This is a genomic window from Streptomyces sp. cf386 (assembly GCF_900103585.1).
GTDB lineage: Bacteria > Actinomycetota > Actinomycetes > Streptomycetales > Streptomycetaceae > Streptomyces.
Window position 1 is genome coordinate 1 of record NZ_FNHV01000022.1, and the last position, 57,671, is coordinate 57,671.

Annotated in this window: 37 protein-coding genes and 3 pseudogenes (1 of these 40 running past the window's edge); 23 read left to right on the top strand and 17 right to left on the bottom strand. The window is 70.6% G+C overall.

The window, feature by feature from the left end; genetic code table 11:
• A pseudogene (locus tag BLU79_RS38890) lies at positions 1-819 on the bottom strand (penicillin-binding protein 2); the annotation flags it as partial.
• Positions 820-1,081: 262 nt separating this feature from the next.
• Between BLU79_RS38890 and BLU79_RS38895 the strand changes: the two are divergent.
• The 3 genes from BLU79_RS38895 to BLU79_RS38905 all read left to right on the top strand — a co-directional run bounded on the left by BLU79_RS38895 (position 1,082) and on the right by BLU79_RS38905 (position 5,547).
• Entirely contained in the window at positions 1,082-2,566 is a 1,485-nt protein-coding gene (locus tag BLU79_RS38895) for a peptidoglycan D,D-transpeptidase FtsI family protein (protein WP_093910747.1), read from the top strand.
• A gap of 340 nt (positions 2,567-2,906) precedes the next feature.
• Positions 2,907-4,559, top strand: a complete 1,653-nt coding sequence (locus BLU79_RS38900; protein ID WP_093910748.1) for a penicillin-binding transpeptidase domain-containing protein — start codon at positions 2,907-2,909, stop codon at positions 4,557-4,559.
• A gap of 199 nt (positions 4,560-4,758) precedes the next feature.
• Positions 4,759-5,547, top strand: coding sequence for an AfsR/SARP family transcriptional regulator (locus tag BLU79_RS38905; RefSeq protein ID WP_093910749.1), 789 nt, complete (start codon positions 4,759-4,761; stop codon positions 5,545-5,547).
• Positions 5,548-5,654: 107 nt separating this feature from the next.
• On the opposite strand, the gene BLU79_RS38910 is transcribed toward BLU79_RS38905, so the two are convergent.
• Both BLU79_RS38910 and BLU79_RS38915 read right to left on the bottom strand, forming a co-directional pair.
• A complete protein-coding gene (locus BLU79_RS38910; RefSeq protein WP_093910750.1) occupies positions 5,655-6,590 on the bottom strand; it encodes a 2OG-Fe(II) oxygenase family protein in 936 nt (311 codons plus the stop codon).
• A 65-nt stretch (positions 6,591-6,655) separates the two neighbouring features.
• Entirely contained in the window at positions 6,656-7,852 is a 1,197-nt protein-coding gene (locus tag BLU79_RS38915) for an aminotransferase class V-fold PLP-dependent enzyme (RefSeq protein ID WP_093910751.1), read from the bottom strand.
• A gap of 211 nt (positions 7,853-8,063) precedes the next feature.
• Between BLU79_RS38915 and lat the strand changes: the two genes are divergently transcribed.
• The 3 genes from lat (at position 8,064) to BLU79_RS38930 (ending at position 21,727) form a co-directional block, all read left to right on the top strand.
• Positions 8,064-9,431 (top strand): L-lysine 6-transaminase, encoded by a 1,368-nt coding sequence (gene lat, locus BLU79_RS38920; protein WP_093910752.1) that lies wholly within the window; start codon positions 8,064-8,066, stop codon positions 9,429-9,431.
• A 103-nt stretch (positions 9,432-9,534) separates the two neighbouring features.
• Positions 9,535-20,721 (top strand): non-ribosomal peptide synthetase, encoded by an 11,187-nt coding sequence (locus BLU79_RS38925; protein ID WP_093910753.1) that lies wholly within the window; start codon positions 9,535-9,537, stop codon positions 20,719-20,721.
• A gap of 16 nt (positions 20,722-20,737) precedes the next feature.
• Positions 20,738-21,727: a 2OG-Fe(II) oxygenase family protein gene (locus tag BLU79_RS38930; protein WP_093910754.1), complete on the top strand. Its 990-nt coding sequence runs from the start codon at positions 20,738-20,740 to the stop codon at positions 21,725-21,727.
• 73 nt (positions 21,728-21,800) lie between these two features.
• On the opposite strand, the gene BLU79_RS38935 is transcribed toward BLU79_RS38930, so the two are convergent.
• Positions 21,801-22,487, bottom strand: coding sequence for a sulfotransferase family protein (locus tag BLU79_RS38935; RefSeq protein ID WP_256333632.1), 687 nt, complete (start codon positions 22,485-22,487; stop codon positions 21,801-21,803).
• 230 nt (positions 22,488-22,717) lie between these two features.
• Here BLU79_RS38935 and BLU79_RS38940 point away from each other — a divergent pair, with 230 nt between their 5' ends.
• The 8 genes from BLU79_RS38940 to bla all read left to right on the top strand — a co-directional run bounded on the left by BLU79_RS38940 (position 22,718) and on the right by bla (position 31,476).
• Entirely contained in the window at positions 22,718-23,431 is a 714-nt protein-coding gene (locus BLU79_RS38940; protein WP_093910755.1) for a CmcI family methyltransferase, read from the top strand.
• Between the two features lie 18 nt (positions 23,432-23,449).
• The gene (locus tag BLU79_RS38945) at positions 23,450-24,313 is read left to right on the top strand and encodes a CmcJ/NvfI family oxidoreductase (RefSeq protein WP_256333626.1); all 864 of its coding nucleotides are present in this window, start codon (positions 23,450-23,452) and stop codon (positions 24,311-24,313) included.
• Positions 24,314-24,334: 21 nt separating this feature from the next.
• Positions 24,335-25,294: a 2OG-Fe(II) oxygenase family protein gene (locus BLU79_RS38950; RefSeq protein ID WP_093910757.1), complete on the top strand. Its 960-nt coding sequence runs from the start codon at positions 24,335-24,337 to the stop codon at positions 25,292-25,294.
• Positions 25,295-25,357: 63 nt separating this feature from the next.
• A complete protein-coding gene (locus BLU79_RS38955; RefSeq protein ID WP_093910758.1) occupies positions 25,358-26,101 on the top strand; it encodes an O-methyltransferase in 744 nt (247 codons plus the stop codon).
• Positions 26,098-27,702: a long-chain-fatty-acid--CoA ligase gene (locus tag BLU79_RS38960; protein ID WP_093910759.1), complete on the top strand. Its 1,605-nt coding sequence runs from the start codon at positions 26,098-26,100 to the stop codon at positions 27,700-27,702. The genes BLU79_RS38955 and BLU79_RS38960 overlap by 4 nt, the downstream gene beginning before the upstream one ends.
• Before the next feature lie 58 nt (positions 27,703-27,760).
• Positions 27,761-28,882 (top strand): homoserine O-acetyltransferase MetX, encoded by a 1,122-nt coding sequence (locus BLU79_RS38965; protein ID WP_093910760.1) that lies wholly within the window; start codon positions 27,761-27,763, stop codon positions 28,880-28,882.
• Between the two features lie 11 nt (positions 28,883-28,893).
• The gene (locus tag BLU79_RS38970) at positions 28,894-30,327 is read left to right on the top strand and encodes an MFS transporter (RefSeq protein ID WP_093910761.1); all 1,434 of its coding nucleotides are present in this window, start codon (positions 28,894-28,896) and stop codon (positions 30,325-30,327) included.
• 210 nt (positions 30,328-30,537) lie between these two features.
• Positions 30,538-31,476: a class A beta-lactamase gene (gene bla / locus BLU79_RS38975; protein WP_093910762.1), complete on the top strand. Its 939-nt coding sequence runs from the start codon at positions 30,538-30,540 to the stop codon at positions 31,474-31,476.
• 58 nt (positions 31,477-31,534) lie between these two features.
• Here the strand turns inward: bla and BLU79_RS38980 are convergent, their stop codons facing one another.
• The 3 genes from BLU79_RS38980 to BLU79_RS38990 all read right to left on the bottom strand — a co-directional run bounded on the left by BLU79_RS38980 (position 31,535) and on the right by BLU79_RS38990 (position 37,287).
• Positions 31,535-33,853: a D-alanyl-D-alanine carboxypeptidase family protein gene (locus tag BLU79_RS38980; RefSeq protein ID WP_256333627.1), complete on the bottom strand. Its 2,319-nt coding sequence runs from the start codon at positions 33,851-33,853 to the stop codon at positions 31,535-31,537.
• A gap of 268 nt (positions 33,854-34,121) precedes the next feature.
• Positions 34,122-35,045: a homocysteine S-methyltransferase gene (mmuM, locus tag BLU79_RS38985; protein WP_093910763.1), complete on the bottom strand. Its 924-nt coding sequence runs from the start codon at positions 35,043-35,045 to the stop codon at positions 34,122-34,124.
• Between the two features lie 115 nt (positions 35,046-35,160).
• On the bottom strand, positions 35,161-37,287 hold the full coding sequence (locus BLU79_RS38990; RefSeq protein WP_093910764.1) for an autotransporter-associated beta strand repeat-containing protein: 2,127 nt from the start codon (positions 37,285-37,287) through the stop codon (positions 35,161-35,163).
• A gap of 180 nt (positions 37,288-37,467) precedes the next feature.
• On the opposite strand from BLU79_RS38990, the gene BLU79_RS38995 reads away from it, so the two are divergent.
• Positions 37,468-38,595, top strand: coding sequence for a glycoside hydrolase family 43 protein (locus BLU79_RS38995; RefSeq protein ID WP_093910765.1), 1,128 nt, complete (start codon positions 37,468-37,470; stop codon positions 38,593-38,595).
• A gap of 1 nt (position 38,596) precedes the next feature.
• A complete protein-coding gene (locus tag BLU79_RS39000; RefSeq protein WP_093910766.1) occupies positions 38,597-40,009 on the top strand; it encodes an RICIN domain-containing protein in 1,413 nt (470 codons plus the stop codon).
• A gap of 29 nt (positions 40,010-40,038) precedes the next feature.
• Here BLU79_RS39000 and BLU79_RS39005 read toward each other — a convergent pair whose 3' ends face one another.
• Entirely contained in the window at positions 40,039-41,718 is a 1,680-nt protein-coding gene (locus tag BLU79_RS39005; RefSeq protein ID WP_093910767.1) for a rhamnogalacturonan lyase B N-terminal domain-containing protein, read from the bottom strand.
• Between the two features lie 201 nt (positions 41,719-41,919).
• Here BLU79_RS39005 and BLU79_RS39010 point away from each other — a divergent pair, with 201 nt between their 5' ends.
• Together BLU79_RS39010 and BLU79_RS39015 are read left to right on the top strand one after the other, a co-directional pair.
• Positions 41,920-42,972, top strand: a complete 1,053-nt coding sequence (locus tag BLU79_RS39010) for a rhamnogalacturonan acetylesterase (protein WP_093910768.1) — start codon at positions 41,920-41,922, stop codon at positions 42,970-42,972.
• 74 nt (positions 42,973-43,046) lie between these two features.
• Complete coding sequence (locus tag BLU79_RS39015) at positions 43,047-44,738, top strand: DUF2264 domain-containing protein (RefSeq protein ID WP_093910769.1); 1,692 nt, start codon at positions 43,047-43,049, stop codon at positions 44,736-44,738.
• 15 nt (positions 44,739-44,753) lie between these two features.
• Here the strand turns inward: BLU79_RS39015 and BLU79_RS39020 are convergent, their stop codons facing one another.
• The 4 genes and pseudogenes from BLU79_RS39020 to BLU79_RS39035 all read right to left on the bottom strand — a co-directional run bounded on the left by BLU79_RS39020 (position 44,754) and on the right by BLU79_RS39035 (position 48,123).
• Positions 44,754-45,929 (bottom strand): hypothetical protein, encoded by a 1,176-nt coding sequence (locus tag BLU79_RS39020; RefSeq protein ID WP_093910770.1) that lies wholly within the window; start codon positions 45,927-45,929, stop codon positions 44,754-44,756.
• A pseudogene (locus BLU79_RS39025) lies at positions 45,929-46,156 on the bottom strand (PadR family transcriptional regulator); the annotation flags it as partial. The pseudogene BLU79_RS39025 and the gene BLU79_RS39020, both read right to left, overlap by 1 nt.
• 56 nt (positions 46,157-46,212) lie before the next feature.
• Positions 46,213-46,626, bottom strand: a complete 414-nt coding sequence (locus tag BLU79_RS39030) for a hypothetical protein (RefSeq protein ID WP_256333628.1) — start codon at positions 46,624-46,626, stop codon at positions 46,213-46,215.
• Positions 46,627-46,716: 90 nt separating this feature from the next.
• Complete coding sequence (locus BLU79_RS39035; protein WP_093910772.1) at positions 46,717-48,123, bottom strand: hypothetical protein; 1,407 nt, start codon at positions 48,121-48,123, stop codon at positions 46,717-46,719.
• A 152-nt stretch (positions 48,124-48,275) separates the two neighbouring features.
• On the opposite strand from BLU79_RS39035, the pseudogene BLU79_RS49465 reads away from it, so the two are divergent.
• Together BLU79_RS49465 and BLU79_RS39045 are read left to right on the top strand one after the other, a co-directional pair.
• Positions 48,276-48,626, top strand: a pseudogene (locus BLU79_RS49465) (hypothetical protein); the annotation flags it as partial.
• Positions 48,627-48,746: 120 nt separating this feature from the next.
• Positions 48,747-49,199, top strand: a complete 453-nt coding sequence (locus BLU79_RS39045; RefSeq protein WP_093910773.1) for an NUDIX hydrolase — start codon at positions 48,747-48,749, stop codon at positions 49,197-49,199.
• On the opposite strand, the gene BLU79_RS39050 is transcribed toward BLU79_RS39045, so the two are convergent.
• The 5 genes from BLU79_RS39050 to BLU79_RS39070 form a co-directional block, all read right to left on the bottom strand.
• Complete coding sequence (locus BLU79_RS39050; protein WP_093910774.1) at positions 49,164-49,904, bottom strand: hypothetical protein; 741 nt, start codon at positions 49,902-49,904, stop codon at positions 49,164-49,166. The two genes, BLU79_RS39045 and BLU79_RS39050, sit on opposite strands and share 36 nt — an antisense overlap.
• A gap of 45 nt (positions 49,905-49,949) precedes the next feature.
• Entirely contained in the window at positions 49,950-51,377 is a 1,428-nt protein-coding gene (locus BLU79_RS39055; RefSeq protein ID WP_093910775.1) for a prenyltransferase/squalene oxidase repeat-containing protein, read from the bottom strand.
• A 61-nt stretch (positions 51,378-51,438) separates the two neighbouring features.
• Entirely contained in the window at positions 51,439-52,041 is a 603-nt protein-coding gene (locus BLU79_RS39060; protein WP_093910776.1) for a TetR/AcrR family transcriptional regulator, read from the bottom strand.
• 131 nt (positions 52,042-52,172) lie between these two features.
• Positions 52,173-52,916: a response regulator transcription factor gene (locus tag BLU79_RS39065; RefSeq protein ID WP_093910777.1), complete on the bottom strand. Its 744-nt coding sequence runs from the start codon at positions 52,914-52,916 to the stop codon at positions 52,173-52,175.
• Positions 52,913-53,776, bottom strand: a complete 864-nt coding sequence (locus BLU79_RS39070) for a sensor histidine kinase (RefSeq protein ID WP_093910778.1) — start codon at positions 53,774-53,776, stop codon at positions 52,913-52,915. Before BLU79_RS39070 ends, BLU79_RS39065 begins: the two co-directional genes overlap by 4 nt.
• A 139-nt stretch (positions 53,777-53,915) precedes the next feature.
• Here BLU79_RS39070 and BLU79_RS39075 point away from each other — a divergent pair, with 139 nt between their 5' ends.
• The 3 genes from BLU79_RS39075 to BLU79_RS39085 all read left to right on the top strand — a co-directional run.
• On the top strand, positions 53,916-54,626 hold the full coding sequence (locus BLU79_RS39075) for an ABC transporter ATP-binding protein (protein WP_093910779.1): 711 nt from the start codon (positions 53,916-53,918) through the stop codon (positions 54,624-54,626).
• On the top strand, positions 54,623-56,938 hold the full coding sequence (locus BLU79_RS39080; RefSeq protein WP_093910780.1) for an ABC transporter permease: 2,316 nt from the start codon (positions 54,623-54,625) through the stop codon (positions 56,936-56,938). The genes BLU79_RS39075 and BLU79_RS39080 overlap by 4 nt, the downstream gene beginning before the upstream one ends.
• 369 nt (positions 56,939-57,307) lie before the next feature.
• Positions 57,308-57,671 carry the 5' portion of an aminoglycoside phosphotransferase family protein gene (locus BLU79_RS39085; RefSeq protein ID WP_093910781.1) on the top strand. 542 nt of this gene lie beyond the right edge of the window, so 364 of the gene's 906 nt are visible here — the first part of the coding sequence; its start codon is at positions 57,308-57,310; its stop codon lies off the right edge, out of view.

The window sequence follows — 57,671 nt, forward strand, 5'->3', positions numbered from 1 at the left end:
CTCGTACTCCGCCACCCGCTGCACGCGGGCGTCGATGCTGGTGACGAGGTTGGAGCCCGCCTGAGCGGCGTCCGCCTTGGCCTGCCCGATGACCCGGCCGAGATTGTCGACCTCGTAGCGGGTGACACCCGCCTTGCCGCGCAGCTCCTTGTCATACTCCCGCTCCAGACCGGAGCGGCCCACCTGGTCCGAGCGCAGGTAGGGCGAGTCGGTGTCCTGGGCCTGCTGGATCTCCCCGTCCGTCACCGGCGAGAGATAACCCAGCACCTGCGCGGTGTTGGCCTCACCGGGGCTCGCGTAGCGGCGCACGGCCTGCGGCTCGGCGGTGATCCCGGGGAAGTCCTCGGCCCGCTCACGGATCTGCAAAGCCTGCTTCGCTGTGGCCTCGTCGGTGATCGGGATCGGCTGATACGGCGACCCGTTCCAGCACGGCTGCGGCGTCTGCGCATCACACAGCCGCACCTTCTCCCGCACCTCCCTCGGCGTCATCCCCAGCACACCCGCCAGCTTCGTCAGCACCGCCTCACCGTCATCCGGCATCTTCAACAGATCCGTACGCGAGGCGGACACCACCAACCGCGTCTCGTTGTCGGCGAGTGGCACACCGCGTGCGTCGAGGATCGACCCGCGCACCGCGGGCTGGACCACCCGTTGGACGAGATTGCCGGACGCCTCCTTCGCATGGGCCTTTCCCTCACGGATCTGTAAGTGCCACAGCCGTCCGCCGAGGGCGGCGAGGAGGGAAAGGGCGAGGACTTGGATGACGATGAGCCGGATCTGGACGCGCGGAGTCCGGCCCGTTTCGGGAATGTTGGTCACGGACTATTCCTGGCCCTCGGGACAATCGGGTCGCATCGAGGCCGAGCCTAGGCGAACCGTGTCGGCGTCCGTAGCCCGGTATCAAGTCACCTTCACGGGGCCGGATCAGCACTGCCGCCGTGCCGGTCGGCCGGTCCTGATCCGTAGTCGGGGAGCCCGGCAACTCACTCAACTATGGTGCAGGCATGGTTCTTTGCAATCCGACTCATGCTCGATTAGCGCTGTCGCGACGCCATCAGCCGGTCGCTGGAGGTGCGGCCGCGTGAACAAGCCGCTGAGGCGCATAGCCCTCTTCTGCGGGTTTCTGATGCTCGCGCTGCTGATTCGGGCCAACTGGCTCCAGTACATGGAGGCCGACGAACTCGCCACCGACGACAAGAATCGACGCGTCCTGATCAACCAGTACGCGGCGCCGCGCGGCGACATCATCGTGGGCGCGAGATCGATCACGGGCTCGGCGGCGGCCGACGGGTCGGATCTGAAGTACGAGCGCACGTACAAGAACGGGCCCATGTACGCGCCGGTCACCGGATACGCCTCCCAGGCCATGGGCATGACGTTCCTGGAGAGCACGTACGACAGCGTGCTCAGCGGCCAGGACGACCGGCTGGCGTTCGAGCGCTTCACGGATGTCGTCACCGGAAAGGAACGGCGCGGCGGTGATGTCGTCACGACGATCGACGCCAAGGCGCAGGAGGCCGGCTACAAGGGGCTGACGGAGCTCGGCGCCCGTGGGTCGGTCGTGGCTCTCGACCCGAAGACGGGGAAGGTGCTCGCCCTAGTCTCGACCCCGTCCTACGACCCCGCGACGTTCGCCGGCAACTCCCTCAAGGAGAGCGACAAGTTCAAGGCGCTGGGTGCCGACAAGAGCAAGCCGCTGGCCAATCGCGCGCTGCGGGAAACCTTCCCGCCCGGGTCGACCTTCAAGATCCTCACCGCCGCCGCGGCGCTGGAGCACGGCGTGGTGACGGACATCGACGCCGCGTCGGACGCGGCCTCGCCGTACCTCCTGCCGCAGTCGACCAACAGGATCGGCAGTGAGGCCGGGGACGCCGTCTGCAGCAAGGCATCACTCAAGACGGCCATGCAGCACTCCTGCAACAACGTCTTCCTCGACGCGGCCGTGAAGGTGGGCGCGGACAAGATGCGTGAGACGGCCGAGAAGTTCGGGTTCAACGAGGACGTCTACTCGGCCGAGTTCGGCGACCTGCGGGCCAGCAAGAGCCTCTACCCCGGGGACCTCGACAAGCCCGGCACAGCGCTGACGGGCATGGGCCAGGGCAGCCTCACCAGTACGCCCATGCAGATGGCGATGGTGACGGCCGCGCTGGTCAACGAGGGCAAGGTGATGCAGCCCTACATCGTCGACGAGTTGCGGTCTCCCGATCTGAATCCCCTGGAGAAGAACGAGCCCCAGGTCATGAGCCAGGCCGTCTCCGAGGCCACGGCCGAGAAGGTCCGGGAGATGATGGAGCACACCGCCAAGGAGGGAAGCGCCAAGAGGGCCCTCATCGAGGGCATCACGGTGGGCGGCAAGACCGGAACGGCCCAGCGCGGTGTGAATGTGCGCGATCAGGTTCCCTACGGCTGGTTCGTCTCGTACGGCGTGAAGTCCGACGGCGAGGCCGTCGCGGTGGCCGTCTTCATCGACCCGACCGACATGGACATCTCGCGTGAGGACATCTCCGGCGGCAGTCTGGCCGCACCCATCGCCCGGGACGTGATGGAGGCCGTCCTGCAGAACTGATCCGGGTCCGGTCGCCGAGAGCGTCCGACAGTAGTTTTCCGGTCGAGCCCGCCCGGCCGTTTTGATTCAGCCAGTTTGCTCCGTAAAGGTGGCTGGCTCCGGGCGGGTTCTTTCAGTGTTCTAGTCCAATGACGATGAAAGAATCGGTCGATTCATGCAACATCGCCCCCCTGTGTTCGACGCGGCGATCTTGTAATGGCGTCTCCTTGGGTGTCTCTTTACCTGCGACTCCGCCCGGTTGCCGCCCCGATCGGCCGTACCAGCTCTTTCACACCGGGGCTGTCCTGAATACCGCATGGCGGCGCACGATAGTCGGGCAGGCGCGCCTAATGTGAGGCCCATGACCCATTCCGGCAGCCACATTGATTACCCCCAGCCCCGTGGGCGCCGCTCCCGCGGCCGGACGGTCGTTTCCGTGGTCGTCGCGCTGGCCGTGACCGCCGGGATCGGTTACTGGGGATACTCAAGCCTGGTCGCCGACAGCGGCTCGGAGGATCCGCAGGTGGTGGACGCCACCGCTGAGTTGCGGAAATTCCTGGACGCCTGGCAGGTGGCCGATGCCCGGGGTGCGGGTCGGCTGACGGACAGTCCGGGTAACGCCGAGTCGTTGGTGAAATCCGTCATGACGAACCTCGGACCGTCGAAGACGGAGATCAGTACCGGTGCCGGTGAGAAGAAGACCGAAGGGGAAGTCGAAGTTCCGTTCACTGTGAAGATGACCCTTCCGGGGGCCGGTGACTATTCGTGGGATTCGAAGGCCGATGTCATCAAGGCCGACGATAAATGGAAGGTTGAGTTCCATACGGAGACGCTCCACCCGGAGATGGTTCCGGGGCAGACGCTCGCCCTGAAAACGCGGGACCGCGCGCCCATCCTCGACACGAACGGCGACGATCTGGAGTCCGCCTCGCTCGTCGGCATGGTCGACGACAGGACCGGCAAGGGCATGTCGGGCCTCCAGGCCCGCTACGACAAACAACTCACCGGCGGATCAGGCCCGATGAAGTCGGTCGTGATCGTGGACCGCCAGTCCGGCCAGGTGGTGAAGAGGCTCACCGGCACCAAGGCGGAACAGGGCGAGCCGGTGCGCACGACCATCGATCCGCGGGTGCAGCAGGCCGCCGCCGAAGCTCTGACCGGAGTGAAGAAGAACGCGGCGATCGTCGCCATCGACCCGTCCGACGGGCACATCCTGGCCGCCGCCAACATGCCCTCCGGCATGAACCGCGCGCTGGAGGGCCGCTATCCGCCCGGCTCGACCTTCAAGGTGGTGACCGCCGCCGCCCTGCTGAAGCAGGGGATGAAGCCCTCGGATCCCGGGGAGTGCCCGAAGTTCGCCCAGGTCAACGGCCAGCGCTTCGAGAACCAGGACCAGTTCGTGCTGCCGGCCGGATCGACGTTCAGGGACAACTTCGCGCACTCCTGCAACACCTTCTTCGTCAACTCCCGCAGTGAGCTGTCCTCCTCCGCCCTGCATGACACCGCCGAGGCGTTCGGCATCGGGGGTACGTGGGACGTGGGCACGACGACGTACGACGGCAGTGTCCCGGTCGCGACCGGCGACAACGACAAGGCGGCCTCGACCATCGGGCAGGCCCGGGTGCAGGCGTCACCCCTGGTGATGGCCTCGGTCGCGGCGACGGCGAAGGAGGGTGTCTTCCGACAGCCCGTCCTGGTGCCCGGAGCCGTGAAGAAGAAGTACGAGGCTCCCGCCCGGCTCGACGCCGGTGTCGTCGACGCGCTGCGCGGAATGATGCGCGCGACGGTGACCGACGGCGCGGGCCGGGCCCTGCAGGGCATCCCCGGCGAGCCGCACGCCAAGACGGGCACGGCGGAGTTCGGCAAGGAGACCCCGCCGCGCACCCACGCCTGGATGATCGGCTACCAGGGCGACCGGAACCTCGCCTGGTCGGTCCTCCTGGAGGACGGCGGTTCGGGCGGTTCCGACGCCGGGCCGATCGCGGCGAAGTTCCTCGAGAACCTCGTGGGGTGAGGCTGAACTGACTCACGCCTGACATCGCGGAACGCCATGGAACTCGTGTGACGAAGCCGAGCAGTTCGACTCGGTGAGCCGGTCTTCCCAGAGGACCGGCACCTAGTCACGACCACACTCCGGTGAGCCAGGAACAGCATTCATGCCAAGTCCACTGTCCTCGGGCGAGGGCGTGGGCCATCCACAGGGGGTATCCGACATGACCACTGGCAACAGCGTGACGATCCGGCTTCTCGGCCCCGTGACCCTCGTGAAGAACGCCATGCCGATACCGATACCCGGGCAAAGGCAGAAGCGGTTTCTGTCCTGTCTGGCCTTACGGCCCGGGCAGGTTATCGCCAAGGAAGTGATCAGCGAGGAGTCGTGGGACGGGGAGCCGCCGCTGACCGTCACGGGACAGCTCCAGACCTCGGCCTGGATGGTCCGCACGGCCCTGGAGAAGGCGGGGCTCTCCCGGGACGCGGTCGGCTCGCACGACAGCGGCTACGAGCTGCGGGTGCCTCCGGAGGCCATCGACCTGTTCGTCTTCCGGCAGATGGTGCGCGGCGTCCGGGAGTTGTACGCGGCCGGCCGGCACCAGAACGCTTCCGAGCGGCTCGACGCGGCACTCGGACTCTGGAAGGGACCGGCGTTCGCCGACGTCACCTCCGGCCGGCTGCGGCTGAAGGGGGAGGCCCTGGAGGAGGAACGGACGGCGGCGGTCGAACTGCGTGCCCTGATCGACGTGGGCCTCGGACGCTACAGCGAGGCGATCGCACGACTGTCGGAACTGGTCGACCGTGATCCCCTCCGCGAAGACCTGTACGTCAGCCTCATGAAGGCGTACTACGCCGAGGGCCGCCAGGCCGACGCGATCCAGGTGTTCCACCGGGCGAAGCGGCAGCTGCGGGAGCACATCGGGGTCAACCCGGGGGCGCGGATGACCAGGATGATGCAGGCCATCCTGCGCCAGGACGAACAGTTCCTGCGGGTCGGCACGTCGGCGTGAGGAGCCGTAGGTAGGCAACGGGTGGAACGGCCCGTCGGCGGCGGCCCCGTGCATGACCGCCACCGCCTCGGGCCGGACCGGCCGCGCTTTCGTTCTACGCCTTCGTCCTACGCCTTCGTCTTCGTGCGGAGGTTGACGTAGTTGCCCGCGATCCAGTCCTGGAACGTGGCGGTGTCGCCGTCCAGGCCGATGTCGAAGCCGCACCGCTTGGCCAGGGGCACCGAGAACGTGAAGTCCGCGTTGGGACGCAGGAAGAAGACGCTGGACGTACGGCTGCTGCCCACGATCTGCTCCAGGCCCGGCGCGGCGACGTGGTGCCGTGGGGCCTTCACCAGGCCGCCGGTCGCGAGGGTCGCGACGGCCCCGCAGAAGACGAGCACCAGGTCCGGCCTGGCCGGCAGGTCCACGAAGGTGCCGTCGACCTCGACCTGGAGGCTCACGAAGCCGTTGGGGCACGGTGTCTGCTGGATCAGCGTCACCGTCGACAGGTCGTAGTGCGGCGCCATCCGCAGGGGCTCCTCCTCGGCGCTGCGATGCTCGGGAACCTCCGGGAAGTACCGGAACCGCAGCACCGGTTCGCAGTTCACGAAGCCCTCGACACCGCCGTCCGGTTCCGTGCCGGTCGCCTTCAGGACCTGCCGGGCCACCTCCCGGGAGGCGTCGTACATGCGGTCGAAGTAGCCCGTCCATACGCCTTCGAAGTCCCCCGTGGGGAACAGGTTGCCGGAGGTTCCCATGGAGTAGCACATCGAATAGTCGGTATACGAGCCGCTGTTGGTGATCTTCGCGGTGCTCTCCGACTCCAGTCCCGTGAACCCGCGCCGGATGGTGGGGTCCTTGGCGGTGACCGCCCGCTTCTGCTCCGCCGTGCCGTGCTCGAAGAAGTCGACGGCGACGTCCTTGGAGGACTTCAGGTCGGCCTCCGACAGGCCGCTGTCCGACAGGTAGAAGACGCCGAAATCCGCCAGGCAGCGGCGGAACTCGGCCTGGTGGAGCCCTGCCTGAAGGTCCGTCAGGCTGAACACGGGGACCGTCGTATCCATTGGCACTCAACTCTCCTTACATGACCCGGTGGTCGACGACGCAGGGGAAAGCACACGCACTCGGCTCAGCCGGCCATCAGCTCCTTCAGGGCGTCGGCCAAGTAGTCGATCTCGGCTTCGGTGGTGTAGAAGTTCGCCGATATCCGCAGCAGCGGCCCGCCCGGCTCATCGCCCACCGCCGTCTCGATCCGGAAGCGCTCCCAGAGCCCTCGGCGCAGTTCGTCCGCGCTCGTAGTGGCGGGCAGGCGGAAGGCCACCATGCCGCCGGACAGGCCCGGCCGTTCGGGCGTGGCCGGCTCCAGTCCCTGCCCGTCGGCCAGGCGTCGGCGGGCGTGGTCGGTCAGTTCGCGTCGACGCAGGCGGATCCTGTCGTGCCCGAGCCGTGCCTGGAAGTCGACGGACTCGGGCACGGCGAGCCAGGGGCAGAGGTCGCGGGTGCCCTCGCATTCGAGTCTGCGCAGCCGAGGGGTGCTGCCGAACCGGTCGCGCTCGTCGGGCGGCCCGCTCCCCGGTGGCGGCTCGTACGCCCAACTCACCTGCGTCGGTTCGAGGTTGTCCTCCTGGCCCGGGCCGATGTGCAGGAACCCGACCCCGGTGGGGGCGAGGAGCCACTTGTGCCCGCTGCCCGCGTAGAAGTCGCAGGGGAGGTCCGCCAGGTTCAGTTCGAGGAACGCGGGCGCGTGGGCGCCGTCGATCACGGTGACGATCCCGCGGCGGCGGGCCTCCACGCACAACTCCCGGGCGGGCAGGACCAGTCCGGTCGTCGACAGGACATGACTGAAGGACAGGAGCCGGGTCCGCGGCCCCATGGCGGCGACCGCGGCCTCGACGATCTCGCCGGGGTCGGCGGGCATCGTCGGCACCCGGAACGTCCTGACCGTCAGGCCCTGCCGACGGGCCATCCGCTCCCAGCACCGGCGCATCGGCGGGTACTCGTGGTCGGTGAGCAGGATCTCGCCCGGCGCGGCCAGGTTCAGCGACGACGCCACCAGGTTGACGGCGCCGGTGACATTGGTCGTGAGCGCCAGCCGGTGCGGGGTCCCGCCCAGGAAGCCGGCCAGGTGCTCGCGTGTCCGCCACAGCAGTGGGGGCAGCTCGCGCAGCAGGAAGTCCATCGGCGCGCGGGCGAGACGGGTGCGCAGGTCGGTGACGCGTCGGAAGGTGCCGCGCGGCAGTGGTCCGGCGGAGCCGGTGTTGAGGTTGACGACGGTGGGGTCGAGCAGCATACGGCCGCGGGCGTCGTCCCAGTCGGCTGAGGCCATGTCGTGATCTCCCGCGCACTCGGAGAAAAATCGGGACCGGCGGAATTCGATCGACGCGTCGGACAATAGCAGTCGCCCCGCGACCGCGAAAAGGGAATTCCTTGGGAAAGCGTCGTGGATTTTGCGGAGAGAAATGCGAGAGAGCCGGGAGAGGAGGGCAAGAGGGATGCCGGTTAGCATTGGCGATCCAGATTACAAGGAGTCCTCGCGCATGGGTGAACAGGGAAGCCGTACAGACTCTGCCCGCTCGGAAAGGGAAAAGCCGAACCCGCGTGACGTGCATGGTGTGCTGCGCCGTCATGTGCTCGTGGACGGCTATGGCATCGTTCTCGACCTGTCCGCGAGTCATGGCACCCAGTTGGTCGACGCCATGACCGGCGACCCCTATCTCGACCTTTTCTCCTTCTTCGCCTCGGCGCCGCTCGGTATCAATCCGACCTGCATTACCGACGATCCGGAGTTCATGCGGGAACTCGCCGCGGCAGCCGTCAACAAGCCGTCCAACCCGGACTTCTACACGGTCGAGTACGCCAGGTTCGTCGAGACGTTCGCCCGCGTGCTCGGCGACCCGCGGCTGCCGCACCTGTTCTTCGTGGACGGCGGGGCGCTCGCCGTCGAGAACGCGCTCAAGGCGGCCTTCGACTGGAAGGCACAGCGGCTGGGCCTCGACGAGCAGGCCGTGGACCGGCTCCAAGTGCTGCACCTGGAGCGGTCGTTCCACGGCCGCAGCGGCTACACGATGTCGCTGACGAACACCGACCCCGCGAAGACCGACCGTTTCCCCAAGTTCGGCTGGCCCCGGATCCCGTCTCCCGCGCTGCGGCACCCGACCACCGCACACGCCCGAGCCAACCAGGAGGCCGAACAGCGGGCACTGCGGGCCGCCGAGGCAGCCTTCCGCGCCGCCGACGGGATGATCGCCTGCTTCATCGCCGAGCCGATCCAGGGCGAGGGCGGCGACAACCACCTCGGCGCCGGCTTCCTCCAGGCGATGCAGCGGCTCTGCCACGAGCACGACGCCCTGTTCGTGCTCGACGAGGTACAGACCGGCGGCGGCATCACCGGCACCCCCTGGGCCTACCAGCAACTGGGCCTCCAGCCGGACCTGGTGGCGTTCGGCAAGAAGACCCAGGTGTGCGGGGTGATGGGCGGCGGCCGGATCGACCAGGTCCCGGGCAACGTCTTCGCCGTCTCCTCCCGGATCAGCTCGACTTGGGGCGGCAGCCTCGCCGACATGGTCAGGGCCACCCGGATCCTGGAGACGGTCGAGCGCACCCAGCTCCTCGACGCCGTCGTGGGCCGGGGCAAGTATCTGCGCGACGGCCTCGAAGCCCTGGCCACCGAGCACCCGGACCTGCTGAGCAACGCCCGGGGCCGCGGACTGATGTGCGCGGTCACCCTGCCGGACACCCGCCTGCGCGACGACGTCCTGCACCGCATGTACCGCGACCACCACGTCATCGCCCTGCCCTGCGGCGAGCGCAGCCTCCGCTTCCGCCCACCGCTGACGATCACCGAGAGCGAGATCGACCAGGCTCTCGACGCACTGGCCCGCAGCCTCCCGACGCCCGGCACCTGACGCACGGGGCGCGGTCCCGACACGTTCTCTGACCTTCGCGGCCCTGCGGCGGCCCCGGCCACCGCCGTGCGTCGCACGGATCTGTACGACGGAGAGCCTACGAATGAAGTCAGCACCGTACCCGACGACCGCCGCGGACTGGTCCGCCCGCATCGCAGCGTTATCGAGCGAGCGTTGCGATCTGGAGATGCTCCTCAAGGACGAGTGGCGCAACAAGATCGCGGTGCGGGACGACGACCCCGCCGTATGTGCGACGAAGCGGCAGGACCTGCGCATCGGCGGACCGGACCACACCGCGCTCAGTCACGCGACGCGCGAGGACGGCGGTGTGCCGGTCGCCGCGTTCGCGCTGGCCGTGCTGCACGCCGTCATGCGGGCGTACGGCCACGGCGACCGGACGGTGGCGGCACTCGTCGACGCCACGGCGGGCGGCGACGTACGGCGGGCGGCGGTCCTGCCCGTCGTCGTCGACCACATCGAGCAGGCCCGGCTCACCTGCCGCGAGGCGGTGGCCGAACTCGGCGAGGCCGTGCGCCGGCAGGACGCCTATGTCACCGGTGACGAGGTGCTCGGGCGCGGTCTGTTCGACGCGCTGCTCGTGCTCGCCGACCACGACATGGACCTGGCCGAACTGCCGCCCTCCCCGCTCCTGGTGGTCGTCCGGGACGTCGAGGCGGACGGCCACCTCCAGTGGACCATGGCCTATGCGGAGGACCTGTTCGAGGACCGGACCATCGCCGGCGTGCTCGACGTCGTACGCGAGGTGCTCGGCCAGTTCCTCGGCCGGCCCGCGCAGCGCGTCGCCGACGTGGAGCTGGTGTCGGAGGAGCAGCGGCAGCAACTGCACAAGTGGAACGCCACCGACGGCGACTTCCCCGAGGGCAAGCGGCTGAGCGACCTCTTCGAGGACGCGGTGCGCCGGTCGCCGGACCGGGAGGCCGTCGTCTTCGGCGACACCCGGCTGACGTATCGCCAGGTCGACGAGCGGGCCAACCGGTTCGCGCACTGGCTGCTCGGGCCCGAGATGGCGGTGCGGCCGCAGCAACTGGTCGGGATGTACCTCGACAAGAGCGACCTGGGCGTCGTCGCCACCCTCGGCCTGTGGAAGGCCGGTGCGGCGTATGTGCCGATCGACCCCGCGTACCCGGCCGAGCGGATCCGCTTCATCGTCGGCGACACCGGCCTGAACGGCATCGTCACCAACCGGCACCACGCGGCGCGGCTCAGGAAGATCCTCGGGGCCGGGCACGCCGATGTGCGCGTCATCGAGATCGAGACCGTGCTCGCCCGGCAGGAGAGCGCCGCCGGCGCCTCGCGGCTGTCCCTGGGCAGCGGCGATCTCGCCTACCTCACCTACACCTCCGGCACCACGGGTGTGCCGAAGGGGGTTCCCAAGTACCACGACAGCGTCGTGAACAGCATCACCGATCTGTCCGAGCGCTACGAGATGCGGCGACCGGGGGAGGAGCGCGTCGCGCTCTTCGCCTCGTACGTCTTCGAACCGCACCTGCGGCAGACCCTGATCGCGCTCATCAACTCCCAGACGCTGGTGATCGTCCCCGACGAGATCCGGCTCGACCCGGACCGGTTCCCCGCCTACATCGAGCGGCACGGGGTCACGTATCTCAACGCCACGGGATCGGTGCTGCAACACTTCGACCTGCGTCGATGTACGAGCCTGAAGAAGCTGCTGCTGGTCGGCGAGGAACTGACGGCGGCCGGGCTGCGCCAGCTCCGGGAGCGGTTCTCCGGCCAGGTGGTCAACGAGTACGCCTTCACCGAGGCGGCCTTCGTCACCGCCGTCAAGGAGTTCGGGCCGGGCGTGACGGAGCGGCCGGACCGCAGCATCGGCCGGCCGCTGCGCAACGTGAAGTGGTACGTGCTGAGCCAGAACCTGAAGCAGCTGCCGATCGGCGCCATCGGCGAGCTGTACATCGGCGGCAACGGCATCGCCCCCGGCTACCTCAACCGCGACGACCTGACCGCCGAGCGGTTCACGCCGAACCCGTACCAGTCGGCGCAGGAGAAGCTGCTCGGGCGCAACGCCCGCCTCTACCGGACCGGTGACCTGGCCCGGGTCCTGCCCTCCGGCGAGGTCGAGTTCATGGGCCGCAGCGACTTCCAGCTCAAGCTGAACGGCGTCCGTGTGGAGCCGGGCGAGGTCGAGGCGCAGGCGACCGAGTACCCGGGCGTCCGCAAGTGCACGGTGGTGGCCCGCGAAGGGGCGGGTGGCACCGGCGACCGCCATCTCGTCGGGTACTACACGACCGAGCCGTCGGCGGAGGTGACCGAGGACGAGCTGCTGTCCTTCCTGGAAGAGCGGCTCATACGGATCATGGTCCCCGCCCGTATGGTCCGGCTCGACGGCATTCCGGTCAACGTCAACGGCAAGGTGGACTGGCGCGCGCTGCCCGAGGTGGACCGAGCCCGTCCCGCGCCGGTCGACGGCGACGACCACAGGGAGGGCGCGGCAGACGGCGTCCTGGAGGAGCTGCGCGAGATCTGGGGCGAGGTCCTGGGCGTGCCGGCGGCGCGGATCGGCGACCGCGACGACTTCTTCCGGCTCGGCGGGCAGAGCATCTCCTGCATCCTGCTGATCGCCCGCGTACGGCAGCGGCTCGGCGTCTTCGTCGGCGTCGAGGACGTGTTCACCCTGCGAACCCTGACCGAGCTTGCCGACCACCTGGACCGGCAGCACGACACCCGGCCCGAGCCGGGCCCCGAGCCCGAGCCCGTCCACGAACCGGCCGCCGCCGAGGGCGAACCCGTACGGCTGCGCGCGAACGGCCTCCAGCAGGGCCTGCTGTACCACGCCCTGAAGCGCAGGAGCGGCGACGACGCCTACGTCATGCAGTCGGTGCACCGCTACCGATGTCCGATCCGCCCCGACCTGATGAAGCAGGCCTGGCGGCACGCCCAGCACAAGTACCCGGCGCTGCGGCTGCGCTTCGAGTGGGCCGAGGAGCCCCTCCAGATCATCGACTCCGACGACCGGCCCCTCGACTGGCGGTTCGTCGACCTGGCCGACGTGTCCGACCCCGCCGAACAGGACGCCCGTATCCGGGAGTTGCAGCAGCGGGACCGGGCCGAGCCGTACGAGCCCGCCGAAGGACGGATGTTCCGGGTCTATCTGATCCGGCAGCGCGAAGACCTGTACTCGCTGATCTTCAGCTGTCACCACCTCGTCCTGGACGGCTGGAGCCTGCCGGTCCTGCACGACGAGGTGCACCGCGTGTATCTGAGCCTGCTGCGCGGCACCGCGATCGAGCCGGACGTGGACCACGCCTACGCGGCGGCCCAGCGGTACTGGGAGGAGCACCGCGACGAGCACGTCGAGCACTGGCTGCGGCAGATCGAGCGCATCGACGAACGCGGTGACTTCGACGGACTGCTCAAGGAGGAGATCCGCTACCAGGTCGACCTGAGCGACTACGACCACGTCCACGAGCACCGCACGAGGAAGCTGGCCCTCGGCGCGGACCTGACCGCCGCGCTGAAGTCGATGTGCGCCGGCCACTCGGTCACCCTGCACTCGGTGCTCCAGTTCGTGTGGCACAAGGTGCTGTACGCGATCGGCGGCGGGAACACCACGGTGGTGGGGACGATCGTCTCCGGCCGCAATCTGCACGTCGACGCCATCGAGAACTCGGTCGGCCTGTTCATCAACACCCTGCCCCTCGTCGTCGACCACGACGACCAGGCGGGGCGGAGCGTCGGCGCGGCCATCGCCGACATCCAGTCCGTCGTGAACACGATGAACGGCAGGAGCACGGTCGAACTGGGCCGGCTCCAGACCGGAGGGATGAAGCGCCGGCTCTTCGACACACTGCTGGTGCTGGAGAACTACCCGCGGCTGCTGGAGGAGGCCGAGGAGCACGACGAACTCCTCCGCTTCGAGAAGGCGTACGACGCCGACAAGGTCGACTACCCGCTGGCCGTCGTCGCCCGCGAGGAGGGCGACGAGCTGACGGTCACCCTCTGGTACGCGGGCGAACTCTTCGCCGACGCCACCATCGACACCCTCCTCGACGTCACCCACACCCTGTTCGCCCAGGTGGCGCGGGACATCACCCAGCCCGTGGACGGACTCGACCTCGTGTCGCCGGCGATGATCGAGCGCTTCGACACCTGGAACCGGACGCAGACCGAGTACCCCGCCGACAAGACCCTGCACGGCGTGTTCGAGGAGCAGGCCGCGGCCTGGCCGGACGAGATCGCGGTCGTCTACCGGAACACTCGACTGACGTACCGTCAACTCAACGAGCAGGTCAACCAGTTGGCGAACTATCTGCGCTCGGTGGTCCAGTTACGGCCGAACGATCTGGTCGGCCTGGTGGTGGACAAGAGCGAGCTGATGATCGTCGCGATCCTGGCGGTGTGGAAGACGGGGGCGGCGTATGTGCCGATCGACCCCGGCTATCCCGAGGACCGGATCGCGTTCATGCTCCAGGACACCCGGGCCCGGCTGGTGGTGACCAACCAGGCCCACGCGGAGCGGCTGCGCGAGCTGCCGGCCACCGAGGGGCTGCCGGTCGTGGAGGCCGACCGGCTGCCGATGGGGTACCGGTCGGCGGAGAACCCGGTCACCGAGGTCACCAGCACCGACCTCGCCTACGCCATCTACACCTCCGGCACCACCGGCAACCCCAAGGCCGTCCTGGTCGAGCACCGGGGCGTCGTCAACCTCCAGGTCTCCCTGGCCAAGCTGTTCTCGCTGGACAAGAGCGAGGGCGACGAGGCGCTGCTGTCGTTCTCCAACTACGTCTTCGACCACTTCGTCGAGCAGATGACCGACGCGCTGCTCAACGGGCAGAAGCTGGTGGTGCTCGACGACACGATGCGCACCGACGCCGAGCGCCTCTACCAGTACATCAACGACGAGAAGGTCACCTACCTCTCCGGAACACCGTCGGTGCTGTCGCTGTACGACTACTCGACGACGACCTCCCTGACCCGCATCGACGCGATCGGCGAGGACTTCACCGAGCCGGTGTTCAACAAGATCCGCGGGACCTTCCCGGGCATGATCATCAACGGGTACGGCCCGACGGAGATCTCGATCACCAGCCACAAGCGGCCCTACCCCGCGGTCGACGAGCGCCGTGCGACCAAGAGCATCGGCCACCCGGTGGCGAACACCACGGCCTACGTGCTCAACACGTCGATGAAGCGGGTCCCGGTCGGCGGCATGGGCGAGTTGTACATCGGCGACGTAGGAGTCACCCGCGGCTACCTGGGCCGCGCCGAGCTGACCGCGGAGCGGTTCGTCGACAACCCCTTCCAGACCCCCGAGGAGCGGGCCGCCGGGCGCAACGCACGGCTGTACCGGACCGGCGACCTGGTGCGGTGGCTGCCCGACGGCGAGCTCGAGTGCCTGGGCCGCACCGACCTCCAGGTCAAGATCCGCGGCCAGCGCGTCGAACTCGGTGAGGTCGAGGCGGTCCTCTCGGCGTACCCCGGCGTGACCAGGTCCCTGGTGATCGCCCGGGAGCATCAGGACGGCGGGCTCGCGGCGGCCCAGAAGTACCTCGTCGGCTTCTACATCAGCGACCGCGAACACGACGAGCAGGACGTGAAGGAGTGGATGCGCCGGAAGCTGCCCGAGGCCATCGTGCCCGCCCGCGTCCTGCGCATCACGGACATCCCCGTGACCCCCAGCGGCAAGCTGGACACACGGCGCCTGCCCGAGACGGACTTCGGGCAGGGCGACGGCACCGAGTACCTCGCCCCCTCCGACGACGTCGAGGTCAAGCTGTGCGGCATCTGGGCCACGGTGCTCGGCGTCGCCCCGGACCGCATCGGAGTGCACGACGACTTCTTCGCGCTCGGCGGCGACAGCATCCGCGCGATGGCGCTCGCGCAGGCCATCACCAGCGGCTTCGGCCGGGGCCTCGGCGTCGGGACCGTACTCCGGCACACCTCCCTCGGCGCACAGGCACGGCACATCCGGGAGATGGCCGCGCAGTCGGACGAGGCGGACGCCGAGCAGACGGCCGGGCGGGCAGGCGCGGCGACCGGCCGACCCGCGGTGTCGCTCGCGCAGGAACGCCTGCTGTTCATCGACGAGTTCGAGGGCGGCACCGCCGCCTACAACATCCCGTTCGCACTGCGGTTCCCGACACACGACACGGTGTCACGGGACACGGTGATCCACGCCCTGCGCACCCTCCTGCGACGCCATCCCGCGCTGCGCACCCTGCTCAGGACCGACCAGGACGGCGTCCGTCGGCAGTACACGCTGCCGGAGGACGAGGCCCTGGCCCTGTTCGCCCCGGAGGTGCACACGGTCGCCGGAACCGTGGAGCTGGACGAGCGGCTCGTGCGGTGCGAGGGACATGTCTTCCGCCTGCACGAGGAACTGCCCCTGCGGGCCGACCTGTTCGACCTCACCGGCGATCCAGGCAGCCTGTACCTGAGCCTCGTGCTCCACCACACCTGCTTCGACGGCTGGTCGTGGAACGTCTTCCGCCAGGAGCTCGCGGCCCTGCTGCGCGGGGTGCCCGCGGCGGACCTCGGCACGGTCCGCGGTAGCTACGCCGACTTCGCGGTGTGGCAGCGGCAGCACCTCACCGGCCGACGGCTGGCGGAGCTGACCGAGTTCTGGACGGACGCACTGGCCGGGTTCGAGACGATCCGGCTGCCGCTGGACCACCCGCGCCCCGCCCGGTTCGACTACCGGGGCCGGGAGATCGAGTTCGGTCTTGACGACGAGACCGTGGAGGAGCTGCGGGCGCTGGCCCGGTCGGTGCGAGTGAGCCTGTACAGCGTGCTGCTCGGCGCCTGGTGCCTGGTGCTGAACCTGTACACCGGTCGGCACGACTTCGTCGTGGGCACCCCGTCCGCCAACCGCGGACGCCCGGAGTTCGACCGCACCGTCGGCTTCTTCGCCAACCTGCTCGCGCTGCGCGTCCGGGTCGACGAGCGGGCCACGCTGGTGGACTACGTCCGCTCGGTCGGCGAGCGGGTCGTCGCGGCGCAGGTGCACGGCGAGCTGCCGTTCGAGCAGCTCGTCAAGGAACTCGACGTGGAGAAGGATCCGAGCCGCCACCCCGTCCTCCAGGTCAACTTCACCCTGCAGAACGTCACGGACCGCGCCGGGACCACCCCCGTGGCCGACGGGACGCCGGCGCTGATCGACCACAGGCCGGACGCCGACGGCTGGACGGCCACCAAGTTCGACCTGTCGGCCACTCTCACCGAGACCCCGGCGGGCGGACTGGCGGGCAACCTGACGTACGCCGCGTCCCTGTTCGAGGACGCGAGCGCCGAGGGCTTCATCGCCGTCTTCCGGCACGTCCTGCGCGAGTTCGCGAGGCTGGCCGCCACGGGCGAGCGGGCCCGGCTGGCCGAGGTCACCGGCGTGGACGAGGAGGGGCGGGCTCGGCTGCTGGCCGACGCCGGTGCGCCGGTCACCGCCCCCGGACCCGCCCGGACGCTGCACGCCGTGTTCGAGGAGACGGCCGCCGCCTTCCCGGACCGGATCGCGCTCGTCCACGGCGACACGGAACTGACGTATCGTCAACTCAACGAGCGCGCGAACCAGTTGGCGCACTATCTGCGGTCCGTCGTGCAGCTGCGGCCGGGCGACCCGGTCGCCCTGGTGCTGGACAAGAGCGACCTGATGGTCACCGCGATCCTGGCGGTGTGGAAGGCCGGGGCGGCGTATGTGCCGATCGACCCGGGCTATCCCGACGACCGTGTCGAGTTCATGCTCCGGGACACCCGGGCCGGGCTGATGGTGACGGAGCAGGCCCACGCCGACCGACTGCGCACCCTGCCCGGCGCGGCCCGGCCGACGCTGGTGGCGGCCGACCGGCTGCCGATGGGCTACCGCTCCACCGAGAACCCGGTCACCGAGGTGTCGCCGGACGACCTGGCCTACGCCATCTACACCTCGGGCACCACCGGCCGGCCCAAGGCCGTCCTGGTGCCGCACCGCGCCGTGGACAGCTTCCGCGAGCAGCTCGCCGAACGCCACCTCGGCGACCCCGCCACCACCCGCGAAGGCGTGCTGTTCCTCGCCAACTACGTGTTCGACTTCTCCGTGGAGCAGCTGGCGCTGTCCGTGCTCGGCGGCCACACCCTGGTCGTGCCGCCGTCGTCGCCCGCCGAGGACGACGGCTTCTACGACTACGCGAACCGGGCCGGACTGACCTACCTGAGCGGCACGCCGACGCAGATCACCCAACTCGACCTCGCGCGGCTGACCCACCTGAGGTGTGTGCTGGTCGCCGGAGAGGCGTTCCACGAGCGCCACTTCGCGAAGATCCGCGGCGAGTTCTCCGGCCCACTGCTCAACGCGTACGGCACCACGGAGACCGCCGTCTACAACACCGTCCGGCGCTTCGAACCCGGCGACCCCTACGCGAACGCCCTCGGGCAGCCGCTCGGCAACACCCGGCTGTATGTGCTCGGCGACTCCATGCGGCTGCTGCCGCCGGGCGCGGTGGGCGAGCTGTACGTGGCCGGCGAGTGCGTCACGGACGGCTATCTCCACCAGCCGGAGCTGACCGGCGAACGGTTCCTGCCGAACCCGTTCCGGACGCAGGGCGAGCACCGCTCCGGACGCCACGAGGTGCTGTACCGCACCGGCGACCTGGTCCGACGCGCCCCCGACGGCGAGCTCCGGTACGTCGGACGCGACGACGCCCAGGTCAAGATCAACGGCCTGCGCATCGAACTCGGCGAGGTGGAGGCGGTCCTGGCCGGCTGCCCGCAGGTGCGGGAGTGTGCCGTCGTCGCCGCCGGGGACGACAGCTCGCCGGACGGCAGGCGGCTGGTCGGCTATTACGTCGCCTACGCTGCCGACCGCGACGCGCCCGTGGACGAGGGCGAGATCTTCGCGGGCCTGCGGGCCAGGCTGATGCCGGGCATGGTGCCGTCGACGCTGGTACGCCTGGACCGGCTGCCGACGACCGTCAACGGCAAGCTCGACACCAAGGCCCTGCCCGCCGTGGACTTCGCCGCACGCCGAGCCGTCTACGCGGCCCCGCGCAGCCGGACCGAGGCCCGGCTGTGCCAGTTGTGGAGCGCGCGGCTCCCGGGCGGCACGGTCGGCATCGACGACGACTTCTTCCGCTCGGGCGGCGACAGCATCAGCGCCCTGCACCTGGCGAGTCAGGTGCAGCGGGAGGTCGGCCGCAGGATCGGCGTCAAGGACGTCTTCGACTTCCCGACCGTCCGGCAGCTCGTCGACCACGTCCTGTCCAGGGCGGACGACCAGGACGGCACGCGGGGCGAGGGGCAGGAGGATCCGGAGCAGGGACGGCTGAGCGGGCCCTGTCCGCTGCTGCCCGTCCAGAAGTGGTTCCTCGCCAAGCCGCTCGCCGACCGCGGCCACTGGAACCACAACTTCGCCGTCCGGACACCCCCACTGGAGGCGGCGAGGCTGCGCGAGTCCCTGGCCCGGCTGGTCGACCACCACGACGCGTTCCGGCTGCGCTACGGCGGCCCGGGCGGTGACGCGGAGAAGGTCACCCAGTACTACGCCGAGGGCACCCCGGACGTCGTCCTGCACGACCTCGACGTGAGCGGCCTGCGCCCCGAGGAGGTCCGTGCCCGCCTCGCCCAGTGGCAGAGCGGCTTCGACCTCGCACACGGCCCGACCGCGTGCGCCGCCTACCTGCACGGGTTCGAGGACGGCACCGCACGTATCTGGTTCGCCCTGCACCATCTGATCGTCGACTCCGTCAGCTGGCACGTGCTCGCCCAGGACCTCGAAATCCTGTACCACGGCGGCCAGTTGGAGCAGAAGACGAGCAGCTACCGGCAGTGGGGCGAGGCGCTGCGCCGCTACGTCCCCGAGGCGGACGAGCGCCGGCTGTGGGAGGACGTCCAGGCCGGACTGGCCGCGACGCGCGGCGAGTTGTCGGCCGCCGAGGGTGCTGCCACGCTCCGCGAGGAGTTCGCCCTGAGCGCCTCGGACACCCGGACCCTGCTCACCGAGAGCCACTGGGCCTACGACACCACCCTGCACGAACTGCTGCTGACGGCGACCGGGCTGGCCCTGGGGGCGGTCACCGGCCGGACGGTCAACCACGTCACCGTCGAGGGCCACGGCCGTGAACGGTTCGCGGGGGCACCCGATGTCCGGGACACCGTCGGCTGGTTCACCACGATGTACCCGCTGGCCCTGGAGGCCGACCCGGAGGACCTGGGACGCAGCGTGCTCGGCACCAGGGAGGCCTGTCGGGGCGTGCCGCACCACGGCATCGGCTACGGCGCCCTCTTCGGCGGCTACGGCGGCGAGCGCGCCCCGCTCGCCCCGGTCAGCTTCAACTACCTCGGCCGGTTCGCCGACGGGGGAGAGCGGGCGCCGGACCGGCAGGAGGGCTGGCAGCTCGACTCGGCCATGTCGGGCAGCCATATCTCCGACCGGAACCGGGGCGCGGACCAGTTCGGCGTCGACGTGACCATGCGATGTACCGGCGACCATCTGGTCACCGTGGTCGACAGCCGGCTGGACGAGGCCACCACCCGGCGGTTCACGAGCGAACTGCGCTCGTGGCTGGAGCGGCTGGCCGCGCACACGGCGACCGTGACCCGCTCCGGGGCGGGCCGGGCGCAGCCGGGCCGGGCGGCGGTCACCGGGGACGACTTCGAGCCGTACATCCTCGTCGGCGAGGAGCACGCCGAGCGCACCCTCTTCGTCTTCCCGCCCGGTGAGGGCGGCGCCGAGAGCTATCTGAGCAACCTCGCGCAGCGGCTGCCCGGACACCGGCTGGTGCTGTTCAACAACGCGCACCTGCACACGCCCATGGAGTCGTTCGAGGCCGTCGCCCGCTACTACCTCGACCACATACGGACCTTGCAGCCGTCAGGCCCGTACCACCTGCTCGGCTGGAGCTTCGGCGGGATCGTGGCCCTGGAGGCGTCGGCGCAGCTGGCGGGTGCGGGGGAGAAGATCGACAACCTGTTCGTCATCGACTCGTACTTCAACATGCGCCATGCGACGGCCGAGATCGGCCTCCCCGGTGTCGAGGACCTCCTGGACCCCATCAACTACCACTACACGCCGAGCCGGGAGCACCTCGACCGGCTGGACGACCGGCTCGGGAGGCTGGTGCTGTTCAAGGCCGAGGAGCCGAACGAGATCGTCCGCGACGACCAGCAGCACCTGCTGTTCGAGTTCTACCGCGGGACGCCGTACAACGCCCTGGACACCCTCCTGCCGGCCCGGTCGATCGAGGTCCGTCCGTTGCGCGGCGAGACGCACCACTCGTGGGTCCGCAACGAGCGCCTGGTCACCGACATGTGCGAGCGGATCTCGGCGTCGCTGCGGGACGCCTGAAGAATCGGAGGATTTCATGCCCATCCCGATGCCGTCGGCACACGTACCGACGATCGACATCTCGCCGCTCTTCGGCAGCGATCCGGACGACAAGCTGCGTGTCGCGCAGGAGATCAACAAGGCGTGCCGTGGGTCCGGGTTCTTCTACGCCTCACACCACGGCATCGACGTCCAGCACCTCCAGGACGTGGTCAACGAGTTCCACCGGACCATGACCGACGAGGAGAAGCACGAGCTGGCGATCAACGCCTACAACAAGGCCAACCCGCGGGTGCGCAACGGGTATTACATGGCCGTCAAGGGCAGGAAGGCCGTCGAGTCCTGGTGCTATCTGAACCCGTCGTTCAGCGAGGACCATCCGATGATCCGGTCCGGGACGCCGCTGCACGAGGTGAACATCTGGCCGGACGAGAAACGGCACGAGCGGTTCCGGCCGTTCTGCGAGCAGTACTACCGGGACATGTTCCGGCTCTCCAAGACGCTGATGCGGGGGCTCGCGCTGGCGCTGGGCAAGCCCGAGGACTTCTTCGACGCCCACCTCCCGGAGGACGACACGCTGTCCGCCGTGTCGCTGATCCGCTACCCCCGCCTGGACGACTATCCGCCGGTCAAGACGGGTCCGGACGGCACGAAGCTGAGCTTCGAGGACCACCTCGACGTGTCGATGATCACCGTCCTGTTCCAGACGGAGGTGCAGAACCTCCAGGTCGAGACGGTGGACGGCTGGCAGGACCTGCCGACGTCCGGCGACAACTTCCTGGTGAACTGCGGCACCTTCCTGGGGTACCTGACGAACGACTACTTCCCGGCGCCGAACCACCGGGTGAAGTTCATCAACGCGGAGCGCCTGTCCCTGCCGTTCTTCCTGCACGCCGGGCAGACCACGCTGATGGAGCCGTTCCACCCCGAGGCCGTCGAAGGCAGGGAGCCGAACCCGCCGATCGCGTACGGCGACTACCTCCAGCACGGCTTCCACGCGCTCATCGCCAAGAACGGCCAGACCTGACGGTGACCCCACATGGCCCCAGGACCCGGCGGGGTCCTGGGGCCATCGCGTGCTGTGCCCACGGGCGTCCTGCTCAGCGCTCGGCCGGCGCGGCCCGCAACGCGGCGATCGCCCGCCGCCGCTCCTCGAACAGCTCCCCGGCGCGCGCGTGGAAGCCGTCGGCCTCGTTGATGTGAGGGAACTCCTCGTCGGGGACCGGCACTTGAAGGAACTCGCAGAGCGGACCCCAGCCCTCGCTGACCCGGAAGACCAGCAGCCGATCGGCCGGCACGGTGGCCTTCACCTCGGCGATGTGCCGGTTGAAGGCCTCTACGGCCTCCTGTTCGTCCATCTCGTTCAGCGGCCGGTCGCCGCCCACGTCGACCATGCGGGGGCGCAGTTCCTCGGTCATGAAACGGCCGAACGCGGCGGCGTCAGGGTCGGGGTCCTCCGGCTGCTGCATGTGCCGGGAGAAGATGGTCTTCCTGGCGCTGGCGTACCAGCGGTGCGGATCCCGCACCGTCAGCACGACCTTCGCCTTCGGCCACGCCTCCATCAGCTCGCGCCAGAACACACAGCCGGGGAAGTCCACCGTCGCCCGGTACCCCTCGAACACCGGCCGCACATCCACCGGGTCACTGGCGAGCGCCTCCTGCCACAGCGGCATCTGCCGGGGGTTCGTAATCACTTCCGTCATGTGGTGACACGGGTCGAACCCGAGCCTCTGGAGTGCCGCCCGCATCGATAGCGTACCGGTACGGCCATATCCGGCGCCTATCACGTCCAATGGAGATCTTTCCCTTCTGTACGCGATATTTTCTCGTGCCCGCGGAACTCTACCCGCCTGACGGCCTTTTACCGCTCGTGAATTTTCTACCAGGCCCTTTTCGGACTTTCGCCTTCTGCGGAATTACATGGAGAGACCCCGGAGAGTGCCGTAAGAGAAGGCCAAGAGTAGTGCGGGCTAGCATCGCAGAGCCGAAATGCGGCGCAAACTCAGGGGAGAGCTCATTGAACGACTACTCTCGCGAGAACTTCCTGGATCTGAACGCATTCCGAGGGCTGGGCGAGGACCCGGTCTACCGTTCCCCGGAACTCACGGACCGGCCGCGAGACTGGCCGCTCGACCGGTGGGCCGAGGCGCCGCGCGATCTGGGCTACCCGGATTTCTCCCGCTATCAATGGCGGGGTCTGCGGCTGCTCAAGGACCCGGAGGCCCAGGCGGCCTTCCACGACCTGCTGTGGGAGTTCCGCCCCCGCACCATCGTCGAACTCGGCGTGTACAGCGGCGGTTCCCTGGTCTGGTTCCGCGACCTGACCCGGCTCATGGGCGTCGACTGCCGGGTCATCGGGGTCGACAAGGACCTCTCCCGCTGTCAGATTCCCGCCTCCGAGATGACGGACATCGCCCTCCACGAGGCCGACTGCACCGACCTCGGGACGCTGGAGAAGCTGCTCGGCGACGTCGCCCACCCGCTGCTGCTCGTCGACGACGCGCACGCCGACACCTTCAACGTCATGCGCTGGGCGGTCGACCATCTGCTCCACGAGGGCGACTACTTCGTCATCGAGGACATGATCCCGTACTGGCACCGCTACAGCCCGGCCCTGCTGGAGCAGTACCTGGCGTCCTTCCACGAGGTGCTGACCATGGACATGGTGTACGCCAACGCCAGCCCCCAGCTGGACCGGGGCGTCTTCCGCCGCACGGCGGCGAAGGGCTAGCCGGCCACCGTGTCCGCCGTGTCGACCGTCCTGCACTACGCCGCACCGCTGACCCCGGACGCCCCGGACGACGACTGGTGCATCGACGCCCTGTCCCGGCCGCCCGAGGTGATCCTCAACTTCCGTATGGTTCCGCACGAGGCGACCGTCACTGACCTGCGCGACAGCACCGTACGGCCCACCCTCGACACCATGGGGTTCGAGCGGGTCGAGGCTCCCACCCGGGCCGACCAGCGGGCCCTGGCGGAGAACTCCGAGCAGGCCCTGGAGCGGTACCGGCAGGAGACCGCGGAGCTCCTGACGTCCGTCACCGGGGCAGACGCGGTGGCGTTCTTCGATGCCACCCTCCGACGCCAGGACGCGACCCCCTCCGGCGTGACGCCCCATCAGGCCCCGCATCTGCGCGTCCACGTCGACCAGAGTCCGAACAGCGCCCGGGCCCGAGCCGCCCGGCACGGCGGGGAGGGCCGCAGCTTCGGCAGGTTCCAGATCGTCAACATCTGGCGGCCGCTGCTGGAGCCCGTCCGCAACTACCCCCTCGCCCTGTGCGACTACCGGTCGCTGGACCCCGCCGCCGACCTGGTGCCGACCCGGCTGGACTTCCCGGAGTGGCTCAAGGACCGCGAGAGCTACTCCGTGAAGCACAACCCCGGCCACCGCTGGCACTACTGGCGGTCCCTCACCCCCGACGAGGTCCTCCTCTTCAAGTGCCACGACAGCGCGAGCCGCACGCTGGCGCTCGCCGCGGACGGCGCGGAGCACCCCGGGGCGGCCGACGTGGCCGGTCTCTGCCCGCACACGGCGTTCTACGACGAGCAGGGACCCGACGTCGGGCATCTGCGCACGTCTCTGGAAATGCGCGCCGTACTTTTCTACGACTGATCCGGGAAGGAGCGGGCCACCATGACCGACACGGCGGTGCCCCGAGTGCCCATCTTCAGCCTCACCGCGCTCAAGAAAGGCGTCGACCAGGAAGAGTTCCGCAGGTGCGTGACCGAGGCGGGCGTCTTCTACCTCACCGACTGCGGAGTGCGCGAACAGGACCACAGGCTCGCCACCGACACGGCGATGGACTTCTTCGAGCGCGGCACGCCACAGGAGAAGGCGGCGGTGACGACGAAGATCCCGACCCTGCGCCGCGGATACTCCGCGCTGGAGGCCGAGAGCACCGCCCAGGTGACCAAGACGGGCACCTACACGGACTACTCGATGGTGTTCTCCATGGGGCTCGCCGACAACCTCTTCCCCTCGCCGGCCTTCGAGGAGATCTGGACGGACTACTTCGTCGGCCTCTACACCGCCGCCCGCGAGACCGCCCAGGTCGTCCTGGAGGCGACCGGTACCTACGACGGCTCGGACGGCCGGGACATCGACACCCTGCTGGACTGCGACCCCGTGCTGCGGCTGCGGTACTTCCCCGAGGTCCCCGAGCACCGTGCCGCCGAACACGAGCCGCGCCGGATGGCACCTCACTACGACCTGTCCATCATCACCCTGATCCACCAGACGCCGTGCGCCAACGGGTTCGTCAGCCTCCAGGCCGAGATCGGCGGCGACATGGTCGACCTGCCGCACGTGCCGAACGCCGTGATCGTGCTGTGCGGCGCCATCGCGCCGCTGGTCACCCAGGGCGCCGTCCCCGCGCCCCGGCACCACGTCAGGTCCCCGGATGCCGGACTGCGCGAGGGCAGCGGACGTACGTCGAGCGTGTTCTTCCTGCGCCCGTCGACCGACTTCGCCTTCTCGGTCCCCAAGGCGCGCACGTACGGCCTCGAAGTCGACACCCTCGACGGCGAGAGCGCGACCTTCGGGGACTGGATCGGGACCAACTACGTCACGATGCACGCGACTCCCACGACGTAGACGTCGCCGCCAAGCCTGCCGGAACCCCCCCACACGTCGAGTCACACGTCGAGAGAAGAAGCCATGGAACACAGGTCCGACGCCGTCTTCAAGAAGCCCTCGATCTTCCGGGACGGAGTCCGCGAGTACGCGGAGCGCCTTTCCTCCCCCGTCTCGGCCGAACTGCGCGACATCGCCGAGGAGACCGTGAAGGCCACGCCCGAATGGGCGGACATATCGACCGCGCACATCCAGACGTCCTTCCTCCAGATGCTGATCACCACCGGCGGGATGAACCGGGTGCTGGAGGTGGGCACATTCACCGGCCACGGCACCGTTGCCCTCGCCGAGGCACTGCCGGACCACGGCGAGGTCGTCACCATCGACAGCTACGTCGCCGACAAGCGGGCCCAGGACGTGGCCGTGCGGGCCTTCGAACGCAGCCCGCACGGGCACAAGATCAAGCCCGTGCTGGACGAGGCCCTCACCGTTCTGCAGAGCGTCGAGGGCGACTTCGACCTCATCTTTCTGGACGCCGACAAGCCCAACTACATCTCCTACTTCGAGACCATCCTCGCCCGCGACCTCCTGCGGCCCCGTGGCCTTCTCGTCGTCGACAACACCCTGTGGGGCGGTGAGGTCCTCCACCCGCGCTCCCTGCCGCCCGCCGACGAGGCACGCACGGGCGAGGAATGGGTGGAGCGCATGTTCGCCAACTGGGCGCACGACGTGGTCAGGTTCAACAAGCACGTCGTCGACGACCCCCGGGTGCGCGCCGCTCTGCTCACCGTCCATGACGGCATGACCCTCGTCCAGCTTGCGTCATGACCGGGCAGGGCGGCATCGGGCTCTCGGTGGGCATGCTGCTGCGGCGGGCGGCCACCGTGGCACCCGGCAAGCAGATCCGTGAGGTCGACCTCGCCGGGCGGCCCCGCGGCACGTCCTGGTCGGCGCTGCGCGAACGCGTCCACCGGCTCACCGACGCCCTGAGACGCCTCGGCGTCGACCACGGCTCCGCGGTGACGACCTTCGCCTGGAACAGCACCCGGCACCTGGAGTGGTTCTTCGGTGTCCCGATGGCGGGTGCTGTGCTGGTGCCGGTCAACGTCCGCTTCTCCGACGACCAGATCGCCTGGGTCGTGGCCCACGCCGACTCCCGCGTGATGGTCGTCGACGCCTCCCTCACCGGGCAGTTGGCGCGGCTGCTGCCCCGGCTGGGCTCGGTGCGCGAGTTCGTCGTGATCCCCGACGGGGGCGAGGTGCACCCGGCGTTCGCCGACGCGCACTCCTACGAACGGCTGCTGGCCGAGGCCGATCCGGTCGAGCCCCGTGACGTGGCGGAGAACCGCACCGCCTGCCTCTGCTACACCGGCGGCACCACGGGCCACCCCAAGGCCGTCGCCCACTCGCACCGCTCCCTCGCCCTGCACTCCCTCGCCATGTGCGCGGCCGACGCCTTCGCGGTCCGGGAACGCGACGTCGTCTTCCCGCTGACGCCGCTGTTCCACGCCACCGCCTGGGGGCTGCCGTACGCGGCCGCCCTGGTCGGAGCCGGCCTGGTGTTCACCGGACCGCACCTGAAACCCGAGTCCATCGCCCGGACCCTGGAACGGGAGCAGGTCACCCTGTCGGCCGGCGTGCCCACCTTCTGGCTCGCGCTGGACGAGATGGACCCGCCGAAGGAGGTGTTCGCCTCCTTGGAACGCATCGTCTGCGGGGGCTCGGCGATCCCGCAGGGCCTCGTGCACCGGTACGCCGACCGCGGCGTCACCATGCAGCAGGGGCTCGGCATGACGGAGAACATGGCGACGGTCGCGCTGACGAACATCCGCAGCGGCCTGGCGACCCTGCCCCCCGAGAAGCAGCTGGAACTGCACCACACCCAGGGCCTGGCCGTACCGGGCGTCGAGGTGCGGCTGGTCGACGACCGGGACCGACTGGTGCCCCACGACGGCGTGACCCAGGGCGAACTCGAAGTCAGATCGCTGTGGGGCGCGACGCGTTACGAGAACCCGGGCGACGGCGCCAACACCGAGAAGTTCCACGACGGCTGGCTGCGCAGCGGGGACATCGCCACCATCGACCCGGACGGCTACATCCGTATCACCGACCGCAGCAAGGACCTGATCAAGTCGGGCGGCGAGTGGATCAGCTCCATCGCGGTCGAGTCCGCGCTGATGGACCACCCCGCCGTCCTGGAGGCCGCCGTCGTCGCCGTGCCCGACCTCCGCTGGCAGGAGCGGCCACTGGCCGTGGTGGTGGCACGCTCCGGCGCCACCGCGACGCCCGACGAACTCCGCTCCTTCCTGCGCGGCCGGCTCCCGAAGTGGTGGGTGCCGGACCGCTTCGAGTTCGTCCCCGAGATCACGAAGACGGCCACCAACAAGTTCGACAAGAAGCTGCTGCGCAGCCGCTACGCCGACCACTGACCCCGCAGACCCCAGGGGCCTGTCCGACCACCCGGGCCCAGCCACGGAGGGAACGCGCATGCGTCTGAACAACACCGGAGCCTGGCAGCCCGACGACCCCCCGGGAAACCGGCGCTTCGTCACGACCCACTCCGCCGAGGCACCGCTCGCGCTGATCTCCGGGCAGACCCTGGGCCCCGTGACCATGTCGTACGAGGCCTGGGGCACCCTCGACGCGGACCGCAGCAACGCGGTGCTGGTCCTGCCGCCGCTGAGCATGACCAGCCACGCGGCAGGACCCGCCGGGCCGGGGCATCGCGCGGAGGGCTGGTGGGACGGCCTGATAGGCCCCGGCAAGGCGGTCGACACCGACCGGTTCCAAGTCATCGTCGCCAACAACCTCGGCGGCTGCGACGGCAGCACCGGCCCCGCGAGCCTCGACCCGACGGGACGGCCGTGGGCCGCACGGTTCCCCGCACTCGACGTCGTCGACCAGGTCAACGCCGAGGCGGCACTGGCCGACACGCTGGGCATCGAGCGCTGGCACACCGTCATCGGCATGTCCATCGGCGGGGCACGGGCCCTGGAGTGGGCGGTCTCCCGCCCCGAACGGGTGGGCCGGCTCCTGCTGATCGCCGTGGCGGCGGCCACCCGTGTCGAACAGGCCGGCCACACCCACATCGAGCTGGAACTGATCCGGCGGGACCCGCACTTCCACGGCGGCGAGTTCTACCACCTGCCCGAGGGCTGCGGCCCGCGCACCGGCGTCTCCCTCGCCCGCAGCTTCGCCCACATCCGCTACGGCACCGAGAGCTACTGGCAGGACCGGTTCGGCGGACAGTCCTGGTACCACGACTCGGACGGCTGCCACGAGAAGTTCCGCGAATACGTGCTGGCACAGGGCGACAAGGTGTGGGAACGCTTCGACGCCAACTGCTGCCTCGTCCTGTCCGAGACGGCCCTGAGCGCCACGGTCGCGCGCGGCAGGGGCGGCATCGACGACGCGCTCGCCCGGATCACCGCGCCCACCCGCATCGTCGGCTTCTCCACCGACCGCGCCTATCCCCCCGAGACACAGCGCGAGTTGGCGGCGGGCATCCGGGAAGCCGAGGCGCACATCATGGAGACGGACCTCGGACACTACGGCTTCATGCTCGCGCCGGACCTGGTCGAGCCGCATCTGCGCCTGACCCTCGGGTAGCGGGCGCACCGGTGCTCGCCGTACTGCTCGTGGGCGCCTTCATGCCCACCCTGGACTTCTTCGTCGTCAACGTCGCCGTCCCGTCGATGACCGAGGACCTGCACGCGACCAGCGGCGAGATCGAACTCGTCGTCGCCGTCTACGCCATCGTCTACGCGAGCCTCGTCGTGCTGGGCGGCAGGCTCGGCGACTACTGGGGCCGCAAGAAGGCCTTCGTGGTCGGCACCGCGCTGTTCACCGCGACGTCGGCGATGTGCGGCTTCGCCCCGGACGTGTGGTGGCTGATCTGCGCACGGGCGCTGCAGGGCGGCGCCGCCGTCGTGCTGTTCCCGCAGGTGCTCGCGCTGATCCAGCTCCACTACCCGCCGGAGATACGCCCCCGGGTGATGCGCGTCTACGGCCTGGCGACGGGCAGCGCGATGGCCACGGGACAGCTCATCGGCGGACTGCTGATCAGCCTCGACTGGCTGGGCCTTTCCTGGCGTTGGGCCTTCCTCGTCAACCTCCCGTTCGGCGTGGTGACGCTGCTCCTCGCCCCCCGTCTGCTGCCGACGACCGCTCGGCTCGGCAGCCTGCGCATCGACCGCACGGGGGTCCTGCTGTTCTCGGTGGCCATGGTGCTGCTCGTGGTCCCCCTGACGGTCGGCCGCTCGGCCGGCTGGCCGGGCTGGACCCTGCTCATGCTCGCCGGGGCGGCGGTGCTGCTCCCGGGATTCTGGCTCTGGGAACGCCGCGCCGAGTCCCTGGGCCGCGACGCGCTGCTCCCACCCAGCCTGCTGCGCGTCGGCAGCCTGCGCATCGGGCTGCTGATCGTGTGCGCCTTCTACGCCACCATGTCCTCGTCCCTCTACGTCCTGGCCCTGCTGCTCCAGGAGGGGCGCGGTCTCACCCCCCTCCAGTCCGGGCTGGTGTCCAGCCCGCTCATCGTCGGCTTCTGCGCGGCGAGCATGGCCTCCTCCGCCCTGACGGCACGGTGGGGCACCCGCTCGCTCAAGGGTGCGATGTGGATCCGGACGGCCGGCTTCGCGGCCCAGTTCCCGCTGCTGCTCGCCGACGCCCGCACCGTGAGCATCCCGGCGCTGGCCGCGCTGCTCGCCGTGAACGGAGCCTGCACGGGAGCGGTGATGGCCCCGCTCCTGGGGATCGTCCTCGACGACCTGAAGCCCGCTCAGGCCGGCGCCGCCAGCGGCCTGGTGGCCACGACCCAGCAGGTGGCCGGTGCCGTCGGCCTCTCCGTCATCGGCATCGTGTTCCACGGCGTCGGCCGCCACACGACCCTCGACCCGGAGAGCGTCGCCACCGGCTACCGGCACGGCCTCGTCTATCTGATCCTGATGTCGGGAGCCGCCCTGACCGCACTGTCCCTGCTGACCCGGACCCGGAACGACCACAGCCCCGCCGGCACACCGGCTGGGCGTGCCCGGGTCGTTCCGTACCAGGACTGAGGCCCGCCTCGGAGCCGTACCCCCGCCGAGACCTGCGGCCCCTGCCCCGGCGTGACGCCGGCCCGGCTCCCGCACATCTGCTCGACTCAATCACACGGCAGGATGGCCGAGTTGAACTCAGCCGACCCGGCGCGTAGAACAGCGACCACCCCCCTTTGTGCGCCGGCCGCGGCAGGGTACGACTCGGCTCTCGAAAGCAGGTACAACCGCATGACCCCAGAGCACTCCGGCCTGTCCCGCCGCGCCCTCCTCACCGCGGCGGTCCTGCTGCCCCTGACGGGCTGCGGTGACGGCCGGGACCGCTCGGCCGCCCTGGCGTCCCCCGGACCGGCCCGCCCGTCCGCCTCACCCTCACCCTCCGCGACGCCCCTGAAACTCCCGTCGCTGCGCGCCCTGGAACGCAAGCACGACGCCCGGCTCGGCGTGTACGCCCTGCACACCGGTACGGGGACGACGGTCGCGCACCGGGCGGACGAACGCTTCGCGTTCTGCTCCACGTTCAAGACCGCCGCCGTCGCCGCGGTCCTCGACCGCAACCCGCTCAGTCACCTGGACAAGCGCGTCACCTACGGCTGGAACGACATCAACTCCATCTCGCCCGTCACCCGGAAGAACGTCACCCAGGGCATGACGATCCGTCAGCTATGTGACGCCGCCGTCCGGCACAGCGACGGCACCGCGGCCAACCTGCTGCTGCGCGACCTCGGCGGCCCGCAGCGGCTGACCGCCTATCTGCGCGAGCTCGGCGACACCGTCAGCCGCCTCGACCACTACGAACCCGAACTCCACCGGGCCCGCCCCGGAGACCCGAACGACACCACCACGCCCCGCGCGATCGCCGCCGACTACCGCACGATCATCCTGGGCGAAGCGCTCGCCACCGACAAGCGCGCCCTGCTCACCGACCTGCTCGTCCGCAACACGACCGGCGGCAACCGCATCCGGGCCGGCCTGCCCAAGGGCTGGCGGGTCGCCGACAAGACGGGAACCGGCACCTACGGCCGGGCCAACGACATCGCCGTCGTGTGGCCGTCCGGCTCCGAGCCCCTCGTGCTGGCCATCATGTCCGAGCGCGCCGAACGCGAGGCCCGCCCCAGCGAGTCGCTGATCGCCGAGGCGACCGAGCAGATCGCTGCCGCGCTGACCTGAATTCGGTGCGCCGGCTCCGCCGGGGGGGTGCAGCAGTCCCGGCGGAACTCCGCTCGCCTCACCCGAGCCGGGTCAGCTTCGTCCCGAGAGAGGGCTCCCGAAGCTCCGACTGCAGCGCCACGGGCACACTCTGCGCCCCCGTACCGCCGTCCACCGCCAGCTTGCCGACCACGGTCCCGGCCTTGGTCCCGGCGGCGAGATCCTCGCCGCCGTCGCGGAACGTGAACTTCAGCTTCTGCCCGGGTACCCCGACCACCTTCAGGTCCTTCGTGGCCACCACCGGCGTACGGCCGCCGAGACCGTCGTCGACATGTCCGACGACCTGGCCCTTCTTCACCGCGGTCGCCGAGGTGAGCGCCTCCCGGACCGCCTTGACGACCTTCTCGCTGTTGTCCAGCACCAGCTTCAGGCTGGTCCCGCCGTTGGGGTCCGGAGGCGGGGCGTGCTGGTCCATCATCGTGCCCAGGATCAGCCGGTCCTCGCCGTCCACGGTCCGGTACGCCGCCCAGGACAGCGTGCCGCCCGCGGCGGTGTTGGAGCCGGTCTTGAGGCCCCTGACGCTCAGGCCGGCCACGAGCAGGTCGTTGTTGTTGTAGATGCGTCCGACGTCGGGGATGTCGGCGTTGGGCATCGCGACTACCGCGCGGAAGGACTCGAACTTCATGACCGCCTCGGCCAGCTTGAGCTGATCGACGGCCGTGCTGACGGTGCCCTTGTCCAGGCCGCTGGGGTCGGTGTACGTCGTGTTCGTCATGCCGAGCGACTTGGCCGCCTCGTTCATCTTCCGGACGAACGCGGTCTCGTCCCCGCTCTTCGTGTCCCACCGGGCCAGCAGTCGGGCCACGTTGTTGCCGGACGGGATCATCAGCATCTTCAGCATGTCCTGAAGGGTGAAGGTCTGGCCGACCCGCAGCCCCTCGATGCGCGACTCGTCCTTCGACTTGCCCTCCTCCACGGTCCGGGCGTCGACCGTGACGTCCGGGCCCGGCTCGTCCCTCTTCAGTGGGCGCTCGTGAAGCAGGACATACGCCGTCATGATCTTGGCGACACTCGCCGTCGGGACGGATTTCTGCTCCCCGAACGTCCCGATGCTGCCCGACCCCACGACCGTGACCGCGGCCTGCCCCTCCTCCGGCCACGGCATGGAGAACGCCTCCCCGCCGATGGTGAAGGACGACGCGCTCGTGTCGAGGGCGAGGGTCGGTTCGGGCAGCGGTCGGAGGAACTGGACGACGAGGAGTACCAGCACGACCAGCGCCACGAGAGGTGACCAGATCTTGATCCTGCGCAGGGTCGTGCGCAGCGGGGTGGCCGGTGGCGGCGGGGTGTTGGTGAGCTGCGCGAGCAGGTCGATCGGGGAGGGAGCGGGCTGCGCCTCCTCCGGCTCGGCGTCCGGCAGATCGTCGACGCTGATCGCCAGCGTCCTGTCGCGTTCGACCGAGGCGGCCTCCGGCGACCGCAACGCCAGGGTCCGCGTGCTCTCGGATCCCCCGGGGACGGCGGCGTCTGCCTCGGGCTCCTTCGCGACGGCGTCTTCCCCGGGGTCGTCCGTGGTGGTCGCGTCGGTGGTCGTGTCCGATGCGCTGCCGCTGTCCTTGGCAAGCGCGTCGGTGTCCGGTTCCGGAGTGGGGTCGCCTACCTCGGCTGCTGCGTCGGTGTCCTCGTCCGGTGCGGCATCGTCCGCCTCGGCTGCCGCGTCGGTGTCCTCGTCCGGCGCAGTGTCGTCGACCTGTGCAGGCGCCTCGGCGTTCTCGTCCGATTCCTTGCCGTCGTCCTCGGCGTCAGGTGCCTCGTCGGGGAGGGGACCGGCCTCCTGAACCGGGGCTTCGCCGCCCGCATCGCCCTCGTCGGCCGGTTCGTCGTCAGCGTCGGCGTTTGGTTCGGCCGGTTCCTGCGCTGTCGCGTCGGCGGAGTCCTCCGGTTGGTCCGGCTCCTGGGTCTCCACGGGCGTCCGTGGTTCCGCTGCCGCTTCCGGTGATTCGGGGTCCGCCCCCGCCGCCCCCGGCTCCTCCTCCGACTGCTCGGCCGCCGCCGGTTCCGCCTCCTCGTCCGCTGGTTCAGCGGCAGCGTCGGCGTTGGATTCGGCCGGTTCTTGTGCTGTTGCGGGGTCCTCCGGCTGGTCCGGCTCCTGGGTCTCCTCGGGCGTCTGCGGCTCCTCCGCCGCTTCCGGCGACTCGGACTTCTCCTCCGTCGGCTTCTCCGCCGACTCCGCTTCTGCCGCCGCCTCCGCCGACTCCGCTTCTGCCGTCGCCTCCCCGGACGCCTTCCCGCTGTCCTTCTCGGCCGACTCCGCGCCCGAACCGTGTTCGGCGCCGCGGGGCTGCGCCGACGGGTCGTCCTGGTCAAGGACGTCGGTGTCGGGTGTTCGGTCCCCCATCGCTGTCTCCTTCGTGCGCTTGCGACACATGCGTCCTACGAGACGGGCGGACGGGCACGTCACGTTGCCTAACGCAAGGGCCGGTGATTCTCGCCGGGCGATCCGCGGTCCCAGGGGTCCGGCCGGCGATCGCCACGCGGCGGCGCGGCCAGCGTAACCGATCACTGTTCGAGGACGGCGGGGCGCGCGGCCCGCGGTGACCGGAAACCGACGTGGCTCCGACATGACTCCGACGGGGCAGGCGGCGAGCCGCGCGCCCCGCCCCCGGCTACGGCGCCTCCGTCAACGTCCGCGCGATGGAGCCGATCGCCTCCGGCCCCACCCGGCAGCACCCCCCGATCAGCCGCGCCCCGGACGCCCGCCACCCCCGCACCTGCTCGGCGGCGAAGGAGGAACGCCCGTCCCAGGCGCGGGCCTCGGCGTTCCAGGCCTCGCCGCTGTTGGGGTACACGACCACCGGCTTGCCCGTGACGCGGGCGGCGGTCTCGACGGCGCCCTCGACGTCCTCGGGTGCGCAGCAGTTCACGCCGACCGCGATCACCTCGTCGGCATCGGCGGCCAGGGCGAAGGCCTCCTCCAACGGCTGCCCGGCGCGGGTGCGGTCACCGGCGACGGAGTACGACAGCCAGGCCGGGACACCGAGCCCGCGCACCGCCCGCAGCAGCGCCTCGGCCTCGTCGGCGTCAGGGACCGTCTCCAGTGCCAGTACGTCGGGACGGGCACCGGCGAGCACCTCCAGGCGGGGCCGGTGGAAGCGCTCCAGCTCGTCCACGCTCAGCCCGTACCGGCCCCGGTACTCGGAGCCGTCCGCGAGCATCGCGCCGTACGGTCCGACCGAGGCGGCCACCCAGAGCGGCCGAGTGACGCCCTCGGCCTGCGCCTGCCGTACCGCCTCGCGCGCCAACTCCACGCTCAGCGCGAGCAGTTCGGCTGCCCGCTCCTGCCCGATCCCGCGCTTCGCGAACCCCTCGAACGTGGCCTGGTAACTGGACGTGATCGCCACGTCCGCCCCCGCCTCGAAGTAGGCGAGATGCGCCTCGGTGATCGCCTCGGGCCGCTCCGCGAGCAGCCGCGCCGACCACAGCTCGTCGCTCAGATCGTGCCCGGCGGACTCGAGCTGGTTGGACATCCCACCGTCGAGCACGACGGTCCCGGCGGCGAGGGCTTCGGCGAGGGTGATGGTGCTGGTCATGCCGCTGACGGTAACCCTTCCCGAGCCGCACGGCACGATCGGCCCACTCGCTCGCCCCGGGCCGTACGGTCGGCGCCGGGCGCGTCGGGTGGCGGAGGGGAGGAGAGGGGGACGGTCAAGGCCGACCCTGTGTCGCGTGACGCCCGCCCCGTCGGCGCCCGCGTCCCCGCCCGAACCGCGTCGCCGGCACCCCGAGCCCGACCAGCAGCCCGGCGGCCAGGACGTACGGCCACCAGCCGAGGCCGCCTGCCGTCGTGCTCGCGGTGGGGGCGCCGGGGGAGGCGACCGGGGGTGCCGTGCGGGGGCTGTCGGAGGTGGGGGAGGGGGCCGTGGTGACTGCGGTGAGGACCACGTCGTTGCCGTCGCCGCCGCGGTAGCTGATCCGGTACGTGGTGTCGCCCAACTGGAGCTTCTCGCCCTCCTTCAGGCCGGAGAACGCGCCCGTCGTCCTCGCGTTCCCCCGGTGGTCGAGGACGGTGATCCTCCCGGCGGACTCGCTCGTGCCGGCGGCGGATGCCAGGTCGAGGTCGCCGGCCAGCCGGACCGCGCCCGTGACCTTCAACGGGCTGTCGCGCAGCACCAGTTCGCCCTTCGTCGACTGCGTGTAGCCGCCGGAGACGGTCAGTCCGGTCGTGACCACGCCCCCGTTCGTCAGCGCTCCCTTCACCGTGCCCTTGCCGCTCAGGGACTTCCCCGCGCCCACGCGCAGCCCGGAACTTCCCACGTCCAGCCGGGACTTCGCCGAGGAGAGGCGGATCGCCCGGCTGGCGGCGAGCGTCGCGCCGCCGCGCAGGGCGAGGGTGCCGTTCTTGACGGTCGTCGGACCGGTGTACGTCACCGCGCCGCCCGTCAGGGTCGTCGTAGCGGCCCCCGACTGCGTGAGCGACCCGCTGCCGCCGATCCGGGACAGGGACAGGGCCTTGCGCGTGTTGTTCACGACCAGGGAGCCGTTGTTGACGACCTTGTGGCGGGCCCCCTGTGTGTAGAGCCCCCCGTCACCGCCGGACCTGCCGCTGCCCAGCCGCAGCACGGCGCCCTTCCCGACCGTCGTCGAGCCGTCGTAGTACTGCACGGCGGCGAAGGTGACGTCGTTGCCCTTCGTCCCCTTGATGACGACGTCCCCGGCCCCGGGCGCGGCCAGCGTGTCGTGGTACCGGCCGCCGCCGATGGGGGCGCCCAGCGTCACGGGCCCGTTGTAGTCGAACGTCAGCAGCGAACGGGACCGGGCCGCCAGCAGGTTGATGTAGACGGTCTCGGCGGTCCCGGGCATGAAGATCTTGTTCGTCGTCCCGTCGCCCCACTGGACGTCGGCGCCCTTGATGTTGGTGCCGCGCTTGTTGACGTTCTTGCGTGCGGGCGTCCAGTTCAGGGCGGGGTCGCTGAGTGAGGGGCTGGAGTCGCCGCCCTGGTCCGACCAGCTGTACTGGCCGGTGAGAATCACCTTGCTGCCGGGGCGGGACTGGACGTTGATGTCGCTGCCGTACTCGCGCTGGTAGAAGTCCATGCCCATGGTGACGGTCTGGCCCAGCGGGGTGTCCACGGTGTACGTGCCCTGGTTGAGGACCTTGCGCACGTTCGGCAGCGACGTCGCGAACTCCGGGCGCCCGGCGTTCACCTGCGTGCCGTTGTCGATCACCCCGGAGAAGGTGTGGGTGCCCGACAGGTCCCAGGTGCCCCAGAGGAACCGCGGCTGGGTGATCAGCCCGGAGCCGCTGATGGTGCCCAGGTTGTAGTCGACGTTCCGCAGGGACAGGCGCAGGGTGCCGTCGACCCGGATGTTGTCCTGGTTGAGCCGGAACGCCGGGGTGTTGTACGGGAAGCGCCCGATCAGACCGGTGCTGCCGCCGTTGCCGTACTGCAGGGTCGCCCCGCGCTCGACCGTGATCGCCGGCTGGTCTGGGCTGGTCGTGGTGACGTAGGGGTGGTTGCCGCCCTGGATCCGCACGCTCTGCCGCTGACGGGACTTCGGCAGCGTGAAGTCGCTGTCCTTGGTCAGGACCAGGGTTCCGGTGCCGCGCACGGTGAGCGTGCCCTCACCGCGGAAGACTCCGTCGTAGGTCGTCGTCCCCGACGGCACGGTGACCACCGTGTCACCGCCGAGCGTCACGTCCCGGCCCGCGAGAACGTCCGCGGTGACGTCTCGCGGGCCGGCGGCCACCGCGGGGGGAGCGGTGACGGTGAGGGCTGCGACCGCGGCCAGGGCGCCGGCGGTCGCTGCTGTCGTATGGCTGAGGCTGCGCACATGATCGGGGACGGTCGGGGACGGCCGCCGATAACAGAAATTTTCCGTTCCTCTTTTGTCTCGCCCGACCCGTTGACCTCCTGGTAACCCGCCCTTACCTTTCAGCCGTTCGTAATGTCAGATCTTGTTCGTTATGCCGAACAATCTCCAACATTCCCCCACCCCCGAGAGGCAGGCCGCATGAGCCGCGATCACGATCTGCCCGAAGCCCTCGGCCGCAGACTGCTGTTGAGGGGCGCCGTAGCCGCCGGCGCCCTGACCGCCGCCTCGGCGGTGCCCGGCGTCGCCCACGCCGCCGCCCCCGCGCCCCCTGCCGCACCCCCGAAGGCAGCCCCCTACGTGAACCCCCTCGTCCGGCAGCGCGCCGACCCCCACATCCACCGGCACACCGACGGCCGCTACTACTTCACGGCCACCGCCCCCGAATACGACCGCATCATCCTGCGCCGCTCCCGCACCCTGAACGGCCTGTCCACGGCGGACGAGTCGGTCATCTGGCGGGCCCACGCCACCGGCGACATGGGCGCGCACATCTGGGCTCCGGAGCTCCACCGCGTCGGCGGCAAGTGGTACATCTACTTCGCCGCCGCGCCCGCCGAGGACGTCTGGAAGATCCGCATCTGGGTGCTGGAGAACGCCCACCCCAACCCCTTCCAGGGCACCTGGGTGGAGAAGGGTCAGATCAAGACGGCCTGGGAGACCTTCTCCCTCGACGCCACCACCTTCACCCACCGCGGCACCCGCTACCTGTGCTGGGCACAGCACGAGCCGGGGATGGACAACAACACCGGCCTGTTCCTGTCCGAGATGGCGAACCCGTGGACGCTGACGGGACCTCAAGTGCGGCTGTCCACACCGGAGTACGACTGGGAGTGCGTCGGCTACAAGGTCAACGAGGGCCCCTACACCCTCAAGCGCAACGGCCGGATCTTCCTCACCTACTCGGCCTCCGCCACCGACCACCACTACTGCGTCGGCATGCTCACCGCCGACGCCGACGGCAACCTGATGGACCCGGCCAGCTGGGCCAAGTCGCCGACCCCGGTCTTCAGCACGAACGACACCGCCAAGCAGTACGGCCCCGGCCACAACTGCTTCACCGTCGCCGAGGACGGCCGCAGTGACGTCCTCGTCTACCACGCCCGCCAGTACAAGGACATCGTCGGCGACCCGCTGAACGACCCCAACCGCCACACCCGCGTCCAGAAGCTCGGCTGGAACCCGGACGGCACCCCGAACTTCGGCATACCCGTGGCAGACACGGCGGCGGAGACGACCGCCGCAGCAACCGTGAAGGAGAGTGCGTGAGATGAGACGTGCGTACGCGGTAATGCTCGCCCTCTGTCTGGCCCTGGCCGCCGCCCTGGTCACCGCCGGGCCCGCCCAGGCGGCACCCCAGACCATCACCACCGGCACGCAGTTCACCGACACCTCGGGCAACCCGGTGCACGCCCACGGCGGCGGTGTGATCAAGGTCGGCACCTACTACTACTGGTTCGGCGAGCACCGCAACGCCGACAACACCTTCCGGTACGTGGACGCCTACCGCTCCACCGACCTGAAGAACTGGGAGTTCAGGAACCACGTCCTGACCCAGTCCAGCGACCCGGAGCTCGCCACCGCCAACATCGAGCGCCCGAAGGTCATGTACAACGCCTCCACCGGCAAGTTCGTCATGTGGATGCACAAGGAGAACGGCACCGACTACAGCGAGGCGCGCGCCGCCGTCGCCGTGTCGGACACCGTCGACGGCAACTACACCTGGCAGGGCAGCTTCCGCCCGCTCGGCCAGCACATGTCCCGCGACATCACGGTCTTCGTCGACACCGACGGCACCGGCTACATGATCTCCGCGGCCCGCGAGAACTACGACCTCCAGATCTACCGCCTGACCAGCGACTACACCGGCATCGCCGCCCTGGTCGCGGACCCCTGGCACGGCGGCCACCGCGAGGCCCCGGCGCTGTTCAAGCGGAACGGCGTCTACTTCATGCTGACCTCGGGCGCCACCGGCTGGAGCCCCAACCAGCAGCAGTACGCCACCGCCACCAACATCGCCGGCCCCTGGACCGCGATGACGAACGTCGGCGACTCCACGACCTACGGCTCGCAGACCGCGTACGTCCTCCCCGTGCAGGGCACGTCGACCACCTCGTACCTCTACCTGGGCGACCGCTGGGGCAACTCCTTCGGCGGCACCGTCAACGACTCCCGCTACGTCTGGTTGCCGCTGACCTTCCCCTCCTCGACCTCGATGTCCATGTCCTGGTCCCCGGAGGTCACCATCGACACGGCCACCGGATCGATCAGCGGCACCAGTGCCACGTACAACACGCTCGTCGCCCGGCACAGCGGCCGGTGCGCCGACGTCACCGGCCAGTCGCAGTTCGCGGGCGCTCAGCTCAAGCAGTACGACTGCAACGGCGGCGGCAACCAGAAGTACTGGTTCAAGTCCGTCGGCAGCGGCTACTACCAGCTGATGACCCGGCACAGCTCCCTGTGCGTCCAGGAGAACGCGAGCACGGTCACCCAGGAGAACTGCAACGCCTCCGCGACCAACCAGCAGTGGTCCCTCACCACCACCGGCTCCTATGTGAACGTCGTCTCCCGCGCCACCGGCGAGTGCCTGGACGTGAACGGCGCGTCCACCGCCAACTCCGCCGCGATCATCACCTACACCTGCAACGGAGGAACCAACCAGCAGTGGACGCGCGGAACCTGACGTAATGGCAGCGGCTGCCCGAGTCTGCCTCAGGCGAGCAGGTCGATCGCGTCGATCGCCGTGCCCGCGCTGAGATAGCCGGTCGCCCCCGAACCGCTCACCACGTTGATCTTCAGCACGTTGTACTGACTGGTGTCCGTGAGCCAGGCACTCGCCGGGACGCTGTAGGTGAACGTGTGGTTGTTGCCCCGGTAGGACCCGTTGGTCAGGGACCGGGTGCTCGGCTGGGTGGGCGGGGAGGGGATCGCCGACGTCCAGGTGTCGTTGACGACGACCTGCGGCCGGCCGTTGGCGTAGGCCGTCGTCACGCCGATGCGCAGGGTGTGCGCGGCGGCGGCCTGGGCGGCGGTCAGCCTGAAGTACACCAGCAGACCGCTGTTGACGTCCTTCCATATGTAGCAGGGGAAGGCCGAGGTCTCGCTGCCGCTGCCGATCACCACATTGCCGGTCCAGGCGGAGGCCCGCACGTCCGAGGGGTGGGCGTACGTCATCAGGTCGGCGTTCTTGAAGCCGCTCGGCGTGCCCGTCCAGTCGTTGATCCGCCAGATCGCGCTCGCGTTGGAGGGGTCGTTCGTGGCCGGGATCGCGATCGAGTTGAGGGTCGTCGTGCCGCCCGCGGTGACGGTCACCGAGGTGGTGTACACGGCGAGTTCGCTCTTGAAGACGGTCAGCGTGTACGTCCCCGGCAGGATCCCCGTGATGGAGAAGTAGCCGTCGGACGAACGAGCCGAACCCCAGTACTGCGCCGCCGAGTTGGCGAGCCCGACGGTGTACGGGTACGCCGTGTTCCGCCCGGTGATGCCGACGCCCGCGACCCGGCCCCGGCCGCTCGCCGGGACGTAACCCGAGAGGCCGAGCGAGTCCGCCCAGGAGGTGGTGAGCGTGCCCGGGAACAGCGACGAGGAGGGCGCCCCGCCGTCCGTGAGGGCGATGACGTACGGGCCCTGGAGGCCGAAGCGCTCGTTCTCGGTCTGGTTCTGCGCGTAGTGCAGGATCTCGTACAGACCGCCGCCGTCCGCGCTCTGATGGCGCAGCAGCGAGCGGTAGAAGGGGCCGCCGGAGGCCTTCTCGTGGTTGGAGCGGACGATCCACAGGCCGACGCCGCTCGCGCTCCAGCCGATGTAGTTGTAGTCGCCGACCCTCAGCTTCGAGTAGTGCTTGGAGCGGGTCTGCCCGTCGGACTTCGCGAAGACGTCCGAGGCCTCGATGGTGGTGGGCGCGTAGGTGTAGGAGTCCGGCTCGTCGTTGAGGAACAGGCCCGCCTTGACGCGCAGGATGAAGCGGGTCGACGCGACCGACGTGTCGGCCCTGTTGGTCCAGAGATAGATGTTGTTCTCGCCGCTGCGGGCCGCGTAATAGTGCCGCAGCGTGCCGTACGCCACCGAGATCAGGATCGTCGACCCCGACTGTTTGATGGACACGGTGGATGCGCCGAGGCCGGACTCGATGTGCGAGTTCTTGCCGCCGTAGCCCTGGTACTCCGTGCCGCGGTAGAGCAGCGAGGTCAGGTCGCCGTTGGTCTTGCTGACCTTGAAGACGAGGGTGGCGCCGGTGTCGACGACGTAGTTCGAGCCGTCGTCGCTCCAGCCGAAGCTCGCCGCGGACGCGGTCTGGGCGAGCGGTCCGGCGAGGGCCGCCGATCCCGCGGCGGCCGCGGTGCCGAGCACGAAGGTGCGGCGTCGGACCGGTCTGTTCGCGGATCCGGACATGGGGGTGCCTCCTTCGAGAGGTGTGGGGGTGGTGCGGGTGAGAGCGAGGGTGGCAGTTGAATCGATTTCGCGAAAGGGCTTTCGGTGGCAGGAGATTGGCAATCTTGTGAAATGAGCCCGAGCTCTAGAAAGCGCTTGCACTTCGCGATACGGTCCAGCGCCAGGCCCAGTCGTCTGTGGAGGAGCCGACGCATGAGACGCATGAGACGTTTCAACCTCGCCGTCCTGGCGGCGATGACGCTGAGCACCGGCCTGTCCGTCCTGTCGGCGCCGCCGGCCCACGCGTACGGCGGTCAGCGCCCCCTCGGCATCGACAACTGCACCGCCACCGCCTGCCACTTCGACGTCCCGCCCGGCACCTACGACGTGCGGGTCCTCCTCGGCGGCGAGACCGCGTCGAGCACCGGCGTCACCGGCGAGACCCGCCGCGCCCTGCTTCCCGAGACGGCCGCCCCGGCAGGTGAGCGGGTCGCCCGCAGCTTCACCGTGAACGTCCGCACCCCAGAGGGCGAGCCCACCGGCCCCGACGGAACCCCCGGCCTGGACCTGCAACTCGGCGGCTCCGCCCCCGCCCTGGCCGACATCAGGGTCACCCCGGCCCGGCACGCCCGCCAGATCTTCCTCGTCGGCGACTCCACGGTCTGCGACCAGCCCGGCGACCCGTACTCCGGCTGGGGCCAGCAGCTCCCGCAGTACCTCCGCAAGGGCATGTCCGTCGCCAACTACGCGGATTCCGGGGAGAGTACGGTCAGCTATCTGGGGAACCCGCGGCTGTGGGCCACCGTCCAGCCGCAGATCCGCCGCGGCGACCTGATCCTGATCCAACTCGCCCACAACGACAAGACGACCGACGAGGCGACGTATCGCGCGAATCTGCAGGCGCTGGTGGCGGGCGTCCGCGAGAAGGGCGGTAAGCCCGTCCTCGTCACCCCGATCGTGCGCCGGTGGTTCAACGCCGACGGCACGCTGAACAACGACACGGCCCTGCTCGTCAACGGCCTGGGCGTGAACCACCCCGCGGTCGTCCGCTCCGTCGCCGCAGCCCAGGACGTCCCGCTGATCGACCTCACGGCGAAGACGAAGGCGCTGGTGGAGTCCCTGGGCGTCGAGGCCTCCAAGGCGCTGTACCTCTACAACGAGAAGCGGGACAACACCCACACCTCGGTGCACGGTGCCACGGTGTACGCGAGCCTCGTCCGCGACGAACTCGCCGCTCAGCATCTGGTGCCGCAGGGTCTGGTGCGGGTGGGATGAACCCCTGGGGCGTTCCGACCGGAACCGGGGCGCCCCAGGCCTGACCCTCGAAGAGCAGAGCAGGAAGAGAACCGATGCAGTTGCCTCCCGCCGACCGCACCCTGAGCCCGCACACCGGCTACACCCGAGCCCATTGGGAGACGGCGGCCGACGCCCTGCTCGCCGCGGTGGAGCCGTACGCGACGGAGGACCGCGCCCTCTACCACTTCCCGGGCGACCACCAGAGCTGGTCGGGCCACCTCTCCGACGGCCTGGAGGGCTACGCCCGTACGCTCCTCCTGGCGGCCTTCCGCCGGGACGAGACCGCGTTGCAGCGCTACGCGGAGGGCCTGGCGGCGGGCGTCGGCGGCGTCTGGCCCCGCATCGAGGACCGCGGCCAGCCCCTGGTCGAGGCGGCGTCGATCGCGCTCGCGCTGCGACTGACCCGCCCCCTGCTGTGGGACCGGCTGGACGACGGGGTACGGCAACGCGCGGCGGCCTGGCTCGGAGACGCGCTGACCGCCGAGGCCTGGCCCTGCAACTGGGAGCTGTTCCCGGTGACGGTGGGCGGCTTCCTGGAGGAGATCGGGTACCAGGCCGAGGAGTCCCGCAAGGCGATCGACCGGGGCCTTGAGCGCATCGAGGACTGGTACGTCGGCGGCGGCTGGTACACCGACGGCGACGGCCGCAAGTACGACTACTACAACGGCTGGGCGATGCACCTCTACCCGGTGCTGCACGCCTGGCTGGCGCACGACGAACGGCTCCTGGACCTCTACGGCGGCCGGCTCTCCCGCCATCTGGAGGACTACGCCCGCCTGTTCGGCGGCGACGGCGCCCCCCTGCACCAGGGCCGCTCCCTGACCTACCGTTTCGCGACCACGGCCCCCCTGTGGCTGGGCGCCCTGACCGGCCGTACGCCGCTCGCGCCCGGGGAGACGAGGCGGCTGGCCTCCGGCGCCCTGAAGTACTTCCTGGAGCGGGGCGCGGTGGACGCGAAGGGACTCCTCACCCTCGGCTGGCACGGCCCCGACGAGGCGGTCCTGCAAGGCTATTCGGGCCCGGCGTCCCCCTACTGGGCGAGCAAGGGCTTCCTCGGCCTGCTCCTGCCGGCGGACCACGAGGTCTGGACGGCCGCCGAGGAACCCGCCCCGGCCGAGCGCACGGACGCCGTCACCGCCATCGCCGGCCCCAACTGGCTTCTGCAGTCCACGAGTTCGGACGGCCTGGTCCGCCTCCACAACCACGGCAGTGAGGACGTCCGCTACGACCCGTACTACACGCGCCTCGCCTACTCGACGCTGACGCGGCCTTCACCGGCGTACGACAACAGCGTGATCGTCGGCCACGACCCGAGCCGTACGGACATCGTGCCGCTGGGCGTGGGGGAGGGCTGGGTGGCGTCGCGGCACTCGGCGGCGGGCGGGGGAGCCCGGGTGACGAGCCTTGTGCTCGCGCAGGGGGCCGTTGAGGTGCGGGCCCATCTGGTGGCGGGGGCGGAGGCGGGGACGCCGGTGAGGGTCACCGGCTGGGCCTGCCGGGACGGCGTGCGTGCGGAGATCCGGCCGGTCGCCGGTCTGGGCAACGACCTCTCCGGCGCCACCGGCGAGGGAGACACGCTGTTCGTCGCCCTCGCCCGGCTCACCGCCGAACCGGACCCCGCACCGCTGGACGAGCTGGTGACCGTACGCGTGGACGACGAAGCCACGATTCACGTCCGCTGGAGCGACGGGCGGGAGATCCAGGCGCGGTTGGCGGACGGCGAGGGCGTCAGCGTGCGGGCTTGAGCCGCCGCGGGGGCGTCAGCGTACGAGTCGGGGCAGCCGCCTCGGGAGCCTGCTGCCGACGGCCGCGCCCATCACGCCGAACGGCAGCAGGCCCCAGGCCGGGACGAAGACCAGGACCCAGAAGACGGCGTCGGTGACATTGGTGCCGACGGGGTAGAGGGTCTCGCCGTCCAGCAGCAGTGCTCCTTCGGCGCGGCACAGGCGCACGGCCTCCACCAGCCAGCAGGCGAACACGAGCAGCGTGCCCGTCAGCGTGGTCCACACCGTCGTCTGCACGCCCGTCCGGAAGGACCGGTGCGCCGCGGCGGTGACCGCCGAGCCCAGGAAGGAGATCACCACCGGCGGCAGGAAGACGAAGGTCGCCATGATGTCCCCCGACCGGGCGCCCCAGACGAAGCAGACGCCGAGCAGTACGGCGGCGGCGAGCCCGGTACGGCGGGCGAGACGGCTGGTGGTCAGGGCGCGGGGCGGGGCCAGGACCAGCCAGAGGCAGCAGGCGAGGAACGCGGCGAGGATGACGGCGTAGTAGGCGCCGAGGGTTCGTTCGGCCGGTGGATCCTGTACGAGGACGTAGGCGGCCAGCGTGATCGCCGCGGCCACCCCGGCCAGCCCCACGACGGTGATGACCGGGCCGGACGCGGGCCTGAGCGGGCGGTGACGCGGGCGGGACAGGGCGAGGGCGGTCAGCGCGCCGACCAGCACCAGGAACGTCACCGTGAAGACCTGCATCGCGGGCAGGGCGTGGCCGACCGCCAACCCGACGGTGGGCGCCGCCGCCACCGTCATCGCCCCGGCGAGCAGCGGCCCCCGGCCGGCCGACGGTGGGAACAGTGCGGCCCGGGCACAGCCGGCGGCGAACCGTACGCGTGCCACCGGGCCCCGCACCTCGGCCAGTTCGGCGACCATCGCCGCACCCCAGTCACGGCGGGCCTGCGGCAGGAGACCGGCCGCCCAGCCCAGCAGCCGCTCCGGGCCGTCCCGGGTGTCCCGGCGCCACCAGGCCCGGCACAGGATCCCGGCCGCGACGAGTGAGGGTGCGGAGAGCGCCGCCCAGATGATCAGGACCGGGAGATAGCCCTCCGAGTCGGTGTCCGGCGGCCCGACGGTGACGAAGGCGAGCCCCAGGAGCGCGGCGAGCGCGACCGACACCGCTGCCATCACGGCCAGTTCGAAGCGGGCACGGGTGCGCATCAGGCGCCCTCCCATCGCGGCCGCAGCCGCACCGGGGCGGCCTCCGGCCCCGCGAGCTCGGCCGCCAGGGCCGGCCCGGGACCGGTCAGCCGGTACAGATGGCGCGGGGGCCGGCCCGCCGGAGGGTCCGTCTCCCAGGCCGTCTCCAGCAGTCCACGGTCGGCCAGCCGCATCAGGATCGGGTACATGGACCCGGCCTGGAGACCGAGTTCCCGGCACAGTTCGTAGCCGTACCGCGGAACGGGTCAACAGGTCAACGGGTCGGTCGGGTCGGGCGGGCAGCTCAACGTTCCCGCTGCGGGAGACGGGTGACCGCGACGAAGGTCGCCAGGGCCGCCAGAGTCGTCGACGCGTAGAGGGAGTACTCGCCCCACGACGCGTCGGGGGCGTGCAGCGAGGCATGCGCGAGCTTATTGACGCCCCAGCCCACCGCCAGTCCGGCCGCGAAGGCGGGCCAGCGGTGCCGTACTCCGTCGATCACGTCGTCGAGCATGGACCACACCGTCGCGACCGTCATGACGATCGGTCCTTCGTCCCAGCCGGCCCAGGCGGCGAGGGCGCCGACGGCCAGGCAGAACGCGGAGATCCGCAGGGTCGGCACCACGGGCGAGGGGTGACGTGGCGTCCCCCGGGGCAGCCAGAAGAACCGCCGTACGCTCCGCACGCCGCCGTGCAGCCTGCTGTTCCTGCCGGACATCGCACCGACCTCCCCCGTCCGCGCCTACATGGCACCCGTGAGACGCGTCGGACGGGGGCGGTGGTTGTACGTAGGTCCCGTACCGCGTCCTCAGGGCTTCAGGCGGGCGATCTTCAGGGTCGTGGTGGTCGGGGACGCGCCGGTGAGCGGGGTCGCGTACGACGGGGTGACGGGCACGGATGCCCAGGCGAGGGTGCCGTCCTTCTGGACCGCGATGTCGCCGGTGATCCGGGCGCTCACGACCTTCGTGGCGCTCTTGAACTTGCCGTTCCAGTCGATGAGCCGGAAGTTCGTGCCCGTGAAGGTGCCGGTGCAGGTGCCGTCCTTGCACTTGGCGTTCTTCAGGGACTCCCAGGACAGCAGCAGGCGGTCCTTGCCGTACGGGGCGAGGCGGACGTTGACGTGCTCGACGCCCTTGTTGTTGGAGAGGTGGATCGCCTTGCCGGGACCGGAGTTGCGGTTCTTGAGGAAGGCGACGGCCACCTGGTGGGTGCTGGTCTTCGGCGTGACCGTCCAGCCGCGACCGCTGGAGTCCTCGGGGTTCTTCTTGGCCGACGCGGCGCCGCGGGAGGCGAAGGCGGTGGCGTAACGGCCGGTGGAGGACTTCACGAGATCGCCGGTACGGCCGGCGAAGGTGCCGCCGCAGTAGCCCGCCCAGCACTGCTCGCGCTGCACGACCGGGGCGTCGTCGGGTGCGCCGATCCCGGTCGAGACGAACAGGCCCGAGCGCCAGTCGTCGAAGCAGAGGGAGGTGAAGGCGCCGGTCTTCTCGGGGTGCAGGGCGATGCCCTCGTTGTGGCTGCACCCCCAGCCCCAACCGCCGCTGAGCTTGCCGCCCTTGGCGCTGACGTACGACAGCTTGTCGCCGAAGTGCCCGTCGGCGAAGCCGCCCGCGCCGTGCACGACGAAGTAGGCGCCGTACTTGGTGCCGTTCCAGGTGAGCTGGCCGTCGAGGGTCGGGGAGGTGTCGTTCGAGGCGGCGCCGGTCAGCTTGGTGCGGAAGGTCTGCTTGCCGTTCGTGTAGCGGATGATCGCGGCGGCCGTCTCCTTCCACTTGTTGGTGTCGGCGACCCGGGTCAGTAGCGCGAAGCCGTCGTTGTGCGCGACGAGTCCACCGACCTCCTTGGCCCCCTTGACGACGGTGTCCGCGCCCGAGCGCTTGCCGTCGGCGGACAGCGGCGTGACATGGATGCCGTCCGAGGCGGGCCAGGCCACGCGCAGGGCACCGTTCGGGGCCACGGCCGTCGCCGTGCGCGTCCACTCCCGACTGTTGTTGTAACCGGCGGACAGGTAGGGGAACTTGGCCGACAGGGTCACCGTGGTCGTCGTCGGGGTGAGGTTCGGCGCGGTGGCCGTGGCCGCGCCCGCGGAGGCGTACCACGCCCCGACCAGGGCGGCGCCGGCGGCAACGCCCGCGATCAGGGGCTTGCGGGCCACGTGGACCCGGCGGTGGCCGGCCTTGGCGGCAGCGGACGTCGAGCGTCGTGCGGAAGTCATGCACCCTGGTGGCCGCCCGACCCGGGAAGGTTGCTGAAGTTTCACAGAGTGTGGGCCGGATCACTTCGGCGAACACCGAAAGGATGGGCACCTAGCGTTCGAGCCATGACCGAAACCGTCCGTGAAACTCCAGCCGGGGCTGCCCGCCAGGCTTCCGCGGTCGCGTCTACACGCCGCACAAGGCCATCCGCCGCGTCGCCGATCACCTCGTCGACCACCTGGCGGAACTGGAGGCCCGGCTGGTCGGTGAGGAACCCCAGCCCGACCACTGGCATGCCTCCACCGTCACCACCGAGGCGGACCTCGCGCCCTTCACCCAGGCGGACCTGGACGAGGCCGGCAGTCGGCTCACCCGCCTCGCCCGTATCTGGGCCAACCGGCTCGACGCCCTGAGTGACGAGCAGCTCGACGACTCGCCCGGCGACGGCTGGAGCTTCCGTGAACTCGCCCGTCACCTGGAGGGATCGGCGTATAACGCCGACGCCGTGGGGGATCTGTCGTGAAGGGGGGGCGTCGACGGCGCGACCTGACTCACAGCCAAGGGCGGCCGCTTCCTGTTACCGTTGACACTTTCCCGGGTATCAGAACCTTTGGACTCATCACCGGCGAGGGACCGAGGAACCATGACCATGGACATCCCCGGCGACAGGCGACTGGCGGCCGCCGTCGTGATGGACTACAAGCAGCGGGTGCTTCTGGTGCGCCGCAGTGACAAGGAGCGGTTCCTGCCGCGGGTGTGGGGCGTTCCCTGCGGGAAGCTGGAGCCGGGTGAGAGTCCCGAGGACGGCGCGCTGCGGGAGTTGAAGGAAGAGACCGGACTGCTCGGCGAGATCGTACGCAAGGTCGGGGAGTCGTCTTTCGTCAGCGACCTCCGAGGGCACGAGATCAAGAACTGGCAGGACAACTTCCTGGTCAGGCCCTTGTCCGCGACGATCACCCTGCCCGAGCCCGACCAGGCGGCCGTCTGGCTGTCCCCGGCCGAGCTGACCACCGTCGACATCGACGAGTACAACCTCGACATCGTCCGGCAGGCCCTCACCTCACGCAGCCCTGAGCTGCTCCGCCAAGTCACGTAGCGCGGACAGATAGTCCGGTACGTCCAGCGGAACCTTCGCCACCGCACCCGGGTGCGGCCCCGCCGCCGTGAACACATCGGTGTGCCGCCGCCGTTCGGCGCCCGTCTCCAGGAACAACGTCACCGTCGGCGCATCCGTGTCGCACCAGGCCCGATGCAGGGTGTGCGCGGGCAGTGCGTACGAACTGCCCGCCGCGTACTGCCCCACATGCGTCAGCCGCAGCCGCGCCGGACCGGTGGGTTTCAGCACCCAGTCCGCCGACCGCTCCGCCAGCGACTCCTCGTAGCGGGCCGCCGCGACATCGTCGGCAGCGACGGCGTCGTCGCCGACCACTTCGTACAACTCCATCGCCAACCGGCCCCGGACGACATAGGACGCCAGCGGCGAACGGTGGTTGTGGATGTCCTCCTCGCCGATCGCCCCCGCGCCCGGATGCCACACATGCGCGCGCAGCATGTGGCGCGGTCCGCCGTCGATCAGCAGCAGCTTGTCGAAACCGAGGACATGACGGTACGACAGCCGCGCGCAGCCCTCCGGATCCCCCTCGCCGGAGGCGAGTTCGGCGATCAGTTCCAACAGCCGGTCGGGGGAGCCGAGTTCGGTGACGACCGAGCGGGCGGCAGTCGCCCGCTCGGGCCCGGGCAGCTCACCGTCCAGTGCCTCGGCGAGCCGCCGCCGCGCCGCCAGGACCTGCCGACCGCCCATGCACTCATCCTCCAACAGCCGCTCGCCACCCATGAGTTCGTGAGGTCAGCCACCGGGCTGATACATCCATACGGCATGCGCGCGCAGCGCCGACAGTCCCTGATAGGTCATCCACATGGGCCGCCGCAGATCGGTGCCGGCGCCCCGCCCCCAGTACCAGATGCCGTCCGACTGTCCCGCCCACACCGCGGCCAGGGCCCCGTCCAGCCGTACCCGCCACTCGTCCTCCAGTCCGTCGGCGCGGGCGATCTCCAGGGCGCCGGGGGAGAGCAGGGCGCGGACCAGCCAGGAGGCGGTGAAGTGCCGTACGTTCAGCACCTCGTGGCGGGAGGGGTCGTCGGTGCGGGGCCGGCGCACCTCCTCGTGCAGGTTCTCCAGGTCGGGGCAGGTGTCGTGCGGCGCGTCGGGGCAGGACAGCAGCCAGCGGACGCCGTCCTCGCGGGCGGTCCGGGCCCGGGCGGCGCGCGCGTCGCCGTCCTCGCCCAGGACCCGGGCGGCCCGGTCGAGGGCGACGACGGCCTGCGCGGTGTGCAGCGGCGACGGTCTGCCGTACGGCGGGTGCAGACGGTGGCCCCAGCAGCGCAGATGGTCGCGGCGCGGGTCGCTGATCGCGCCGTCCGCGAGGGCCTCACGCAGCAGGGGCAGCACGTCGGAGCGGGGCGCGGCGCGCAGCAGCCCGCGCAGCACGGTCGTCACCACATGGGTCGACTCCTGTCCGGCACGGTCGAGTTGACGGGTGAAGCCGCTCGCGCAGTGGTCCACCTCCGCGGCCAGCCGCTCGGCGGACGTGCCCGCCCGGGCCAGCGCGCCCAGCACCAGAGCGGTGACCTCCGGACGCGCCTCGGACCCCTGCGAGCGCGCCGACCAGCCGCCGTCCGGGAGTCGCAGCCGCCACAGCGTGTCCACCAGGTCGCCGGTGCTCAGCCGGCCGTAGGGCACGCCCAGGTCGAGCATGATGTGCAGCCCGTACGCGGTGCCGACGGGGGTGGGCCGGGAGGGCGAGTCCTCGCCGAGGGAGTGCGGCCAGCCGGTGAGTCGGCCGCGCTCGGGGTCGTCGACGACGGACACCTGGTCGACGAGGGCGTCGTAGGCGGCGGAGAAGACCTTGGGGAGCGGGCCGGGCGCCCCCGGCGCCATCGCGGCGGGCCCTACGGCGGGGACTCGCGCGGCATCCACGGCCGCCGCTGCCGTCCGCGCCCGCAGCAGTGCCGCCGCCAGCCAGGCCGCGACGGAGGTGCCGAGACCGCTGATCCCGGCGATCACATACCGGGCGGCCGAACCGTCGAGGGAGTCGGGCAGCACACTGAACAGGAACTGGAACACGCCGTACCCGGCGGCGGCGCAGCCGAGGCCGCCGAGCCAGCCGACGAAGCGCGCCGGGGGCGAGCCGGCCGGATCGTCGTCGGGAGCGGGAGGTGGGGAACCGGGCTGACGGGACCTCAACGGGCCGCGTCCGAGCTGCTGTTGGGACAAGACGCGTTCCCTCCCCCGTGGCGCCTACGTGTGACCTCCGCGAAGCTTCCAGTCTAAGTGGTCAGGGTGACAACTGGGGCGGCTGCCGGTCGGGCCCGTTCCGGGGCCAGTTCATGAGCGCCACGTGCAGGGCGTCGACAGCGCGCTCCCAGGACTCCCGTACGTCCCGGGGAGCACCGAAGGCGCCGGTGGACTCCAGGGCGCAGTAGCCGTGGAAGGTGCTGCGCAGCAGGCGTACGGCGTCGGTGAGGTCGGGTTCCTCCAGGCCGTAGGCGCGGAGCATGCCGTAGGTGATCTCGGCGGTGCGGCGCATCGCGGGGGAGTCGGCGACCAGGGCCCGGTCGACCCGGATCTGCGTGGCCGCGTAGCGGCCCGGGTGCTGCAGGGCGTACTCCCGGTAGGCGTCCGCGAAGGCGGCGAGCGCGTCCTTGCCGGCCCGTCCGGCGACGGCGACGGCGATCCGGTCGATCATCTCGCCGCCGGCCAGCAGGGCGACCCGCGTCCGCAGGTCCTGCAGATTCCTGACGTGCGAGTACAGGCTCGCGTCCTTCACCCCGAATCGCCGGGCCAGCGCGGACAGGCTGACGTTCTCGAACCCGACCTCGTCTGCGAGTTCGGCGGCGGCCGCGGTGAGACGGTCGGCGGTGACTCCTGCGCGGGCCATGGGCTGGCTGACCTCCGGGAATGAAAACCTGGCCTAGGGCCCCTAGGAGGCATCCTAGGCAGGTCAGCGGCCCGCGAGGAATTTTTGGACGAGTGAGACGAGTGAGTGGAAAGACCGGTCGCCGGGCGGTCTCATGGGCGCGGGGTTCTCCCCGTGTCGCTGTCCCCGCGCCGGACCAGCCCCGTCTCGTAGGCGAGGACGACCGCCTGGGCGCGGTCCCGCAGGGACAGCTTGGCGAAGATGCGGGCCACATGGGACTTCACCGTGGCCTCGCTCAGGGTGAGGTGGGCGGCGAGCTCCGTGTTGGACAGGCCACGGCCCAGGAGGGTCAGGACCTCCAGTTCGCGGGGGGTCAGGGGTGCCAGGTCGGCGGGGACGGCGGGTGGATGGCTGGTGGGGTCGGTCGGGAAAGTCGGGTCGGTCGGGTCGGTGGGCTCGTGGGCGAAGCGCTCCACCAGGCGGCGGGTGATGGAGGGGGCCAGCAGGGCGTCGCCCGTGTTGACCAGGCGCACGGCCGCCGCCAGGTGCTCGGGTGTGACGTCCTTGAGGAGGAAGCCGCTCGCCCCGATCGACAGGGCCGTGTAGACGTAGCGGTCCAGGTCGAACGTCGTCAGCATCAACACCCGGCAGTCCGGTGCCTGTCGGAGGATGCGGCGGGTGGCCTCCAGGCCGTCCAGGTTCGGCATGCGGATGTCCATCAGCACGACGTCCGGGCCGAGTTCGCGTGCCATCCGCACCGCCTCCAAACCGTCCGCGGCCTCACCGACCACCTCGATGCCGCGCACGGTCAGGATCAGCCGGAAGCCGGTGCGGATCAACGTCTGGTCGTCGGCGATCAGGACGCGCGGAGTCGGCTCGGTCGCGGGCGCTGTCATGGGAGGTCCAGGGGAATGCGGGCCCGGACGCGGTAACCGCCGCCGAGGCGCCGTCGGGCATCCAGGTCACCGCCGTACACCGCGACCCGCTCCCGCAGCCCCAGCAGGCCGCGACCGGTGCCTTCCCGGTGCCGCACGGCGGGGCGGGGCCGCTGCGGCGCCCCGCCGGTCAGCACGCTCGGGCCGGTGTTCAGCACCTCCACGCGCAGGGCGTGGTCCGCGTACCGCACCGTGACCCCGGCCTTGCCGCCGTCGCCGTGCCGGAGCGCGTTGGTGAGCGCCTCCTGGACGATGCGGTACGCCGTCACATCGATCCCCTGCGGGAGGGGGCGCGGTTCCCCGGAGATCCGGACCTCGACGGGCAGCCCGGCGAACGACACGCGGTCCACCAACTGGCCGAGCCGGTCCAGGCCGGGTTGCGGGGTGAGGTCGGCGGCCGTGGCGTCGTACGCGTCCGGGCCCTCGCCCATGTCGTCGTCCTCGCCGCTCGGCGACGGCGCCAACAGCCCCAGCAGATGCCGTAGATCCGTCATCGCGCCCCGCCCCGCGTCCTCGACCGCCCGCAGCGCCGCCGCGGCCTCGTCCGGCATCGTGCCCAGCACCTCGCGGGCGGCTCCCGCCTGGACGACCATGAGGCTGACGTTGTGGCTGACGATGTCGTGCAACTCGCGGGCGATTCGCTCGCGTTCGGCCGCGACCGCGGCGCGGGCCGCGCTCTCCCGCTCCCGCTCCAGCAGCCAGCCGCGCTCCCCGACCGCGTCCCGCCAGCGGCGCCGCGTCCGCAGCAGCGCGACGGACAGCGCGAGTACGGCCGCACCCGCCACCGCCAGCGCCGGCCAGCCCGATTCCCAGTCCCCCATGGGGTTCACCCTGGCAGACGATCACCGCGAACGCATCGGCCCGGAGATGCAGGCCCTGCATCCGCAGGATGAGGCGCCCTGCCAAGTGCCATCCCGGGAGTGATGTCCGGGCCGGGGCCCGCCTCGTAGCGTCCTGCCCATGGTCACTGAGGACAGCAGCAGGGGAGAGGTCGTCGTACGGCTCGACGGCCTGCGCAAGGAGTACGGGGAGACCACGGCGCTGGCCGGGGTGTCGCTGGAGATCCGGGCCGGGGAGGCGGTCGCCGTGATGGGGCCCTCGGGGTGCGGGAAGTCCACGCTCCTCAACATGATCGCCGGTCTTGACCGGCCGACGGGCGGCACGGTCCTCGTACACGGCGAGAACGTGGGGGAGTTGGGCGAGAAGGGGCTCGCCCTGTACCGGCGGCGCCGGATCGGCATGATCTTCCAGTTCTTCAACCTGATCGACGATCTGTCGGCTCTCGACAACGTGGCGCTGGCCGCCCAGCTGACCGGTACCCCGGCCCGGCAGGCCCGCCGCCGTGCCCTTGAGCTGTTCGACGAACTCGGCGTCGCGGACCGTCGCAACGCCTACCCGGCGGTGCTCAGCGGTGGCGAGCGCCAACGCGTCGCCGTCGCACGGGCGTTGATGAACCGTCCCGCCCTGCTGCTCGCCGACGAGCCGACCGGCGCCCTGGACAGCCGCTCCGGAGAGCAGGTGATGGATCTGCTGCTCGACCTCAACCAGATCGGCCAGACCCTGATCCTGGTGACCCACGACGAGCATCTCGCCCGACGCTGCGCCAGCCGCCTGATCGAGGTCGCCGACGGCCGGGTGACCGGCGAGACCACCCTGGAGCCGTCCGCATGAGGGCCGTATGGCGCGCCGCCCGCGCGGCGGTACGGCGGCGCAGGCTCCAGACGCTGGTCATCGCTCTGGTCACGCTGACCTCGACCGTGGCCATGGTGGTGGCCCTCGGTCTGCTCGATGCCGCCTCCGCCCCCTTCGACAAGGCCTTCGGTAAGCAGCGCGGCCCCCATGTGGTCGCCGCCTTCGATCCCGACGAGGTCTCCGACACGCAGTTGGCGGAGGCGGCCCGGCGGCCCGGCGTCGAGGCCGCAGCAGGGCCCTACCCGCAGGCCACGGTCGAACTGCCGGACGGCAGCATGAGTTTCGGCCTCGGCAACGAGATCACGGTCGTCGGCCGCGCCGACCCCGACGGCCCCGTGGACCGCCTCGACCTGTGGGCGGGCCGCTGGGCCACCCGGCCCGGCGAGGTCGTGCTGAACCGGCAGTCGGACTGGACCCCGGACGATCTCGGCAAGCGGCTCCCGATGCCCTCGGGCGGCCCCGCCCTCACCGTCGTCGGGTTCGCCTTCGACCTGAGCCGCACGGCCGACGCCTGGGTCGCGCCGGAGCAGATCGACGCCCTGCGGCCGACGGCCACCCAGATGCTGTTCCGCTTCCCCGACGCCTCCTCGGACGGGCGGCTGCGCGCACAGCTGGCCACGGTGACCGAAGGGCTCCCGGCGGACGCGCTCACCGCCTCACGGTCGTATCTCACCCTCAAGCACCAGGTGAGCAGCTCGGCGCGGGCGTACACCCCGTATCTGATGGCCTTCGGCATCCTCGGCATCGCGGTCGCGGTGCTCATCATCGGCAATGTGGTCAGCGGCGCGGTGATCTCCGGGTTCCGGCACATCGGCGTGCTCAAGGCGCTCGGCTTCACGCCGGGGCAGGTGGTCGCCGTCTACCTCATGATGATCTCCGTGCCGGCGGTGGCCGGGTGCGTGCTCGGGACGGTCCTCGGCAACACCCTGGCGAGCTTCTTCTTCGAGTTCGTGTTCACGGGGCCCGACGCGGGGGTGTTCCACGGCAGCGTCTCCGTCTCCGCCTGGGTGAACGCGGTCACGCTGCTCGGCATGCCCGCCGTCTGCCTCCTCGCCGCGCTGGCCCCCGCACTGCGCGCCCACCGCATGTCGGCGGCACAGGCGATCAGCGCGGGCAGCGCCCCACGCGCCGGACGGGCCCTGGGCATCCAGCGCCGCCTGGCCGGCAGCCGGCTGCCGCGCTCGGTGAGCCTGGGCGTGGGCCTGCCGTTCGCCCGGCCGGGCCGCAGTGCGCTGACGCTGGCCGCCGTGGTCCTGGGGGTGACCACGGTGACGTTCGCGACAGGCCTCGCGACGACGATGGACCGGTTCGGGAACGCGGGGCGCGACGCCTATCAAGTGACCGTGTACGCCTCCAACGTCAAGAACGGCAAGGAGATCCTGCCGAAGTACGGCGACCGTGAACTCCAGTCGCTGCTCGCCGGGTTGCCCGATGCCACCGGGGTCACCGCCCGGGCCTCCGTCGACGTACGCCTCGCGGGCAGCGCGCATCCGGTGATCCTCGAAGGACGCCGCGGCGACCGGCTCCAGCTGGACGGCGTACTCACCGAGGGGCGCTGGATGCACGCCGACGGTGAGATCGTGGCCGGTTCGGCGTTCCTGCGCCAGAACGGCGTACGGGTCGGCGACCGGGTCGCCCTGGAGAAGGGCGATCGGAGCGAACGGGTGCTGGTCGTCGGGGAGTTCATGGAGAGCAACGCCCGGGTGGTGGTCACCGACTGGCCGACGCTGGCGGCGCTCGCCCCGGACGCGAAGCCCATCGCGTACCACGTCGAGCTCCGGGACGGCACCGACCCGACCGCGTACGCCCGCGCCGCGCGGGCCGCCGACCCCGGGATCGGTACCGATGTGCGGGGCTCCAACTCCATCACCCAGACCATCGTCGGCTCGGCCACCGCCCTCACCCTGATGCTCGCCCTGGTCGCGTCCCTCGGCGTCTTCAACACGGTCGTCCTCAACACCCGTGACCGCCGACGGGACTTGGGCATGCTGAAGTCGATCGGGATGACGCCGCGGCAGGTCACGGTGATGACGGTGACGTCGATGGCGGTACTCGGCGCGATCGGCTCCCTGCTCGGCATCCCGCTGGGCGTGGCGGGCTACGAGCTGGTGATCCCACGGATGGCGGACGCGGTGGACATCACCCTGCCCGCGTACATGACGGACGTGTGGCGGGCCCCGGCCCTCGCCGCACTCGGCCTTGCCGGGCTGGTCATCGCGGTGCTGGGGGCGTTCGTGCCGGCGCGCAGGGCTGGGCGGTTGACGATCGCGGAGGTGTTGCGGAGTGAGTGAGGGGGCCAGAGATGGCGCCGGGCGTCACGGGCTCGGGGCACCGGGGTGCGGGCGTGCAGTGGTGCGGGACTCGCGACGGCCGCTGGATCGCCGCCCGGTTCCGCCGCTGGGCAGGTTTCCCCGGGATGGCGCCGGGCTTCAGGAGCCCGAGGCGCAGGGCGCGCGGGCATAGGGGTGCGCGTGCAGGGGTGCCGGGCTCCCTGGTCGCTGGATCGTCGCCCGGTCCCGCCGCTGGGCGGGTTCTCCGAGACGGTGCCGGGCGTCAGGGGCCCGGGGCACAGGGGTGCCGGCGTGCGATCGTGCTGCCGTGCGGCGCTCGCGCTCGCCCTATCGCCGCCCGCCCCCGCCGCCCGAGTACGGTTGCTCCGCATGACCCACACAGAGATCGAGATCACCGCCGAGCTGGTCCGGGACCTGCTGCGCGACCAGCATCCCGATCTCGCCGATCGCCCCGTGCGGCTCGGCGCGCGTGGCTGGGACAACCAGTTGTGGCGACTCGGCGACGACCTCGCCGTCCGGCTGCCGTGGGCGACGTCGACCGCGGACGCGCTGCTGCGCAAGGAGCACGCCTGGATGCCGGGCCTCGCCCCGAATCTGCCTCTGCCGGTCCCGGTCCCGCAGCGGTTCGGCGAGCCCTCCGAGCGGTTTCCGCGGCCCTGGATCGTCACCACCTGGGTACCGGGCTCGCCCGCCGACCGTGACCCCGTCACGCGCGGCGAGGAGGCGGCCGACG

Coding starts and splice junctions, on each gene's coding strand:
- BLU79_RS38900 (WP_093910748.1), top strand. CDS start 2,907: ATGACCCATTCCGGCAGCCACATTGATTACCCCCAGCCCCGTGGGCGC.
- BLU79_RS38905 (WP_093910749.1), top strand. CDS start 4,759: ATGACCACTGGCAACAGCGTGACGATCCGGCTTCTCGGCCCCGTGACC.
- BLU79_RS38910 (WP_093910750.1), bottom strand. CDS start 6,590: ATGGATACGACGGTCCCCGTGTTCAGCCTGACGGACCTTCAGGCAGGG.
- BLU79_RS38915 (WP_093910751.1), bottom strand. CDS start 7,852: ATGGCCTCAGCCGACTGGGACGACGCCCGCGGCCGTATGCTGCTCGAC.
- lat (WP_093910752.1), top strand. CDS start 8,064: ATGGGTGAACAGGGAAGCCGTACAGACTCTGCCCGCTCGGAAAGGGAA.
- BLU79_RS38925 (WP_093910753.1), top strand. CDS start 9,535: ATGAAGTCAGCACCGTACCCGACGACCGCCGCGGACTGGTCCGCCCGC.
- BLU79_RS38930 (WP_093910754.1), top strand. CDS start 20,738: ATGCCCATCCCGATGCCGTCGGCACACGTACCGACGATCGACATCTCG.
- BLU79_RS38950 (WP_093910757.1), top strand. CDS start 24,335: ATGACCGACACGGCGGTGCCCCGAGTGCCCATCTTCAGCCTCACCGCG.
- BLU79_RS38955 (WP_093910758.1), top strand. CDS start 25,358: ATGGAACACAGGTCCGACGCCGTCTTCAAGAAGCCCTCGATCTTCCGG.
- BLU79_RS38960 (WP_093910759.1), top strand. CDS start 26,098: ATGACCGGGCAGGGCGGCATCGGGCTCTCGGTGGGCATGCTGCTGCGG.
- BLU79_RS38965 (WP_093910760.1), top strand. CDS start 27,761: ATGCGTCTGAACAACACCGGAGCCTGGCAGCCCGACGACCCCCCGGGA.
- bla (WP_093910762.1), top strand. CDS start 30,538: ATGACCCCAGAGCACTCCGGCCTGTCCCGCCGCGCCCTCCTCACCGCG.
- BLU79_RS38980 (WP_256333627.1), bottom strand. CDS start 33,853: ATGGGGGACCGAACACCCGACACCGACGTCCTTGACCAGGACGACCCG.
- mmuM (WP_093910763.1), bottom strand. CDS start 35,045: ATGACCAGCACCATCACCCTCGCCGAAGCCCTCGCCGCCGGGACCGTC.
- BLU79_RS38995 (WP_093910765.1), top strand. CDS start 37,468: ATGAGCCGCGATCACGATCTGCCCGAAGCCCTCGGCCGCAGACTGCTG.
- BLU79_RS39000 (WP_093910766.1), top strand. CDS start 38,597: ATGAGACGTGCGTACGCGGTAATGCTCGCCCTCTGTCTGGCCCTGGCC.
- BLU79_RS39005 (WP_093910767.1), bottom strand. CDS start 41,718: ATGTCCGGATCCGCGAACAGACCGGTCCGACGCCGCACCTTCGTGCTC.
- BLU79_RS39010 (WP_093910768.1), top strand. CDS start 41,920: ATGAGACGTTTCAACCTCGCCGTCCTGGCGGCGATGACGCTGAGCACC.
- BLU79_RS39015 (WP_093910769.1), top strand. CDS start 43,047: ATGCAGTTGCCTCCCGCCGACCGCACCCTGAGCCCGCACACCGGCTAC.
- BLU79_RS39020 (WP_093910770.1), bottom strand. CDS start 45,929: ATGCGCACCCGTGCCCGCTTCGAACTGGCCGTGATGGCAGCGGTGTCG.
- BLU79_RS39030 (WP_256333628.1), bottom strand. CDS start 46,626: ATGTCCGGCAGGAACAGCAGGCTGCACGGCGGCGTGCGGAGCGTACGG.
- BLU79_RS39035 (WP_093910772.1), bottom strand. CDS start 48,123: ATGACTTCCGCACGACGCTCGACGTCCGCTGCCGCCAAGGCCGGCCAC.
- BLU79_RS39045 (WP_093910773.1), top strand. CDS start 48,747: ATGACCATGGACATCCCCGGCGACAGGCGACTGGCGGCCGCCGTCGTG.
- BLU79_RS39050 (WP_093910774.1), bottom strand. CDS start 49,904: ATGGGCGGTCGGCAGGTCCTGGCGGCGCGGCGGCGGCTCGCCGAGGCA.
- BLU79_RS39060 (WP_093910776.1), bottom strand. CDS start 52,041: ATGGCCCGCGCAGGAGTCACCGCCGACCGTCTCACCGCGGCCGCCGCC.
- BLU79_RS39065 (WP_093910777.1), bottom strand. CDS start 52,916: ATGACAGCGCCCGCGACCGAGCCGACTCCGCGCGTCCTGATCGCCGAC.
- BLU79_RS39070 (WP_093910778.1), bottom strand. CDS start 53,776: ATGGGGGACTGGGAATCGGGCTGGCCGGCGCTGGCGGTGGCGGGTGCG.
- BLU79_RS39075 (WP_093910779.1), top strand. CDS start 53,916: ATGGTCACTGAGGACAGCAGCAGGGGAGAGGTCGTCGTACGGCTCGAC.
- BLU79_RS39080 (WP_093910780.1), top strand. CDS start 54,623: ATGAGGGCCGTATGGCGCGCCGCCCGCGCGGCGGTACGGCGGCGCAGG.